Origin of the sequence: Streptomyces soli (assembly GCF_003999195.1) — a bacterium.
In the GTDB taxonomy this organism is placed as follows: Bacteria; Actinomycetota; Actinomycetes; order Streptomycetales; family Streptomycetaceae; genus Actinacidiphila; species Actinacidiphila soli.
Genome location: NZ_RJVR01000063.1, coordinates 1 through 56,896, shown reverse-complemented (window position 1 = coordinate 56,896; position 56,896 = coordinate 1). Strand labels below are relative to the sequence as shown.

Sequence of the window (56,896 nt, the reverse complement as noted above, 5' to 3'; positions counted from 1 at the left end):
CTTGTCCCCGAAGAGGGTCCAGCCGTCCCACAGATACTCGTAGAAGGAGTCGACGGGTGGGTCGAGGGTGGCGGTCGTGCCGACCCATGCGCCTGTCTCGACGTTGATGGTCGTGCCGACCAGATCCAGCGGCGAGCGGCGCTCGCAGACGGCCCGCAGCGCCTTCTTCGCCGCGTCGAAGTACGTGCGGTTGCCCGTCAGCCGGGACAGCTCGCCGAACTCGGCGATGCAGGTGCCGACCTCCGCCAGCGGTACCTCGGCGCCGTGCACCTCGCCGGTGGCCAGGTTGACGTACCGGTAGGGCGCCCCGGTCGCCGAGCGCTGGAAGGCGGGCAGCAGGCGGTCGGCGAGTTCGCCGGCGCGGGCCAGGAGGGCGGAGTCCTTGGTGGCGGCGTAGCCGGAGAGCAGTCCGCCCACGAGCCGGATGATGGCCTCGAAGACCTGGACGGGGGCCCGCTGGTCGAGGCGGAGGTCGTTCTTGACCCAGTCGACGGCCGCGCTGAGCTCGCTGTCGAGCTCCATCAGATAGAGGGTGTCCAGCGCCTCGATGATCGTCAGGCCGAGGGTGCCGCCAGGGATGAAGAAGTCGGACCCGCTGCCGCTGAGCGGCCGCAGCTCGTCCCGTCCCCAGGCGAGCCGGCGGTAGGAGTCCCAGGCGGTGCGGAATTCGGTGACCACGTCCGCGCCGAGGGCGGCGTACGGATCCGGGGCCGCCGGGGACGCGGAGGCGGTGCCGGCCAGGGCTGCCGCGGGGGTGAGCGTCGTCGCCAGCCCGCCCAGGAGCCTGCGCCGGGTGAGTCCGCCGGGGCGCGAGTGTTTCGTCATACCCGGCAAACCCCTCACCCCTCCGGGGCGTTACGGGACAGCGGCTCCCGGTTGGACTTCGCCTCCCTACCTCTCCCACACGGCGACCGCCGTACGGTCGTCCGCGTAGCCCTTGACCCGGGTCTGGGCGTCGCCGAGGAAAGCCGCCAGCCCCGGCGCCTCCCCGGAGCCCCACCGCCGGGTCAGGTGCGCGGCCAGGCCCGGTTCGCCCCGCAGAGGCTCGGCCAGGCCTCCGCTGCAGAGCAGCAAGGTGTCGCCGGGCTGCGCCACGGACGCGCGGAAGCGGAAGCGTATGGCCGGCTCGGCGCCGGGGATGCTGTCCTGGGGCTCGGGGTCGGCGGCGGTCTCGTCGGGCCGCCGCGCGTCCAGGTCCTGCCACTCGCCGTCGCGGATCCGGAAGAGCCCGCCGTCGCCCGCGCCGAAGAAGAGCCGGGTCCGGCACTCCGGGTCGGCGGGCAGCAGCAGGCAGCGCAGGGCCACGCTGTACTCGGCGGGGTCGAGCCCGAGGTCCTCGCCCCGGGCGCGCAGCCGCCCGTAGCAGCGGTCGGTGAGCCGGTGCAGCCCGGACTTGAGCGAGCCGCGCCTCGCCGCCCGGATGTCCTCCGCCAGCCGGGCGTGGCTGCGGCCCACCGCTCCGGCGATCCAGCGGCAGGCGTCCTGCGCCGCCCGGTGTGCGGCCTCGGCGGCCCGTGGTCCGCTGGCCACGGCGAGCAGCAGCAGCGCGTCGTCGCCGGTGCCGAAGCGGGCGGCGAGCAGCGAGTCGCGCCTCGGCTCGCCCCGGTAGCGCGCCGAGTCCCCACGTACGGAGGCGATGCGTACGGTCAGCACCCCGTATCGCGCGCCGTCGAGCACGGTGTCCGGTACGAGGTCGTCGAGGTTCGCCGGATCCGCCACGGGCCAGGCGGTCGGCTCGGCTTCGTACGTCGGCGGTCCGTCGCCGACGTACCCGACCTCGATCTCGGGGCCGATCTCAGGCTCGGCCGCGGGTGCGGCCCGGGGCGCGGCCCCGGGCCCGGGGTCGGCCGGCGCCCACCCGGGGGGAAGCGCGGGCGGGGGCGCCTGAGGCAGCGTTATCCGCCCGTCACCGGAGGTCGTGGGCGCGGCGGGGGCGCCCTGGTACTCCCAGGGCCGGAGCTCGGGCACCCGCGCACGCGGCGGTTCGGACGGGACTGCGGACGGCACACCGGGCGGGACTGCGGGCGGAGCGTCGGACGCAGGGGCGGACAGCGCCTCGGACGGGACATCGGGCTGCACGTCGGGCTCGGCGCCGCCGAGGGCGTCGAGCGCGGAGGCGTACCGGTCGTCGACCGTGTCGCTGCCGTCCGGGTCGCGGGGGCCCGGGACCGCCGGGACCGCTTCCCCATACAACTGCCGCCACCACTCGTCCTCTTGACGGTGGTCCGTTTCCCCCTGCTGACTCATGCCCTTATTGTCCACCGGGACACGCCGCAGGAAACCAGAAAACACCAATGGCCCGACGGTCGGCCGGCCCCCTCCGCGGGCCGCTCGTCGGGCGAACTGCTAGCGACACCTTGCCAGGACATGGGTTCGAACAGCGATGATGTGCGCGGCGGGATTGCGCCATGGCTCATTTCCGCCACTCCGTATCGGAATACGCTCCGGAAGGGGTGCCCGTGCTCGGCGCCATTGGACTGGACGAGGACCAGGAGTCGGCCTACCGCGTCCTGGTGGGGCTCGGCGCGGCCGAGGTCACCGACCTCGCACACCGGCTGGGCCTGCCCGAGGAGGGCACCGTACGGGCGCTTCGGCAGCTCGAACGCCGGGGGCTGGTCGCCCAGTCGTCCGCCTCGTCCGGCCACTCGGGACGCTGGGTGGCGGCTCCTCCGGCGGTGGCGCTCGGCGCGCTGCTGACCCAGCAGCGGCACGGCCTCGAACAGGCAGAGCTCGCGGCCGCCCTGCTCGCCCAGGAGTTCCGGGCCGAGGCGGAGGAGTCGATGGTCCATGACCTGGTGGAGGTGGTGAGCGGCGCGACCGCGGTCGCCAACCGCTTCGCGCAGCTGCAACTGGCGGCGGAGAAGGAGGTCTGCGCTCTGGTCACCGGCAAACCGGTGGCCGTGACCGGCGTGGAGAACGTCGCCGAGGAGCAGGCCGTCCGGCGCGGCGTCACGTACCGCGTGGTCGTCGAGCGCGAGGTCGTCAGCGGGGAGGTGGGGCTGGCCGAGCTGGCCGCCGCGCTGGGCCGCGACGAGCAGGTGCGGGTGATCGACCGGGTGCCGACAAAGCTGGTCGTCGCCGACCGCTCGCTGGCGATGGTGCCGCTGGCCCGCAACACCGCCGGGCCGGCCGCGCTCATCGTGCACGCGAGCGGCCTGCTGGAGTCCTTGATGGGCCTGTTCGAGGCGGTGTGGCGCCAGGCCCTGCCGCTGCGCCTCGACGCGGTCGGGGTCCTGGAGGAGGAGGGTCCGGGCGGGCCGGACGGCGTCGACCTGCAGATCCTGTCGCTGCTGCTGGCGGGGCTGACGGACGCGAGCGTCGCCAAGCAACTCGACCTGGGACTGCGCACCGTGCAGCGGCGCGTGAAGCGGCTCATGGAAATCGCCGAGGTCAGCACCCGGCTGCAGTTGGGCTGGCATGTGTACGAGCGTGGCTGGGTCGCGCGCGACGGCATTCACGATCGCCCGGACAGGGCCTGGTGACGGCAGGTAAAAAACCAGGGGGCATGGCCGGCCGCCTTCCGGCACAGTGGGCTCATGGGGACCGCACAGCTGTGCCTGGTCGGCGCCGTGATGCTGCTCGGCCTGCTGGGAGTGCTCGTGCCGGGAGTACCGGGGCCCCTGCTGTGCTGGGCCGCCGTGCTGTGGTGGGCGACCAACCAACACACCACGCTGTCGTGGGGCATCCTGGCGGCGACAACGGGGGTGCTGCTGCTCAATCTCGTCCTGAAGTGGCTGCTGCCGACCCGTTCCATACGGGCCGCCGGCGTGTCGTGGCGTGCCCTGTTCGTGGCGTGGGCGGCGGCCGTCGGCGGCTTCTTCGTGGTGCCGGTCGTCGGCGCGCTCCTCGGTTTCGTGGTCGGGCTGTACGTCTTCGAGCGGGTGCGGCTCGGCAGCCATGGCGGGGCTTGGGTGTCGACGCGGACCGCGATGCGGGCGATCGGACTCGGGATTCTGATCGAGCTGTTCGCATGCCTGCTCGTGGCGGGTGCGTGGCTGAGCGCGGTCATCGCGGGGTGACCCGCCGACGCGTTTGTCCGCGGTCCGTAACAGTGGGATCCACCCAACTCCCGCTGACGTCCTCACATGCGCGACACCAGCGCACACGGCAAGGCAACGGGAGCACAGCACCATGGCACGTAACGGCATACGGGGGAACCGCGAACGCGTGGCGATAGCGGCTGCCGCCGTCGGCGTCGCGGGGGCGGCGGCACTGACGTCGATCTGGACGGCACAGGCCGGCGGCGGGGGACGGGCCACGGCCGCGACGCCGTACGCCAAGGCGACGACCAGGACCACGGCCGGGCGCTCGGCCGATCCCACCGCCCCGACCACCGCGCCCGCCAAGCCCACCGCCACCGACCCGGCCGACGCCCCCGGCGCTACTGCCAGGGCCGGGAATTCCGCCGCCGCCATGCCTGGGAGGACCGCCAACGTGCCGCTGATCCCCGGCCAGACCTCGATTCCCGACCCGAAACTGCCCGCCCCCCGGGTGAACATGGACATCGCGCACTCCTCCGACGAGGGCGAGCACGCGGTCAACATCACCATCGACGACGGCCCCGACCCGGTCTGGACCCCGCGGATCCTTCAAGTCCTCAAGGAGAACGGCGTAAAGGCCGTCTTCTGCATGATCGGCCCGCAGGCCGCCGCCCACCCGGAGATCGTGCGGCAGGTCGTCGCCGCCGGGCACCGGCTCTGCGACCACACGGTCTCGCACGACACGACCATGGGCGCCAGGTCGACCGCGTACCAGTCCGAGGAAATACTCGACGCCGAGCAGATGATCGAGCAGGCCTCCGGCGGGGTGAAGCCGCTCTACTACCGTGCCCCCGGTGGCGCGTTCACCCCCTTCAGCCGCCAGTTCGCCGCCGCCCACGGCATGCGGCCGCTCGGCTGGAACGTGGACTCCAAGGACTTCGAGCGCCCCGGCACGGCGGCGATGGTCGCCACCGTCAAGGACGAGATCTCCAACGGCCCCACCATTCTCTTCCACGACGGCGGCGGCGACCGCAGCGAGACCGTCGCCGCGCTGCGCAAGGTGCTGCCGTGGCTGAAGCAGCAGGGGTACGGTTTCGGCTTCCCGGTGCGGTGAGGCTCCGCGCGCGGTGACCGGTAGGCGGCGCAGACGCCAGAGCGAGAGAGCGCTCTCTCGCTCACCGGCTACGCTGTTCCCGTACCGGAGAACGGAGCCCGCCTTGACCGACCGCCATGCCGCGCCGCGCCCCACCCTCGAAGCCGTCGCCGAGCGAGCCGGCGTCTCGCGGGCAACCGCCTCCCGCGTGGTCAACGGCGGCGCGGGCGTGCGCGCGCCGCTCGTCGAGCGCGTACGGCAGGCCGTCGCCGAACTCGGCTACGTACCGAACCAGGCCGCCCGCACCCTGGTCACGCGCCGGAACGACGCCGTCGCCGTCATCGTCGCCGAGCCCGAGACCCGGGTCTTCTCCGACCCCTTCTTCGCCCAACAGCTCCTCGGCATCAGCCGCGAACTCACCGCCCAAGACTCCCAGTTGGTCCTGCTCCTCGTCGAGGGCACGGAGGACTACGACCGCGTCGGCCGCTACCTCGGCGGCGGCCACGTCGACGGCGCCCTGGTCTTTTCCCTTCACGCGGACGACCCGCTGCCCGGCATCATCCGCCGCATCGGCCTCCCCACCGTCTTCGGCGGCCGCCCCGGCTGGTCGGGCGCGGAGGGCGACCGCAGCATCCTCTACGTCGACTCGGACAACCGCGGCGGCGCCCGCGACGCCGTACGCCACCTGATCTCCCTCGGCCGGAGCCGCATCGCCACCATCACCGGCCCGCTCGACCAGACCGCCTCCGTCGACCGCCTCAACGGCTACCACGACCTCCTCCCGGACACCGACCCCCGCCTCATCGTCGAGGGCGATTTCTCCGCCGTCGGCGGCGAGCGCGCCATGGCCGAACTCCTCGGCCGCGCCCCCGACCTCGACGCCGTCTTCGTCGCCTCCGACCTCATGGCCACCGGCGCCCTGCGCGTCCTCCGCGAGCACGGCCGCCGCGTCCCGGACGACGTCGCGGTGGTCGGCTTCGACGACATGGCCTCCGTCGCCGAAGCGGCCGACCCCCCGCTCACCACCATCCGCCAGGACATCAAGGGCATGGGCCGCCTCATGGTCCGCCTCCTGTTGCGCGGCCTCGAACGCCCTGCGGAGGGAGACCCGCGCCCCCTGTCGTCGGTGGTCATGCCGACCCAAGTGGTGAGGCGTACGTCCGCGTGAATTGAGTAACGGTACTCATGTCGCGGGCCCGGGCCCCCGTCACCCTTGCGGGCATGACAGAGCTCTCCGCCCGCCCTTCCGCCCGGCACCGAGACCCGAGGCGCCGGGCAGGGCCTCAAGGATACGGAGCATCAACTCGCCCCAGCCGCAGCCGATGTCGAGCAGGGTGGCGGGCTTGGTCCGGATGAGCCTGTCAACGGCGCGCGCGGCCCGCGCCTCGGACAGCGGCCCATGGAAGGTGAGCCGGCTGAGCCGGGGCGGGAGATCGGTGTCGGTCATACGCCAGGACGCTAGCGAGGGCCCGGCGCCACGGACAGCGATTATCGGCGCGAGCGCACGCCGTGCGACCAACCCCAGCCACCCATCCGGCGAAGACCGTTGGCGCCCGCTGGTACGCGGACGTCATCGCGCGCGGCGGGCTGGCCCGACCGTGGGCGGCGCGGGTGTGCCCGCCCTCAGGGGGATGGCCAGCAGGGCGCCCAGGACGAAGCCGACGATGTGGGCCAGATACGCGACCGTGCCCGCCGCGGAGGTGCCGTAGCCGGCGGAGTAGAAGGCCTGGAGGACGAACCAGAAGCCGAGCACCACCCAGGCGGGCAATCGCAGGGGGAGGAAGAAGAGGAAGGGGACCAGGCCCCAGACCGGGACCCGGGGGAAGATCACCAGGTAGGCGCCCAGGACGCCGGCGATGGCACCGGAGGCGCCGATGAGGGGCACCGTGGACGAGGGGTCGGCGATGGCGAAGCCGTACGCGGCGGCGTAACCGCAGACCAGGTAGAAGAGCAGGTAGCGGAGGCGGCCGAGGCGGTCCTCAATGTTGTTGCCGAAGATCAGCAGGAAGAGCATGTTGCCGAGCAGGTGGGTCCAGCTGCTGTGGACGAACATCGCGGTCAGGACCGACAGCACGGGTGACTTGCTGTATCCGGGCGGCCCCAGCAGGCAGCCGGGTCCGCCCGCGCCGACCCCCACGCCGCCGGTGGGCACCAGGCGGGGCATCCGGCTCTCGATCAGCTCGCGGGGGACGGCGCCCCAGTGTTCGACGAATGCCTGCTGGTGGCAGAGGGTGTCGAGGGAGGCGCCACCGGTGATGGAGGCCACGCCCGGGGTGCGCAGGAAGACCACCACGTTGATGGCGATGAGGGCGTACGTGATCCACGGTGTACGGCGCACCGGGTTCAGGTCGTGTACGGGAATCACCACACGGCCATTCCTACCCCGGCCCTGAACGGCCTATCAGATTCTGCGGAGGAACAGTCCGCCGGGCGACGCTGCGAAGGCGAACTCGTGCCTCGGAGGTGCTCATGCGCGGACCGCGCGTCAATCGTCTTGCCGGCGCTGTGCTCGTCATACCCCTGCTGCTCATACCCGGGCTGACCACTGCCCCGGCCGCCGCGCACTCCATAGCCGCGCCCGGCTTCCACCACCCGGGCGTCCTGGTCAGCCGCACTCAGCTCGACACCGTCCGGCGACGCGTCCGCGCCGGGCAACAGCCCTGGGCCTCGGCCTTCGCGGCGATGCGCACCAGCCGCTACGGAGCCCACGGCTACACGCCCCACGCCCGCAACGTGGTCATCTGCCCCGGGGACAACGGGCCCAGCGCCGGCTGCGTCGAAGAACGTGAGGACGCACTCGCCGCCTATACGCAGGCGCTGCTCTGGTACGTCACCCGGGACCGTACGTACGCCGACACCGCGATCCGCGTCATGGACGCCTGGTCGGGGACCGTACGCGACCACACCGAGGGCGACGCGGGAATTCAGGCAGCCTGGGCCGGCGCCTCGTGGGCGCGGGCGGCGGAGATCATCCGGCGGACGTACAAGGCCCACGGCGGCTGGCCGCACAGTGGGGTGCAGCGCTTCTCGGACATGCTGCGCAACGTCTATCTGCCCAAGGTCTCGAGCGGTGCCCCGGACTACAACGGCAACTGGGACCTGACGATGGAGGACGCGGCCACCGGCATCGCGGTCTTCCTCGACGACCGGCACGCCTTCGACGAGGCCGTGGGCCGCTTCCGCGACCGGGTGCGGGCCTACTTCCACCTGGCCTCGGACGGGCCGCTGCCGCCGGCCCCGGCGGGCAGTTCGATCACGACGCCGGACCAGGTCGCGACGTACTGGTTCGGGCAGCGGCGGTACCCGGACGGGATCGCGCAGGAGACCTGCCGCAACTTCCGGCATGTGGGGTATGCGCTGGCGGCGACGGCGCATGTCGCGGAGACCGCCCACCACCAGGGCGTGGACCTGTGGGGCGAGATCCATGAGCGGGTGCGGGCCGCGCTGGAGTTCCATGCCCGGTACGAGTTGGGCGCGAGGGTGCCGGGGTGGCTGTGCGGCGGGCATGTGGAGCTGGGGCTCGGAGCGGTGACGGAGGTGGCCGTGAACGATCTGCGGCACCGGCTGCACATGAAGATGCCTCAGACGCTGCTCTTCACGGCGCGGCAGCGGCCGGCCGGGACCGACAATCTGTTCGTGGCGTGGGAGACGTTGACGCACGCGGACAACCCCGGCAGGTGACCCGGCCAGGGTTGTCCGTGGTGGTGCGGTCGAGCCTTAGATGACGGCGGCGATGAAGTTCGCGCCGTTGTAGGAGCCCAGCCGGTCACCTTGTCGTAGCCGGTGGCGGCGCTGTAACCGCCGTTGCTGCCACTGGTGGCGTCGTGGAAGGCCGAGCTGTAGCTGGAGGAGGTCGCCAGCGCGTAGATGGTCGAGTTGGCGTAGCCGAGGTCGTAACCGCCGGTGGCGGCGGCCTTGTCGTCCAGGACCGCGGTGAAGGCCGCCCAGTTGGGCGCGGCGGCGCTGGTGCCGCCGAACTCGTACCAGGCGCCCTGGGTGTAGATCGACCAGCCGGAGGAAGGGAAACGGCCAGCAGTCCTGCGAGTGGTCTCATACGAGACGTCAAGACGTCCTCCAGAAAGTGGTGGGGGGAACGGCCTCAACGCTAGGTAGCGGGCCCCTTGCTCGTAAGCGGGGTAACCCTTGCGGCAGTTGTTAATTACTGATGTCCCCCTATGAAGGTTGGGAGGGGACACCCCCGGGAAGGTCACGGTCAGACGTCAAACGTGAAGGCGTCGTGAACGGCTCATAGGGCCGAAGGAGAGGGCTGGACATGGTTTATTCAGTGATTCTCGGCTTCGTGATCGTCGCGCTCGGCGTCGGCAGCGTCGTCTACACCTTCTGGCACGAGGGCAGCCCCCTTCCCTTCCGGCGGCGCCACGACCGCAACGGCGCCGGGTGACCGCCTGATTCGGCGGCCACCCGGGCGGTAGACCGTGTCCTGACGCGGCTTCGTCAGTACACCTTGCGGTGGCCGCCGCCACCCCCGCGCTTGCGCTCATACATCTCGCGCCCCGCCGCCGAGCGCTCCTTCCACTGGCGGCGCATCTCCGCCCGCATCCGGTGGTCGGTGCGCGAGGCGATCCACGCGTTCTCGCGCAGCAGCTTGCGGTAGCTGTCCAGCCGACGGTGCGTCAGGCTGCCCTCCTCCAGGGCGGCCAGCACCGCGCAGCCGGGCTCGGCGTTGTGCGAGCAGTCCTGGAAGCGGCACTCGGTGGCGAGATCCTCGATGTCCGAGAAGGCCTGCGTGAGACCGGAGTCGGCGTTCCACAGGCCGACCCCGCGCAGCCCCGGGGTGTCGATGAGCACCCCGCCGCCCGGCAGGAGATGCAGGTCCCGGGTAGTCGTGGTGTGCCGGCCCTTGCCGTCGCTGTCGCGGATGGCCTGCACCTCCTGGGCCTCGCGCCCCAGCACGGCGTTGGTCAGCGTGGACTTGCCGGCACCGGACGAGCCGAGCAGTACGGAAGTCGTACCGGCCAGCACCGCCGCGAGCACATCGAGCCCTTCGCCGGTCACGGCGCTCACGACGATCACCTGGACGCCGGGAGCGGCACTCACGGCGTCGGCGAGGAGGTACGCCGTGTCCTCCACGAGGTCCGCCTTGGTGAGGACGACGAGGGGCTGCGCCCCGCTGGTCCAGGCGAGGGAGAGGAAGCGCTCCAGCCGGCCCAGGTCCAGTTCGGCGGCGAGGGACACGGCGATCACCGCGTGGTCGACGTTCGCGGCCAGCACCTGGCCCTCGGACCTCTTGGACGACGTCGAGCGGACGAAGGTCGTACGGCGTGGCAGCAGCGCCCGTACGACCGGGCCCGCGGCCGGGGTGATGTCGATCGCCGCCCAGTCGCCGGTGCACACGATCCGCATCGGATCGCGCGGCGTCACCAGCGCGGTGTCCGCCCGCAGCGTGCCCGCCGCCGTGACGACGTCGCACAGACCGCGGTCGACCCGCACGACCCGGCCGGGGACCAGCCCCTCGTCGGCGTGAGAGGTGAACTCGGCATCGCGCTCCTCGTCCCAGCCGTACCCGGCGAGGGGAAGCTGGGGAGCGGATCCGGAGGAATTGTTGAACAAGGGGAAACCCTTCGGAGGGTGGCCCCGGCACGCGCGTCCTGCGCGAAGAAGTCGTGTGGTGTCAGCCGGAGGCCACAGGGGTGGGAATGACGAACTCCTGAATGCGGGCAACGCCCATCACCGTGACAGTCATCGGGTCCTCACCTCCTGCTTCTCTACGAGCCGACAGCGTGCACCGAAACGGTAGCCCGGTCGCGGGCCGCGGCGCCACTGATTATCGCGCGGGTTGAGCCGGTCGAGCGGGTCAACGCGCCAGAACGGCCCGGACCACCTTGCCCCCGTACGGCCGCGGCTGGACGTACACGTAGCGGGCCAGCCGCTGGACCATGGGCCAGCCGAAGCCGCCGGTGCGGCCGGTCAGGTCGGGGGTACGCTCCCGCGGCCGGTCGGGGCTGGGATCCTCGACCGCGACGGTCAGGCTGTGCCGGTCGGCGGTCAGCCGCAGGACCGCGCTACCGCCGGCGTACCGGATGGCGTTGGTCACGAGCTCCGACACCACCAGCAGGAAGGTGTGGGTGGCCTCCGGGGAGGGGGCGGGGCGGAGTCGGGCGAGGAAGGCCGAGGCCGCTTCCCGCGCTTCGAACGCCCGGCGCGGGCGGCAGACGCATTCGAGCGGCGGGTCCTCGTGTTCGTCAGCAGATCCGTCGATCACGTCCAGGTGGTGCATGTCTGTCTCCCCGTGAAGTTCTACCGGGTGGTCAGTGCCGATCAACGCCTACCCACCCACAGCGCCGCCAAAAGACAGGCATGAACCCTGGCCCGTGGGCCGCCGGATGCGTCCGCGACGAGACTGAAGCGATCAGTTGTCTTCTGACAACATTTGCCATCGGCCAATGATATGGTGCGTATGCCGACCACGGCGGGACCGCGTACACGAGGGGCCCGCGATGCGGGCTGCCTGGAGTCAGGCGGGGCGGGCCACGGGCATGTCCGGAGCGCCCTCGTCACCGTCCACCACGACGGTGGCCGCGTCCCGGAAAGCGGTCAGGCCCTTGACGAGGTGCCCGTAGTCCTCCGGGGACATCGCCTCCAGCACGGGAGCCACCTCGCCGACCTGGCGGTCGCGCACCTCGTCGAGCAGAGCCCGGCCCGGTCTGCTCAGATACAGCTCCACCTCACGGCGGCTGGCCGTGCTCAGCCGACGCTCCACGAGACCCGCGGCCTCCAGGCGGTCGCAGAGCCGGCTGGTCGCGGGAGGACCCGATCCCAGCGCCTCGCCCAGGGCCCTCAGATTGCTGCCCTCCAGCCGCTCGATCACCAGCAGGGCGCGCAGCTGCGACGGGGAAATGGGCCCCGTCGGGACCTTGACCTGCACTCTTCCCCAGAGAACCGCAAGCAGACCCGCTACCTCGGAGGCAGTGACCGCCAGATCTTGCGGTTGCGACGGAGTGCTGGGGCGCATCACCCCACTGTGCCACCCGCGACGCCGACTTGTCAGTACGGGCCCTCCCGGTCCCGGCGCGCTCACCGGCAGGTGCGTCAGACGAGACCGCCTGCGGCGACGATGGCCTGGCCGGTGACCCAGCGGGCGTCGTCGCCTACGAGGAAGGCCACGATGTCGGCGATGTCCCCCGGCTCACCGACCCGTCCGGGTAGGTGGCCCGGGTGTAGCCCGTGGAGACGCTGACGATCCGGCCGCCGTCGTTCAGGTGCCTGGCGGCCTGCTGGAGGGCGAAGAACGTCCGCTTGAAGTTGACATCGATCACCCGGTCCAGGAGCTCCGCGTCGACGTCGGCGACGTTGCCGTTGGCATTCAGCCCCGCGTTGTTGACCAGGATGTCCAGGGAGCCGAGGCGGAGAGGGACTCCTTGAACAGCCGCTCGACGTCCTCACGGACGCCGATGTCGCCCTGGATCGCCACAGCCACGCCGCCGGCCTGCTTGATCGCGGACACAACGGCTTCCGCCGCCTCGGCATTGCTGTGGTAGTTGACCGCCACCCGGCGCGGACACGGACCCGATGGCGCTGGCGCGCTTCTACGCGTGCGTCATCCAGGGGACGTCACAGCAGGCCCGGGACGGCGCCACCGCCGAGGAGTTGCTCGACGTGGCCACGACGGCCATGGCCGCCTGGCCCAGGACCGCCCGGGCGGCGGTGCCCCAGCTGACGATTCCTTACCCGTGCTTCCGCATCGGGCGGTACTCGCCCGGGAGTTGGGAGATGACGTCGTCGTACTCCTTGTCGCCGACGGCCTGGGGCAGTACGGCGAAGACCGCCCGGAGATCCTTGAGCGCTTCCTGACGGGTGATACCCGCGCGCTTGGCGGTGTCGTGCAGGAAGACGTCGGGCGAGAGGGGCACGGCTCCTCGGCGGGAGCGGGAGTTGCCGCGTCGCAGCGGGGCACGCAGCTCCAGGGGGAGCATCGGGATCAGGTCGGCGACCTGTCCGGGGGAGATACGCAGGCCGATCATCTCCAGGACGGCTTCCACGGCGCGGCTGACGCGGTCGCGGTCGGTGATGCCCGCCTGCTCCGCGACGCGGTCGATGAACTCGTCGTGTGTGAGGCCGCCGATGAAGAGCGGTTCGTCCTCCGGGAGGGGTACCGCCTCCGCGGCGGCGTCCATCAGCGGGTAGAAGTCCTTCGGCAGCTCCGAGCGCAGGTCGTTGAACTCGTCCGGGCCGGCCGCCCGCCAGATTGCGGCGAAGACGCCCAGGGCCAGCCGCTCGGCGGTGACGGAGTCGACATCGAGCTGGTCCGCGACGCGCTGGAGGAAGCCGTCGAGGTGGTACTTCTCCGGATTGGCCTCGGGGTCGAGGCATGGCCGCAGGGGCACCGGCAGGTGTGCGGCGATCTGCTTGGCCTGCCCGGTGGTGATGCGTCGGGCGAGGATGCGAAGTGTCGGACAGGCGACATTGTCGGTCACCTCGAACGGGACGCCGGCCACCTGTTCGATGATCGTCAGGAATTCGCGGTGCTCCATGGAGACTCCTCGGTTCTGTCGGCTCGAGGACAGCTCCAGTCAAACCCACGGCCGCTCCATCGGCCACTGGGCCCGTTCCGCCGGTCAGCACAGCCGGTCAGCACAGTTGGACGCCGATGAGACAGGTGTCGTCGTCGGTGTCGGACCGGCTGTGGGTGAGCAGGAGGTCCAGTTGCTCGTCCAGGCCGGGCAGCGGGCCGCCCGCCGTCGCGAGAAGCTGTTCCAACGAGCGTTCCACGGAGATCCCCCGGCGCTCGACGAGGCCGTCGGTGTACATCAGGAGCCGGTCGCCGGATGCCAGGGTGAGCCGCTGCTCCTCGTAGGTCGTCTCGGCGATCGCCCCGAGGAGGATGCCGCGCGGCAGCGGCAGGGAGGCGGCCTCGCCGTCGCGGATCAGCACCGGCGGCGGATGGCCTGCCCGCGCCCAGCACAGGACGCCGGTCTCCGGGTCGTACAGGCCGCAGACAGCGGTGGCGGTGACCTGCTCGGTGAGGTGGTGGGCCACGGTGTTGAGCCAGCCCATCAGCCGGCCTGGTCCCGCGCCGGTGGTGGCCAGCCCGCGCAGCGCGTTCCGCAGGACGACCATGCCGGTGGCGGCGTCGATCCCGTGCCCCGCGATGTCCCCGACGGCGAGCAGCACCTGCTTGGACGGCAGGACGACCACGTCGTACCAGTCGCCGCCGACCAGGTGTTCCTTCTCGGCGGGCCGGTAGCGTACGGCCACGCGCAGTCCGGAGGCGTCGATGGGTGCGGGGGCGGGCGGCATGATGGCCTGCTGCAGTTGCAGGGCCAGGCGGTTGCGTTCGGCGGCCCGCTGCTCGGTGTCGGCGAGCTGGTCCCGGGTGGCGGCGAGGGCGACCTCGGTCCAGTGCTGCGCGGATACGTCCTGGTAGGCGCCCCGGACGGCGATCAGGTCGCCGGAGAGGTCGGTGACGGGTTCGGCAATGACGCGGATGTGCCGGACGACCCCGTCGTCGCGTTGCAGACGGAATGCCGTCGACGCCTGGTGGTGGCGGTGCAGCACGGTGCGCAGGAAGCGGCCGATGGCGATGGAGTCGTCCGGGTGCGCGTGTCGCCGCAGCTCCTCCAGGGGAATGGGCGGGTCGGTCGGCTGGAGCCCGTGGAGGGCGAACAGCTCGCTGCTCCAGATGACGTCGCCGGTGACGAGGTTCTCCTGGAAGCCGCCGAGACGGCTCAGCCGCTGGGTGTGCTGGAGAAGGGCGGTCAGCCGGCCGGCTTCGTCCTCGACGCGCCAGCTGAGCAGCACCTCCTCGCCGTACCGGCTGATGCTGATCGACACCGCGCGGCCGAGCGGTTCCGGCCCGACCAGCATGCCGGACGCGATCTGCTCGGCGCGGAACGGCTGCCCGGTGGCGTGGACGCGCAGGATGGGTGCGTACAGGCCGCCGTCCTGGGCGGCCAGTGGGTAGGCCTCCAGCAGCTTCACGCCGATGACGGCGCCGCGTGGGCGGCCTGCCGGGTCGGTGAAGTGTTCGTTGGCGTGGGTGATGAGGAAGTCGCCGACCTCGCCCCGACCGTCGACGAGCGGGCGGAGTACGAGTGCCGGGTCCAGCAGCCCGTCGGCGAGGCCGGAGAGGGCGGCGAGGCGACCGTCCTCCGGCACGGGGGCCGGGCCGTAGGTGTCCGTCGGCGCGCCGGAGAGGGTGTGTGCGCACAGGTCGGCGAGCACGTCGAGCTGACGGTGCTCGGACGGGCTCAGGGCAGTATGCGGACCCGGCCAGCAGACCTCCAGCACGCCGAGGATCCGTCCGCCGAGCCGGGCGGGCAGGACCGCGCGCGCCCCGGCGGTTCCGTCGCGTCGGCCGATGCCCGGGGTGTGCTGCGGCAGCGAACCGTGCCAGCGGGGCCTCGCGTCGTCGAAGGCCAGCTGCGGCAGGGTGCCGACCCCCGGCGGTACGTACCGCCACTGGGCCGCCTCCCCGGGGGCGAGGCCCGCGTGGCCGGCCAGGGTGAGCGAGCCGTCCGGGGCCGTGCGCCAGATGGCCAGGGCGGTGCCGCCGAGCGGGGGGAGCGCCTGCCGCAGCAAGGCCTCCGCGGCGGTCTGCGGATCGCCGGAGAGCGTACCGGCCTCGGCGGTACGCAGGGTCAGCACCGGCGTGGTGGGCGGCCGGTCGCCGCCGTGCCCGGACGGCGACGCGGTCGGAAGCGTACGGGAAAGGCCTGCGCCGGAGGCGGCGTTGACGATGTCGGCGGCCACTTCGGCCGGCGACAGCCTGGCCGCGTCGGCCAGCTCCCGCAGGTAGCGGGCGGCCTCGGCGGGGCCGCCGTGGCCGCGCTCGACCAGGATGCCGGTGGCGATGCCGATCAGGGCACGGGTGTCGGCGGACTCCCGGGCGAGCGTCAGGTCGTGGCGCAGCCGGTCGACGGTGGCGGCCAGCGCGTCGATACCCGGAGGGTCATCGGTCACAGGCTCAGCCAGCGGTACATGCAGGCGATAAGCACGTCGGTGTCGACCGGTTTGGCGATGTAGTCGCTGGCTCCGGCGGCCAGGCACTTCTCCCGGTCGCCGTCCATGGCCTTGGCGGTGACGGCGATGATCGGCAGGCCGGCGTACCCGGGCATGGCCCGGATGGCGGAGGCGGCGGCGTAGCCGTCCATCTCGGGCATCATGACGTCCATCAGGATCATCTCGATCTCCCGGTGGCGGGAGAGCATCTCCATGCCCTCACGGCCGTTCTCGGCCCGCAGGACCCGCACATCGTGCAGTTCCAGCATGCCAGTCAGGGCGTAGACGTTGCGGGCGTCGTCGTCGACCACCAGGACGGTGCGGCCGGCCAGCGCGCTCCCCCGCACCCCCGCGGGGCGCGGAGCGGCCTCCCGGAGGTCCGTCGCGGTCACCAACGGCAGTACGTCCGCGGGCCGTTCGATCATCAGATGCACGGCGACGCGCTCGCGCAACTCGTCCAGGCTGGGCAGCAGCTCCAGCGGCTTCCCCCGGGCGGCGTGGTTGCGCAGCAGCCGTTCGTGGTCGGGGTCGAGCCTGCGCGAGTGGTGGGCCAGGACCGGCACCTCCCGGATGGCCGGATCGCCGTCCAGGGCGTCCAGAATGCGCAGCGCGGCGCCGTCGGCCATGTCCAGATCCAGGATGACGCAGTGGCATGGCTCGCCGGACAGCGCGGCCGCGATCTCCTGGACACCGGTGGCCGTACGCACCTGAACGGCCCCGCGCGGATCGGCGACGGAGCGGCCCTCCGCGAGGTCGGCGACGGCACTCTCGGCGACGAGCGACAGCAGGCCCTGCCGCCGCTCCTCGATCACCATCAGCCGGCGCTGGGCCGGCAGTACCTGTGGGGCGGGCGGCTCGGTCACCGCTGCGGCTTCGGTGTCCTGCGGCGGCGCCGCCTCGGCGGGTTCGAACCAGGCGACCGGCAGGTGGAGGGCGAAGACGCTGCCTTCGCCGAGGGTGCTGGAGGCGGTGATCGCCCCGCCCAGCAGCTGGGCGATCTCGCGGCTGATGGACAGCCCCAGCCCTGTGCCGCCGTACTTGCGGCTGGTGGTGCCGTCGGCCTGCTGGAAGGCACCGAAGATCGTTTCGAGTTGCTGCTCCGCGATCCCGATGCCGGTGTCCAGGATGTGGAAGGTGATGACCGGAGCGTGACCGCGCACGCCCTCCGGCCGGCTCGACCCGGCCGCCGGCTCGATGCGCAGCTCGACCCTGCCGGCCTCGGTGAACTTCACCGCGTTGGACAGCAGGTTGCGCAGCACCTGGCGCAGCCGGGAGTCGTCGGTGACCAGTTCCGAGGGGACGCCGGGGGCGACGCTGACCTGGAAGTCCAGACCCTTCTGTCCGATCAGCGGACGGAAGGTGGCTTCCACGTAGTCCAGCAGACGGCGCAGGGGCAGCCGTTCGGGCGCGATGTCCATCTTGCCTGCCTCGACCTTCGACAGGTCGAGGATGTCGTCGATCAGCTGGAGCAGGTCGGAGCCCGCCGAGTGGATGACCCCGGCGTACTCGACCTGCTTGGGCGTCAGGTTGCGGCCGGGGTTCTGGGCCAGCAACTGGGCCAGGATCAGCAGGCTGTTGAGCGGGGTGCGCAGCTCGTGGCTCATGTTGGCCAGGAACTCCGACTTGTACTTCGACGCCAGCGCGAGCTGGTGGGCGCGCTCCTCCAGCTCCTGCCGGGCCTGCTCGATCTCCAGGTTCTTCGTCTCGATGTCGCGGTTCTGGGTCACCAGGAGCGCCGCCTTCTCCTCCAGTTCGGAGTTGGAGCGCTGCAGTTCGTCCTGCTGGACCTGGAGTTCCTCGGAGCGGGCCTGGAGTTCTGCGGCCAGCCGCTGCGACTCGCCGAGCAGCTCGTCGGTGCGGGCGTTGGCGACGATGGTGTTGACGTTGACGCCCACCGTCTCCATCAACTGACCGAGGAAGTCACGGTGGACCGGGGTGAAGGAGGCCACCGACGCGAGTTCGATGACGCCGAGCACCTGGTCCTCCACGACGATCGGCAGCACGATCAGGCTGCTCGGCGAGGCGGAGCCCAGCCCGGAGGAGACGGTGACATAGCCGGCAGGCAGGTCGTCGACGGCGATGGTGCGCCTGCTGCGGGCGGCCTGGCCGACCAGCGACTGGCCGAGCCGGAACCGGGTGACCCGGTCGGAGCACCCGGGGTGGCCGTAGGAGGCGATGAGGCCCAGCTCGGTGCCCTGGTCACCGTCTTCGGCGAGGTAGAAGGCGCCGTACTGCGCGCCGACCAGCGGGGTCAGCTCGTCCATGATCAGCTCGGCCACGACGGCGAGGTCACGGCGGCCCTGCATGAGCCCGGAGATCCTGGCCAGGTTGGTCTTGAGCCAGTCCTGTTCCTGGTTGGCGCGGGTGGTCTCGCACAGCGATCCCACCATGGAGTTGATGTTGTCCTTGAGCTCGGCGACCTCGCCGGAGGCGTCGACGGTGATGGAACGGGTCAGGTCGCCCTCGGCCACGGCGCTGGTGACCTCGGCGATGGCCCGGACCTGGCGGGTGAGGTTGCCGGCCAGCTCATTGACGTTCTCGGTGAGCCGCTTCCAGGTGCCGGAGACGCCCTCGACCTCGGCCTGGCCGCCGAGCCGGCCCTCGCTGCCGACCTCGCGGGCGACGCGGGTGACCTCGGCGGCGAAGGAGGAGAGCTGGTCGACCATGGTGTTGATGGTGGTCTTGAGCTCCAGGATCTCGCCCCGGGCGTCCACGTCGATCTTGCGGGTCAGATCGCCCTGGGCGACCGCCGTGGTGACCTGCGCGATGTTACGGACCTGGTTGGTCAGGTTGGTCGCCATCGAGTTGACGTTGTCGGTGAGGTCCTTCCAGGTGCCGGCCACGTTGGCCACCTGGGCCTGGCCGCCGAGCTGGCCCTCGGTGCCGACCTCGCGGGCGACGCGGGTCACCTCACCGGCGAAGGCCGACAGGGTGTCGACCATGGTGTTGATCACCCCGGCGAGGGCGGCCACCTCGCCCTTCGCCTCGACCGTGATCTTCTGCGACAGGTCGCCCTTCGCGACGGCGGTGGCGACCTGGGCGATGGACCGCACCTGGCCGGTGAGGTTCGACGCCATCACGTTGACGTTGTCGGTCAGGTCCTTCCAGGTACCCGACACGCCCCGTACGGTGGCCTGTCCGCCGAGATTGCCCTCGGTGCCGACCTCGCGGGCCACCCGGGTCACCTCGTCGGCGAAGGCTGACAACTGGTCGACCATCGTGTTGATGGTCTCCTTGAGCTCCAGGATCTCGCCCCGGGCGTCCACCCGGATCTTCTGCGTGAGGTCACCCTGCGCCACGGCGGTGGTGACTTCGGCGATGGAACGGACCTGGGCCGTCAGGTTGTCGCCCATGACGTTGACGGACTCGGTGAGGTCCTTCCAGGTGCCCGACACGCCCTTGACGTCGGCCTGGCCGCCCAGCCGTCCGTCGGTGCCGACCTCGCGGGCGACGCGGGTCACCTCGGCGGCGAAGGAGGAGAGCTGGTCGACCATGGTGTTGATGGTGGTCTTGAGCTCCAGGATCTCGCCCCGGGCGTCGACCTCGATCTTGCGGGTCAGATCGCCCTGGGCGACCGCCGTGGCCACCCGTGCGATGGAACGCACCTGGGCGGTGAGGTTGCCCGCCATGAAGTTGACCGAGTCGGTCAGACCGCGCCAGGTCCCGCCGACGCCGGGCACCTGGGCCTGGCCACCGAGAATGCCCTCGGTGCCGACCTCGCGGGCGACGCGGGTGACCTCGTCGGCGAAGGAGGACAGCTCGTCGACCATCGTGTTGATGGTCTTCTTCAGCTCATGGATCTCGCCACGGGCCTCCACGGTGATCTTCTGCGAGAGATCACCCTTCGCGACCGCGGTGGCGACCTGCGCGATGTCCCGCACCTGCGTCGTCAGGTTCCCGGCCATCGCGTTGACCGAGTCGGTGAGGTCCTTCCAGGTGCCGTCGACCCCGGGCACCTCCGCCTGGCCGCCCAGCCGTCCCTCGGTGCCGACCTCGCGGGCGACGCGGGTCACCTCGGAGGTGAACAGGGACAGCTGGTCCACCATCCCGTTGAACACCTGCGAGATCTCGCTGAGCAGCCCGTCCTCGTACGCGGGGAGCCGGGTGCCGAAATCACCGTCACGCACCGCGGTGAGGCCCGCGAGCAGCTTGCGCAGTTCGAATTCCCCGACCTGTCCGGCGTCGGTTGCTCCCGCGGTGCCCCGCCGAGGGGCCACGGATCTGCTCCCCCGAGGTTCCACGGACTCTGACACCACAGCCACCTCACCCTGTCGATCCCGCGCAAACCGGCAAGAATGAAGCAGGTCTCGAAGACCACCGCTTGCATCCAGACGAACGTCACAAGAATGCCCTCATGCCCTACCGCGCGCAATCCTGCTCCTGAGCAGGATCCCGAGGTGAGCGCCGCTTTCCGGCTGATTCCGGCGGTCGGTGCGGGACCGACCGCGACCGCCTGCGAGAGGGCGCCCGCTACTGGTCGGTCAGCAGCTGGAGGCGCAGCTCCTTGAGAGTGCGCGACAGCAGGCGGGAGATGTGCATCTGGGTCACGCCCAGTTCGGCGCCGATCTGCGCCTGTTGGTGTCGCGGAAGAACCGCTTGATCTCGCCCGTGATGGTCGGTATCGCGAAGGTGACGAACTCGACACCGTAATCCGGGTCGAAACGGTCGATCGCCTTGATCAGGCCAATGGTGCCGACCTGGAGGATGTCCTCAATCTGCTCGGTGCGGTTGCTGAAGCGCCTGGCCGCGAACCGCACCAGGGCCATGTTCAGCTCGATGAGCGTGTTGCGGACGTACTGGTACTCCTCGGTGCCCTCTTCCAGCACCGCAAGGCGGGCGAACATGGCCCGCGACACATCCCGCACCTCTGCGGTGCCCATCGAACCGCCGGTCACTCGGCACTTCCCGAGTACCCACGACCGGGCTTTCAAACCAGCTTCACGGGCGGGGTGTTGACCGCGCCCCGCCCGCGGACGTGGGCGGTCAGCGGGAGTCGATTCGGGGAAACACCCCTTCGTCCAGGAACATCCCCACCGCGACGGCCACCGGGATCGCGATCAGCGCGCCGATCACGCCCATCAGCGCGCCACCGGCCAGCACGGCGAGGATGGTGACCAGCGGGTGCACGGCGACCGCGAACTTCATCGCGCGCGGGACGATGAGGTAGTCCTCGGCGAGGCGGAACACGATGTAGAAGACAGCGGTGGCGATCGCCACCGGGAACGACACCACCAGTGCCACCAGCGAGACGACGATGCCGCCGATGGTGGAGCCGACGACCGGGACCAGGTCCAGTACGGCGACGAACACGCCGAGGGCGGCCGGGTAGGGCACGCCCCAGGCCTCCAGCCAGATCAGGGTGGCCAGGCCGGCGATGACCGAGGTGGCGACGTTGGCGAGCATGAAGCGGCCGGTACGGGCCACGACCTCGTCGGTCAGGGCCTCGGCGCGTTCCCGCTTGCTGCCGGGCACGAAGCGCAGGCAGAAGCGCTTGAGGGTCGGCAGGCCGGCGAGGAAGTACATGGTCAGCGTGATCACCAGGACCGCGCCGGTGATGGTGGTGACCAGCAGCTGGCCCGCGCCCAGAAGTCCGCTGACGACGCCGGTGCCCGCGCCGCTCAGCTGCTGCTTGGCCTTGTCGATCAGGTGGTAGCGGTCCTCCAGCCTGCCGAGGGCGGATTGGCGGTCGTGGAGCTGCTGCAGCCAGTTCGGCACCGCCTTCACCAGTGCGTTGATCTCGCTGGTGACCGGGGGAATGAAGAGGGCCAGCACGGCGCCCCAGAGGATGAACAGGGCGATGATGACGCAGGTCACCGCCCAGCGTCGGCGCAGGCCCTTGGTGGTGAGCCAGACGGCGATGGGCTCGACGCTGATCGCGACGACCAGCGCCAGCAGCGTCAGCATCAGTACGCTCTGGATCTTCAGTACGGCCTGCACCAACAGGTACGCGATCACCGCGCCCAGGCCCAGCCGGAAGCCGATGCCGAACCACGACCGCCCCGGCCGACCCGGGCCCGGGCTCGGAGACGGTGCGGCCTCGGTGTTGTCCGTCGTCACCGGAACCTCCTCCACTAAGCGACTGCCGGGGAGGCGAGTACCCCCCTACGGGTACACGATGTGCGGGCGGCGACATCAGGCCACGGCGCCGCGCCGGGCGGTCAGTCCTTGCGGGGCCTCTCCTGCTCCGGGGGCCGCTGGACCGCACGGTGGCCGCGGCGGAGGCGGGAGCGTACGTCCTCCGGCGGGTGGAAGCCCGCCCAGCGTTCCGGGAACTCGGCGGGGGGATCCTCGGGGCCTATGTCGTCGTCCGGCCCGGCCTCGTAGGCGGCCCGCCGGGCGGCCGCCAGGGCGAGGACGGCGACGGCCTCCTCCTCGCGGACGCGGGCGTTCTCCTCGCGGGCGGCAGCCGTGGCCAGCGACGGCCAGACGCGGTCGACGGCGGCGTTGCAGGCGGCGCCGACCAGCACCGCGAAGGCGGACACGCCGATCCAGAGCAGCACCGCCACAGGGGCGGCGAGCTTGCCGTAGATCGTGGGGCCCTCGACGGTGTGGGTGAGGTAGACGCGGAGCACGAGACTGCCTACCACCCACATCAGCAGGGCGATCAGGGCCCCCGGCATGTCCTCGTACCAGGGCGACCGCACCGGCACTGACACGTGGTAGAGGGTGGTCAGGAAGGCGATGGACAGCACGATCACGACGGGCCAGTACAGCACCCGGATGACGCCCTCGCTCCACGGCAGCAGCCCCACCACCGCGTCCGGGCCCGCCACCATGAGCGGCGCCACGACCGCGCCGATGACCAGGGCGATGATGTAGAGGGCGAAGGCCATCAGCCGGGTCTTGACGATGCCTCGGTGGCCTTCGAGGCCGTACATGATCGTGATGGTCTCGACGAAGACGTTGACGGCGCGCGAGCCCGACCACAGGGCGATGCCGAAGCCGATCGAGATCAGGTCGGGGCGGCCGCCCTTGAAGACGTCGTCGACCAGTGGCCTGACCAGTTGGTTGACGCCCTTGTCGGACAGGACGGTCGCGGAGGCCGTGAGGATGTTCTGCCGGATCTGGTCGACGGTGTCGGTGCCGATGATCTGGTCGAGGTAGCCGAGAGCGCCGACGAGGCTGAGCAGCAGCGGCGGGAGCGACAGCAGGACGAAGAAGGCCGCCTCGGCGGCGAGTCCGGTGACGCGGTACTCGATGCAGGAGTTGACCGTGTCCTTGAGCAGCAGCCAGGCCACCCTGCGCTTCGAGAGGTTCCGGTACAGGGCCCTGGCCCGGTGGAGACGACCCGGTGGTCTCTCAGGTGTTTCTTCCGCTGCACTCACATCCTTACGGTATAGGGCATGGGGACCCGTACTCACACCGTGATCAACCAGGCTCCGCCGCTGGTCGGATACGACGTATACGCCGCCGACGACACCCTCACCGAGGGGGTCGCCCGGCACGCGTCGCCCGCGACACTGCCGGAGATCGACAACGAGCTGGGCGAACTGGGCCGCGCGGCCGGTTCCGCCCAGGCGCAGCGCTGGGGCGAGGAGGCGAACACGTACTCCCCCGTGCTGCGTACCCACGACCGCTACGGCAATCGCATCGACGAGGTGGACTTCCACCCGTCCTGGCACCGACTGCTCAGCCATGCCGTCTCGGCCGGGCTCACCGACGCCTGGTCGCGGCCCGACGGCCATCTGCGGCGCGCCGCGGGCTTCCTGGTCTGGACGCAGGCCGAGGCGGGCCACGGCTGCCCGGTGTCGATGACGCACGCCGCCGTGCCCGCGCTGCGGGCCGATCCGGTGCTGGCCGCCGAGTGGGAACCGCGATTGACCTCGCGGGCGTACAACCCGTCGCTGCTGCCGCCGGGCAGGAAGCCGGGGGCGCTGTTCGGCATGGGGATGACCGAGAAGCAGGGCGGCTCGGACGTCCGGGCGAACACGACGCGCGCCGAGCCGCTGGCGGAGGAGGGGGCGTATCTGCTCACCGGCCACAAGTGGTTCTGCTCGGCGCCGATGTCCGACGGCTTCCTGGTGCTGGCCCAGGCCCCCGGAGGCCTGACCTGCTTCCTGCTGCCCCGGGTGCTGCCGGACGGCATCCGTAACGTCTTCCTCATCCAGCGGCTCAAGGACAAGCTCGGCAACCGCTCCAACGCCTCCTCGGAGGTGGAGTTCGACGGCACGTGGGCCCGCCGGGTCGGCGAGGAGGGGCGCGGCGTGGCCACCATCATCGAGATGGTCGCCGCCACCCGTCTGGACTGCGCCGTCGGGTCGGCCGCCATCATGCGCCAGGCCGTCGCGCAGGCCATCCACCATGCCGCGTACCGCTCCGTGTTCGGCGGGCCGCTCATCGACAAGCCGCTGATGCGCAACGTACTGGCCGATCTGGCGGTGGAGTCCGAGGCGGCGACGACGACGGTGCTGCGGCTGGCGGCCGCGTACGACGCCGGTAGCGAGCAGGAGCGGCAGTTCAGGCGGATCGCGGTGGCGGTGTCCAAGTACTGGATCACCAAGCGCTGTCCGCCGCTGACCGCCGAGGCCCTGGAGTGCCTGGGCGGCAACGGCTACGTCGAGGAGTCCGGGCTGCCCCGGCTCTTCCGCGAGTCACCGCTGAACTCGGTGTGGGAGGGGTCGGGCAATGTCCAGGCCCTCGATGTGCTGCGGGCGTTGCAGCGCGAGCCGCTGGCCCTGAACGCCTTCCTCGGCGAGATCGGCCTCGCCCGGGGCGCCGACCACCGCCTGGACGGCGCCATCAAGTCCCTGCTCACCGAACTCGCTGACCTGGAGGGCATCGAGGCCCGGGCCCGCCGGGTCGTCGAGCGCATGGCCCTGGTCCTCCAGGGATCCCTGCTGGTGCGCTTCGCCCCGCCGGCCGTCGCCGACGCCTTCTGCGCCTCCCGGCTGGGCGGCGACTGGGGCGTGTCGTTCGGCACGCTCCCGCACACCCTGGACCTGGAAGCGATCGTGGAGCGGGCGCGGCCGGTCGGCGAGTGAACCGAGCCTCAAAAAAAGGGGTGGTGCCGCGCCGACTCGGCACCACCCCCGGCGTGGAACTCCTGGAACCAGCCCGGTCACAGGAGTAAGTGCGCCACTGTGCCCGCGCGGCTGCGCATACGCACCGCCGCCTCGACGGCGATGATGATGTCCTCGTCGTCCGCGTCCGGCGGGAAGCCGACGACCACGCCCCGGGCCTCGTAGTACGCCAGAACGCGGGCGGGCTCGGAGTCGGGGTCGCCACCGGGGGGCCGCAGGTGCACCACCAGGTCGGTGGGAAGGGCCAGAAGGCCCTGTAACCCCTCCACGGAGTCCGGGAAGCCGTCGATGACGTACCCCTGGTCGCTGTCGAACGTCCCGGTGGCGTCCTCGAACGCCAGGTGCGGGACGCGGAATTCCCGCGCCAGCCGCGAGGCGCGACCGGTGCGCTCGTCGTCCGGCGAACCGACCACGACGACGCACGGGGGGATGGACGACACAGCGGGTTGCCTCCTCGTGGGTGTTGCTCCGGAATCCGTTGCGAGTAGCTTGACGCCGCGTCACTGTCCGCCCGGCGCACGCATATTCGCAACCGTTGCAGACCGTTGCAACGGATGTGTCCGATGTCCCTTCCGAGCGCGCCGGGCGGCGGCACCATAAGAGAAAGCAGTACGCAACACAGCCACAGCACAGCCACGCGGTACTGCGTGGTAAACGTATGCGGGGGCGCCATGAGCCAGCCAGAGATCGACTTGGGACTGCTGTCCGCCCAGGACCACCGGAAGTCCGCGCAGCTGCTGGCCGGCATCCGGCATGCCGCGCTCAGCGGCGCGGTGGCGGCGGCGAAGCCACGCCCGGTGATCGGCGACTCCTGGACCCGGGCCATGGACCACGGCGTCGACCCCGACACCGGCAGCCACACCGGGGTGCTCTCGGCGGACGAACTGGAGCAGCGCCGCCGGACCTCCCCCCTGCAGGAGGTGCTGCCCGCGCTGCGGGACGGCCTGGTGTCCGTGGCGGACGCCGCCTGGCACATCATGGTCGTCTCGGATGCCGAGGGCCGGGTGCTGTGGCGCGACGGCAGCACCGCGATCCGAAGAAGCGCCGACCGGGTCGGCTTCGCCGAGGGCGCGTCCTGGTCGGAGGACACCGTCGGTACGAACGCGATCGGCACCGCGCTGGTGACCGGGCGCCCGGTGCAGGTGCGCTCCGCCGAGCACTTCGTCCGCGCGCACCACCTCTGGACCTGCGCCGCGGCCCCGCTGCACGACCCGCGCGACGGGCGGCTGCTCGGCGCGGTGAACATCAGCGGCCCCGCGGCCACCGTCCACCCGGCGTCGCTGTCACTGGTCACCGCCGTGACCCGGGTCGCCGAGGGCGAGCTGCGGACCCGGCACTGGGCGTCGATCGAGGGGCTGCGGTCGCTGGCGGCACCGCTGCTCGCGCGGGTGCAGGGCCGGGCGGTGGTGATCGACCCGAACGGCTGGACGGCCGCCGTCACCGGTATGCCCCCGCTGGAGCGGGTGGCGCTGCCCTCGTCGCCGGCGGCGGGCCCGGTGTGGCTGCCGTCGCTCGGGCTGTGCACGCTGGAGCCGCTGCCGGGCGGCTGGCTGGTCCGGGTCGGCGCGGAGGGCGGCACAAACACGCCGAGCCGGGTGGTGGTCGACGTCAGCCGGTCCCGGGACTGGTCGGTCACCGTCTCCGGGGCCGCCGGCAGCTGGTCGCAGGAGCTCAGCCCGCGCCATGCCGAGCTGCTCTTCGTGCTCGCCGTCCACCGCGGCGGGCGCACCGCGGCCGAGCTGGCCCGCGACCTGTTCGGCGACCCCAGCCGCACGGTCACCGTCCGCGCCGAGCTGTCCCGGCTCCGCCGCAATCTCGCCGGGATCCTCGCCCACCGCCCCTACCGCTTCGCCGACTCCGTCTCGGTCGAGCTCCTCCGCCCGACCCGCCCCACCGACCTCCTCCCCCACTCCACCGCCCCGGCGGTCCACCTCGCGGGCGGCGGCCGATCGGGCCCGTGATTGGCTGGGGCCATGAGCGACCACACCGTGACCGTGACCACCTGGTACCTGGAGCAGACCTCGCCGGCCGATCTCGTGCCGCCGGCCGCGGCCGCCCCGCCGGAGGTTCGGTTCGTACGGGCCGAGGTGTCGTCGCCCGAGTTCAGCCGCTTCCTCTACGCCTCGGTGGGCGCCGACTGCGCCTGGACCGACCGGCTGCCGTGGACGTACGTCCAGTGGGAGGCCTTCCTCGGCCGCCCCGGGGTCGAGACCTGGGTGGCGTACGACCGGGGCACTCCGGCGGGGTACATCGAGCTCGACCCGCAGGAGGACGGGCAGACCGAGATCGCGTACTTCGGGCTGCTGCCGGCCTTCCGGGGGCGCGGGATCGGCGGGCAGCTGCTGTCGCACGGGATCGCCCGCGCCTGGGACCTGCCGGAACGGTGGCCGGACCGGGAACCGACGAAGCGGGTGCGGGTACACACGTGCAGCCTGGACGGGCCGTACTCACTCGCGAACTACGAGAAGCGCGGCTTCCGCATCTTCGACGTCAAGACGGGGGAAGAGGAGAGCAAGTCGATCGAGCCCTGGCCAGGGGCCTGAGCTTGGGGGGCGGATGGACGTCGTCGGAGTCGGGGCGCTGAATCTTGACCTGATCGCCGGGGCGTCCGCGCTCCACGGGACGCCGGTGCTGGAGCTGATCACCCGCAAGGCCGGGATCAGCCCGCCGCTGGAGCCCTGCAGCGAACGGCTTGTCGACGAGTCGACCGTTCGCACCGCCCTTGACTGCCTGGACGGCGCCGAGGTCATTCCCTTCCTCGGCGGCTCGGCCTTCAACACCCTGCACGCCCTGGCCCGCACCGAGCTGGGCCTGCGCCTGGGCTACGTGAGCGTGGCGGGCCGTACGCCCATGTCCGAGGTCGAGCCGGCAGCCGTACTGGACGGGCTCGGCATCGACCGCAGGATGGTGCGCGCCGACGCCGCGCGGCTGAGCGGGATCTGCCTGTCCGTATACGAGAGCGGGGAGCGCACCCTGCTCACCCACACCGGGGCGAACACCGGCATCGCGGACCATCTGCGGGCGAACTTCGAGGAGTTGGCGTCCTACCTGGGCGCGGCGAAGGTCGTCCATGTCACGTCCTTCCTCGACCCGGACGGCGGGCGCGAGCTGCACCGGCTGCTGGCGGAGGTGCGGCGGCGGACCCCGGGCACGGCGGTCAGCTTCGACCCGGGGCACGCCTGGTCCACGGATCCGTCGCCGGCGATCCTGGCCATCGCCGCGCTGAGCGACTATCTGCTGCTCAACGGCCGCGAGTACGCCGACCTCGTGAGCCGCGTCCCCGGCAGCCGCGCGACGGCGGTGGTGAAGTACCCCGACGGGGTGAAGGTGCTCAGGCCGGGCGCCGCCCCTGAGGTCCACACCCACCGGCCGCTGCCGGACGACGAGGTCGAGGACGCGACGGGGGCGGGCGACGTCCTCGCCGCCGGGCTGCTGTCGGCGCTGGCCACAGGGGGTCCGGACCGGGTCGGCGAGGGGGTGCGGCTCGGCATGGCGCTGGCACGGCATAAACTGCGTCATACAGGCAGTCAGGGGCACGATCTTTTCGCCGAGATCACCCGGGAGCAGCAAGCCCTGGGTGACGAGCGACACACGATCCCGCCATTCGAGATGTGAGCGTCCACATTTTGGAAGGCGGTGGACTCTCCGGAGATCCCCGTGACACGCTTTCGTCATGTCTCGCACTGGAATCGCCTTGGTAGGTCGGCTGCATGTCGACCTCGGACGCATGTCCAGTTCCATCTGTCCGGTGGGCTGACCGCACAGCATCGCCGTCCCCGCCGTCGCGGATGCGTGAGCGCCTCGCCGCGTGTTTTCGCAGGCCATAAGGTGCTCCAGCGCAATCATCGACCTTTCACGAGCCTGCCAGAAGGACTGCATCGCCATGGCCACCACCCCCGAGAAGCCCGCAGCCGCCGCTGTTGTCCGCCGCAAGGCGAGCCGTCACCGTGGCGAGGGTCAGTGGGGCGTTGGGCACCTCACGCCTCTCAACGCCAACGAGCAGTTCAAGAAGGACGACGACGGTCTCAACGTGCGGACACGCATTGAGACGATCTACGCCCACCGCGGCTTCGACTCCATCGACGGCGCCGACCTGCGCGGCCGGATGCGCTGGTGGGGGCTGTACACCCAGCGCAAGCCCGGGATCGACGGCGGCAAGACCGCGATCCTGGAGCCGGAGGAGCTGGACGACAAGTACTTCATGCTGCGGATCCGTATCGACGGCGGCCGGCTGACCACCGAGCAGTTGCGGATCATCGGTGAGATCTCCCAGGAGTTCGCCCGGGGCACCGCCGACGTCACCGACCGGCAGAACATCCAGCTGCACTGGATCCGGATCGAGGACGTCCCCGAGATCTGGCGCCGCCTGGAAGCCGTCGGGCTGTCCACCACCGAGGCCTGCGGCGACACCCCGCGGGTCATCCTCGGATCGCCGGTGGCCGGGATCGCCGAGGACGAGATCATCGACGGCACCCCCGCCCTTGACGAGATCCATGCCCGCATCGTGGGCAACAAGGACTTCTCGAACCTCCCCCGCAAGTTCAAGTCGGCGATCTCCGGCTCGCCGCTGCTCGATGTCGCGCACGAGATCAACGACATCGCCTTCGTCGGTGTGGAGCACCCCGACCGCGGCCCCGGCTTCGACCTGTGGGTCGGCGGCGGTCTGTCCACCAACCCCAAGATCGGCGTCCGGCTCGGCGCCTGGGTGCCGCTGGAGGAGGTCGCGGACGTCTACGAAGGCGTCATCTCGATCTTCCGTGACTTCGGCTACCGCCGGCTGCGCACCCGCGCCCGCCTGAAGTTCCTGGTCGCCGACTGGGGCGCGGAGAAGTTCCGCCAGGTCCTGGAGGACGACTACCTCAAGCGCAAGCTCGTCGACGGCCCGGCCCCGGCCCAGCCGGTCGAGCAGTGGCGCGACCACGTCGGCGTGCACCGGCAGAAGGACGGCCGCTTCTACGTGGGCTTCGCCCCGCGCGTGGGCCGTATCGACGGCGCGACGCTGAGCAAGATCGCCGAGCTGGCCGAGGAACACGGCTCGGGCCGCCTGCGCACCACCGTCGAGCAGAAGATGATCGTGCTCGACGTCGAGGAGCCGCGCATCGAGTCCCTGGTCGCGGGCCTGGAGGCGCTGGACCTCACCGCCACCCCGTCGCCCTTCCGGCGCGGCACGATGGCCTGCACCGGCATCGAGTTCTGCAAGCTCGCCATCGTCGAGACCAAGGTGCGCGGCGCCTCGCTCATCGACGAACTGGAGCGCCGCCTGCCGGAGTTCGACGAGCCCATCACCATCAACGTCAACGGCTGCCCCAACGCCTGCGCCCGTATCCAGGTGGCGGACATCGGTCTCAAGGGCCAGCTCGTCCTGGACGCCGACGGCAACCAGGTCGAGGGCTTCCAGGTCCACCTGGGCGGCGCGCTCGGCCTGGAGGCCGGCTTCGGCCGCAAGGTGCGCGGCCTGAAGGTCACCTCCGACGAGCTGCCCGACTACATCGAGCGGGTCCTCAAGCGCTTCCAGGCGGAGCGCGAGGACGGCGAGCGCTTCGCCGCCTGGGCGGCCCGGGCCAGCGAGGAGGCGCTGTCGTGAGCGAGGCACTCGCGGCCGCCGGGCTGCAGACAACCGCGACGGCCGCACCTGCGCGCCGCGCGGGCGGAGAAGCGAGCAAGGAGGCGCCGTGAGTGAGCGTGCCGCGCCTTTCTACTGCCCCTACTGCGGGGACGAGGACCTGCACCCGGCCGAACAGGGCCACGGGGCTTGGGAATGCCGGGCGTGCAATCGCGCCTTCCAGTTGAAGTTCCTCGGCCTGCTGGCCAAGGGGCTCAGCTCCGCTCCCCGCGATGGAGGCGACACGTGACCACCGCCCACGCCCGCACCGCCGAAGACCTGCAACGGCTCGCCGAACAGGCGGGCCGCGACCTGGAGGACGCCTCCGCGCTGGACATCCTGCGCTGGGCCGTCGACACCTTCGGGCCGCGCTTCTGCGTGACCTCGTCCATGGAGGACGCCGTCGTGACGCACCTCGCCTCCCGGGTCGCCCCCGGCGTGGACGTGGTGTTCCTCGACACCGGGTACCACTTCCCGGAGACCATCGGCACCCGGGACGCGGTCGCCGCCGTCATGGATGTGAACGTCATCACGCTCACTCCCCGTCAGACGGTCGCCGAGCAGGACGCCGAGTACGGGCCGAAGTTGCACGACCGCGACCCGGACCTGTGCTGCGCGATGCGCAAGGTCAAGCCGCTCGAAGAGGGCCTGACCGCGTACGACGCATGGGCGACGGGCCTGCGCCGTGACGAGTCCCCGACCCGGGCGAACACCCCGGTCGTCGGCTGGGACGCCAAGCGGCAGAAGGTGAAAGTCTCGCCCATCGCCCGGTGGTCACAGGAAGACGTGGAAACGTACATCGCCGAGCACGGTGTCCTGACCAACCCGCTGCTGACGGACGGCTATGCCTCGGTGGGCTGCGCCCCCTGCACCCGCCGGGTGCTGGAGGGCGAGGACGCCCGGGCCGGCCGCTGGGCGGGCCGGGGCAAGACCGAGTGCGGGCTGCACGGCTGATGACGACGGAACAGATCACCCAGGAGAAGCAGATGAGCGTGACAGACCAGGGAGCCACCGTCTGGCTCACGGGTCTGCCGAGCGCGGGCAAGACCACGATCGCCTACGCGCTGGCGAAGCGGCTGCGCGGCGACGGACACCGGGTCGAGGTGCTCGACGGCGACGAGATCCGCGAGTTCCTCTCCTCCGGCCTCGGCTTCACCCGCGAGGACCGGCACACCAACGTCCAGCGGATCGGCTTCGTCGCCGAACTGCTGGCCAGCAACGGCGTCAAGGTCCTCGTCCCGGTCATCGCCCCGTACGCCGACAGCCGCGAGGCCGTCCGCAAGCGCCACCAGGCCGAGGGGACGGCCTACTTGGAGATCCACGTCGCCACGCCAGTGGAGGTCTGCTCCGTACGCGACGTGAAGGGGCTGTACGCCAAGCAGGCGGCCGGCGAGATATCGGGGCTCACCGGCGTCGACGACCCGTACGAGGCGCCCGAGACGCCCGACCTGCGCCTTCAGACACAGGACCACACCGTCGAGGACTCCGCCGCAGTGCTGACCGCGCTGCTCGTCGAGAGGGGACTGGCGTGACGACCGTTGCTGCGCTGACCGGCACCACCGAGAACCCGTACGCGCTCAGCCATCTGGACGCCCTGGAGTCCGAGGCCGTACACATCTTCCGCGAGGTGGCGGGCGAGTTCGAGCGGCCGGTGATCCTGTTCTCCGGCGGCAAGGACTCCATCGTCATGCTGCACCTGGCGCTGAAGGCCTTCGCCCCGGCGCCGGTGCCCTTCGCGCTGCTGCATGTCGACACCGGCCACAACTTCCCCGAGGTCATCGAGTACCGCGACCGGACCGCCGAGCAGCACAACCTGCGGCTGCACGTCGCCTCCGTACAGGACTACATCGACGACGGCCGGCTGCGGGAGCGCCCCGACGGGACGCGCAACCCGCTGCAGACCGTGCCGCTGCTGGACGCCATCACCGAGGGCAAGTACGACGCCGTCTTCGGCGGCGGCCGCCGCGACGAGGAGAAGGCCCGCGCCAAGGAGCGGGTCTTCTCGCTGCGCGACGAGTTCGGCGCCTGGGACCCGCGCCGCCAGCGCCCCGAGCTGTGGGCGCTCTACAACGGCCGGCACGCGGCCGGTGAGCACGTCCGGGTCTTCCCGCTCAGCAACTGGACCGAGCTGGACGTCTGGCAGTACATCGCCCGCGAGGGCATCGAACTGCCGCAGATCTACTACGCGCACGAGCGGGACGTCTTCGCCCGCGACGGCATGTGGCTCACCGCCGGCGACTGGGGCGGCCCGAAGGACGGCGAGACCGTCGAGCGCCGCCTGATCCGCTACCGCACGGTCGGCGACATGTCCTGCACAGGCGCGGTGGACTCCGACGCGGCGACCATCGAGCAGGTCATCACCGAGATCGCCGCGTCCCGGCTGACCGAGCGCGGTGCCACGCGGGCCGACGACAAGCTCTCCGAGGCCGCCATGGAAGACCGCAAGCGCGAGGGGTACTTCTAGCCGTGGGCCACATCACCGCCGCCGTCGCGGCACCGTTCCGCCGGATCACCGGGACCGCCACCAGCCTGAACCACCACCACGGCGGACCGCACACGAGCACGCGAAGGGACGACGCATGACCAGCACCGCCACCGCCGCCCCGGCAGCTTCGCTGCTCCGCTTCGCCACGGCCGGATCCGTCGACGACGGCAAGTCCACCCTGGTCGGCCGCCTGCTGCACGACTCCAAGTCCGTGCTCACCGACCAGCTCGAAGCCGTCGAGCTCGCCTCGGCCCGGCGCGGTCAGGAAGCCCCCGACCTCGCCCTCCTCACCGACGGCCTGCGCGCCGAGCGGGAGCAGGGCATCACCATCGACGTGGCGTACCGCTACTTCGCCACCGCCCGTCGCCGGTTCATCCTCGCCGACACGCCGGGGCATGTGCAGTACACGCGGAACATGGTCACCGGCGCCTCCACCGCCGAGCTGGCTGTGGTCCTGGTCGACGCCCGCAACGGGGTCGTCGAGCAGACCCGCCGCCATGCCGCCGTCGCCGCACTGCTGCGGGTCCCGCACGTGGTGCTGGCCGTCAACAAGATGGACCTGGTCGAGTACGCGGAGCCGGTGTTCGCGGCCATCGCCGAGGAGTTCACGGCGTACGCGGCCTCGATCGGCGTCCCGGAGATCACCGCGATACCGATCTCGGCGCTCGCCGGGGACAACGTGGTGACCCCGTCGGCCAACATGGACTGGTACGGCGGCCCGACGATCCTCGAGCATCTGGAGACCGTCCCGGTCGGCACCGAGCAGGCCGACGCCCCGGCCCGCTTCCCGGTCCAGTACGTCATCCGCCCGCAGACCGCCGCCCACCCCGACTACCGGGGCTACGCGGGCCAGATCGCCTCCGGCGTCCTGCGGGTCGGCGACCCCGTGACCGTACTGCCGTCCGGGCTGACCAGCACCGTCACGGGGATCGACGCGCTGGGCACGCCGGTGGACGTGGCGTGGGCGCCGCAGTCGGTGACCGTGCTGCTCGCCGACGACGTGGACGTCTCGCGCGGTGACCTCATCGCGCCGACGGCTGTCGCGCCGGCGACCACCCAGGACGTCGAGGCGACCGTCTGCCATCTGCACGAGCGCGCGCTGAAGGTCGGCGCCCGCTTGCTGCTGAAGCACGGCACCCGCACGGTGAAGGCGATCGTCAGGGAACTCCCGTACAAGATCGACCTCACTCACGGCCTGGTCCACGAGGACCAGCCCGGCGAGCTGTCGGTCAACGACATCGGCACGGTGGTGCTGCGTACCTCCGAGCCGCTGCCCCTGGACGCCTACGCCGACTCCCGGCTCACCGGCTCCTTCATCCTGATCGACCCGGCGGACGGCACCACGCTGACCGCCGGCATGGCGGGCGAGGCCTTCGCCGCCCGGCAGAACCCGGCCGCCGACAGCGCGGCCGAAGACGAAGACGAGGGGTGGGACTTCTGATGACCATCGACGTGTTCTCCACCTTCGCCAAAGAGGGTGGCCGCGTCGGCAGCGGCTGTCTCGGCAGCGGCCAGGGCGGGGTTTCGCGATGTGTGCGCTAAAGCGTGAGCACCGCCTATCCCCCGTGCACGTAACGCCGCATTTCCGAAGACCTGACAGCCACCACCCGGCCGCGCCGTAGAGAGCGCGCGTCCCGGGCCCCTGAGAGGAACACCTCCCGTGACTGCCGATCGCACCACGTCCCCGAGAACCACGACGCGCCGCCGTCTGATCGCCGGCGCCGCCCTTCTCCCTCTGCTGGCTCTCGCGGCCTGCGGCTACGGCTCCGCCAATAAGAGCAACGCCACCGACGCGGCCGCGCCCAGCGCCAGCGGCAAGAAGCTCTCCGCGAGCACGGTGAAGATCGGTTACTTCGCGAACCTCACGCACGGCACCGCCCTGGTCGGTCTGGCCAAGAACGGCCTCATCCGGCAGGAGCTCGGCAGCACCAAGGTCTCCACCGCCGTCTTCAACGCGGGCCCGGCCGAGATCGAGGCGCTGAACGCCGGGTCCATCGACATCGGCTGGATCGGCCCCTCTCCCGCCATCAACGGTTACGTGAAGTCCGGCGGCAAGAGCCTGAAGATCGTCGCCGGCTCCGCCTCCGGCGGTGTGAAGCTGGTCGTCAACCCGAACAAGATCAAGTCCCTCAAGGACGTCAAGGGCAAGAAGATCGCCACCCCGCAGCTGGGCAACACCCAGGACGTGGCCTTCCTCAACTGGATCGCCGACCAGGGCTGGAAGGTCGACGCAACGACCGGCAAGGGCGACGTCTCCGTCGTCCGTACGGACAACAAGATCACCCCGGACGCCTACAAGTCCGGGGCGATCGACGGTGCCTGGGTCCCCGAGCCCACCGCCTCCAAGCTGGTCGCCGAGGGCGCGAAGGTGCTGCTCGACGAGAGCTCCCTGTGGAAGGACGGCAAGTTCGTCATCACGAACGTGATCGTCTCCCAGAAGTTCCTGTCGGCGCACCCCGACGTCGTCAAGGCGGTGCTCCAGGGTTCGGTGAACACCAACGTCTGGATCAACGCCAACTCCGACAAGGCGAAGGCCATCGCCAACCAGGAGCTCGCGACACTGTCCGGCAAGGCCCTTCCAGCCAACGTCATCGACCCGGCCTGGAAGAGCATCAACTTCACCGACGACCCGCTGGCCTCCACCCTCAAGACCGAGGCGGACCACGCGGTCAAGTCCGGCCTGCTGGACAAGCCCGACCTCAGCGGGATCTACGACCTCTCGATCCTGAACCAGGTCCTCAAGGCCGACGGCAAGTCCCAGATCAGCGACGCAGGGCTCGGCGGCTAGTCAACCGGTCCGCAGCATCCCCCAGGAGGTGACACGCATGGCCACCGCACTCAGCAAGCAGCCCGCAGGAACCGCCCACGACGCGGCCCGTTACGCCGCCCGCATCGAGCACGTCTCGAAGTCCTTCGGCCGGCCCGGCGCGCAGCAGCACGTGCTCGACGACATCACCATCGATGTCGCCCCAGGCGAGTTCGTCTGCCTCCTGGGGGCCTCGGGCTGCGGAAAGTCCACCCTGCTCAACCTGGTCGCGGGACTCGACCAGCCGTCCGCCGGGGGCATTGAGACCCCCGGCGGCCGCCCGGCCCTGATGTTCCAGGAGCACGCCCTCTTCCCGTGGCTCACCGCGGGCAGGAACATCGAACTCGCCCTGCGCATGCGCGGCGTCCCCGGCTCCGAGCGCCGCGACGAGGCCGAGCGGCTGCTCGAACTCGTACGGCTGCGCGGCGCCTACGGCAAGCGGGTGCACGAGCTGTCCGGCGGCATGCGGCAGCGCGTGGCGCTGGCCCGCGCGCTCGCCCAGGACAGCCAACTGCTGCTGATGGACGAGCCGTTCGCGGCTCTGGACGCCATCACCCGCGACGTACTGCACGAGGAGCTGACCCGGATCTGGTCGGAGACCAATCTCTCCGTGCTCTTCGTGACCCACAACGTGCGCGAGGCCGTGCGGCTCGCGCAGCGCGTCATCCTGCTGTCCTCCCGCCCGGGCCGGATCGCCCGCGAATGGACGGTCGACATACCGCAGCCGCGCCGGATCGAGGACGCCGCGGTAGCCGAACTGTCCGTAGAGATCACCGAACAGCTGCGGGGGGAGATCCGACGTCATGGCCAGCACTGAGACCACGGACACCACGGACGCCACGGACACGACTGAGGCCAAGACGGCCGGCACCGAATCCGGGGCTGCCGGGGCCACCGCCGGGGAGACCGCTCGTCCGGCGGGCTCACTTGCGGGTCTGGAGGCCGGGCTCGACGCCCTGGAGACCAGCCACGTCCACCGGACCCCGCTGCTGAGCAAGCTCCGCGAGAAGGCCCTGCCGCCGGTCATCGCGATCGCGCTGGTGCTGATCGTGTGGCAGCTCGCCTATCACTTCCAGGTGAAGGCTCACTACCAGCTGCCGAGCCCCGTCGACGTCGCGCGCTCGCTGCGCGACCAGTGGCTGAAGGGCACCCTGCTGGGCTTTGTGTGGACCAGCCTCTCGCGCGGTGTCCTCGGCTTCCTGGCCTCGGTGGCGATCGGCACCCCGCTGGGCCTGATCGTCGCCCGGGTCAAGCCCGTTCGCGCCGCCATCGGCCCGATCCTCTCCGGACTGCAGTCGCTGCCGTCGGTTGCCTGGGTGCCGGCCGCGATCATCTGGTTCGGCCTGAGCAACGGCACGATCTACGCGGTCGTGCTGCTCGGCGCCGTCCCGTCCATCGCCAACGGCCTGGTGGCCGGCGTCGACCAGATCCCGCCGCTGTACCTGCGCGCGGGCCGGGTCATCGGCGCCACCGGTCTGCACAGCGTCCGGCATGTGCTGCTGCCCGCCGCCCTGCCGGGCTACCTCGCCGGGCTGAAGCAGGGCTGGGCGTTCTCCTGGCGTTCGCTGATGGCTGCCGAGCTGATCGTCAGCTCCCCCGACCTGGGCACCGGCCTCGGCCAGTTCCTGGAGCAGGGCCGCGAGCAGTCCGATATGGCCTGGGTCCTCGCCGCGATCCTGCTCATCCTGATCGTCGGCATCGGTATCGAGCTGCTCGTCTTCGCCCCTCTGGAGCGAGCCGTACTGCGCAGCCGCGGCCTGCTGGTCCGGAGCTGACGCATGGTCCGTCCGGTGCTTCTCGTCGTCGCCCACGGCAGCCGCGATCCGCGGCATGCCGCGACGGTCCACGCGCTCACCCAGCGCGTACGAGCTGCCCGGCCGAGCCTTCGCGTCGCCACCGCCTACCTCGACTTCAACGCGCCGAGTGTCCCCCAGGTCATCGACCGGCTGGCGGCGGAGGGCGTACGCGAGGTGGTGGCCCTCCCGCTGCTGCTCACCCGCGCCTTCCACGCCAAGGCCGACATCCCGGCCGTCCTGCGCGAGGCGACCGCCGGCCACCCGCGTCTGTCGGTCCGTCAGACCGAGGTGCTCGGGCCGTCGCCCCTGCTGACCGCCGCCCTCGAACGGCGGCTGTACGAGGCCGGGGTGCGCCCCGGCGACCGTCCGTCGACCGGCATCGTGCTCGCGTCGGCGGGCTCCACGGACCCGGAGGCGATGGCGGTCATCGCTGACATCGCGCGGGCGTGGCGGCACACCGGCTGGTGCGCCGTGCGACCCGCCTTCGCCTCCGCCTCCCTCCCCCGCACCGAGGACGCCGTCCGCCAACTGCGCGCCGAGGGCGTCGACCGCGTGGTCGTGGCCCCCTACGTCATCGCCCCCGGCTTCCTCCCCGACCGCATCGCCCGCGGGGCGCAGGACGCCGGTGCCGACGTTCTCGCCGCGGTCCTGGGCGATGCCCCCGAGCTGGCCCGGCTGCTGCTGCGCCGGTACGACGAGTCCTGTGTCGTCCGCCGGTTCGCCACGCTCAGCGCCTGACCTCACACCGTCGCGGACCAGTGCTCCCGGAGGGCGTCCGTGGGGCGGGGCTCGCCGAGCGCCGGGCCGCCCCAGACGGCGAGGGCGTCGAGGATGGGCAGCAACTCACGCCCCCGGTCGGTGAGTTCGTAGACGTACGCAGCGCCGGGAGGGGGGAGGCGGCGGCGGGTCACGAGGGCTTCGCGCTCCATCTCCTTGAGGCGGTTGGCCAGGACGTCGGTGCTGACGCCGGGGAGGTCGGCGTGGAGGTCGGTGTAGCGGCGGGGGCCCGCGAGGAGTTCGCGGACGATGAGGAGGGTCCAGCGTTCGCCGACCACGTCGAGGGCTCGGGCGATGGGGCAGTACTGGTCGTAACTTCGGCGCGGCATGAGATCACCCTAGCGAAAAGGTTGGACTTTCCAAGCTCGTACTTGGTAAAACCAAGCATGGAGTTCAAGCAGTCGGGCAAGCTGGCCAACGTCCTTTACGAGATCCGCGGACCGGTGATCGAGCACGCGAACGCGCTCGAGGAGGCCGGCCACAGCGTGCTGCGCCTCAACACCGGCAATCCCGCGCTGTTCGGCTTCGAGGCACCCGAGGAGATCCTGCAGGACATCATCCGCACCCTCCCCCAGGCGCACGGCTACAGCGACTCGCGCGGCATCCTGTCCGCCCGCCGCGCCGTCGCCGCGCACTACCAGGAGCGCGGGCTGCCCGATGTCGGCGTGGACGACATCTTCCTGGGCAACGGCGTCTCTGAACTGGTCCAGATGGCCGTCCAGGCGCTGCTCGACGACGGCGACGAAGTCCTCATCCCCGCACCGGACTTTCCGCTCTGGACCGCTGTCACCAACCTCGCGGGCGGCAAGGCGGTGCACTACATCTGCGACGAGTCCGCCGACTGGTTCCCTGACCTCGACGACATGGCCTCGAAGATCACCGACCGCACCAAGGCCGTCGTCATCATCAACCCCAACAACCCCACGGGCGCGGTCTATCCGAAGGAGCTGCTGGACGGCATCCTCGACCTCGCACGCCGCCATGGGCTGATGGTCTTCGCCGACGAGGTCTACGACAAGATCCTCTACGACGACTCCGTCCACCACACCGCCGCCGCCCTCGCCCCCGACGTCCTCTGCCTCACCTTCAGCGGCCTGTCCAAGGCCTACCGCGTCGCCGGTTTCCGTTCCGGCTGGCTGGTCGTCTCCGGCCCCCGGCAGCACGCCAGGAACTATCTGGAGGGCCTGGTCACCCTCGCCTCCATGCGGCTGTGCCCCAACGTGCCCGCCCAGCACGCCATTCAGGCCGCGCTCGGCGGCCGCCAGAGCATCAAGGACCTCGTCCTGCCCGGCGGCAGGCTCCACGAGCAGCGCGACATGGCCTGGGAGAAGCTCAACGAGATCCCCGGCGTCTCCTGCGTCAAGCCCAAGGGCGCCCTCTACGCCTTCCCCCGGATCGACCCCAAGGTCCATCCCATCCACGACGACGAGAAGTTCGTCCTCGACCTCCTCCTCCGCGAGAAGATCCAGGTCGTCCAGGGCACCGGCTTCAGCTGGCCGCGCCCCGACCACTTCCGCATCCTCACCCTCCCCCGCGCCGACGACCTGGACGCCGCGATCAGCCGGATCGGCCGCTTCCTGGCGGGTTACCGGCAGTGAGCCCGGCGACGAGGTCGCCTGCGGTGACCCGGGTGAAAGAGGCCGCATGAAGCGCTCCGCCGCCCGGAATACGGCTGCTCGGCCCGCCGGTTGCCGAGTCTCATGCGAGCAATCGGATTCGATGTGAACGGCAGCCCGGACGACGGTCGGCTCGCCGGGGAGGTGGCGTACGCGCTGGGGCTCGGCTATGACGAGGTGTTCGTACGGGACGAGTTCGCCGACGCCGTGAGGGGGGTCGACCTCGTCCTCGACCCGGTCGGCGGGCCGGTGCGGGAAGCCGGCCTCAAGGTCCTGGCACCCTTCGGGACGACACCGCCGACGGCGGCACGGTCAGCGTCGGCGGTGCGAAGATCGCCGTCTACCCGGTCAGCGGATTCTGCTCGGCGCTGTCCGGGCTGCTGTTCACCCTGTACGTCCAGTCGGGTGACCCGCTGCACGCCGTCGGTCTGGAGCTCGACGCCATCGCGGCGGTGGTGATCGGCGGCACGCTGCTCACCGGCGGCTCCGGGTATGTGATCGGGACGCTGTTCGGTGTTCTCGTGCTGGGCCTGATCAAAACGATCATCCAGTTCGAGGGCACGCTCAGCTCATGGTGGACCAAGATCGCCACCGGGGTGCTGCTCCTCGCCTTCATCCTGATCCAGCGCACCATGACCGCACGGCGCAAGACCTGACGCCGGAGCGATAAACCCCACGTGAAGGGGGTACTCGCTGTTTGTGCTGCGAACGGTAGGGGTGGAAGAGGAACTGCTGCTGGTGGACGCGGGAAGTTTCACACCGCGCGCCGTGGCCGGGGCTGTCCTGGAAGGGGAGAAGGGTGGCGAGCTGGTCGCCGAGTTGCAACAGCAGCAACTGGAGATCAACACGCACCCTTGCGAGCGCCTCGACCAGCTGCGCGACCAGCTGCGCGCCTGGCGCGGGCGCGCAGCGGCGCTGGCCCGGGCGCAGGGCGCGGAGGTGGCCGCGCTGGCCACCTCGCCGCTGCCGGTGTCGCCGCAGCTCACTCCGGGCGGCCGATACCGCCGGATGACCGACCTGTTCGGGCTCACCGCGCAGGAACAGCTGACCTGCGGCTGCCACATCCACGTCGGGGTCGCCTCGGACGAGGAGGGCGTGGCCGTCATCGACCGGCTACGGCCGTGGCTGGCGCCGCTGCTCGCGCTGAGTACGAATTCACCCTTCTGGCAGGGGCGGGACACCGGCTACGCGGGCTACCGCTACCAGGTCTTCGGCCGGTGGCCCACCGCCGGACCGCCCGAGCTCTTCGGCTCCGCCGCCGGTTACCGACACGCCGTCGGCGCGATGCTGGGCACCGGCACGCTGCTCGACCAGGGCATGGTCTACTTCGACGTCCGGCTGTCCGTCACCTTCCCCACGGTCGAGGTGCGGGTCTGCGACGTGTGCCCCGACGCCGAGGACGCGGTGCTGCTCGCCGCCCTCGTCCGGGGCCTGGTCGAAACCGCCGCCCGCGACTGGTCCGCCGGCGAACCCGCCCCCGACGTCGGCGTCCACGTGCTGCGGCTCGCGGCCTGGCGGGCCTGCCGGTCCGGGATCCAGGGCTCCCTGGTGCACCCGCTTACGCACCGGCCGGCGTGCGCGCGCGAGGTGATCGAGGCGGTCGTCGACCACTCCGCCGCCGCGCTGGAGGAGGCCGGCGACCTCGACACCGTACGGGCCGGGGTCGAGCGGCTGCTCACCCGCGGCACGGGTGCGCGATGGCAGCGGGAGGTGTACGCGGAGCGGGGCGCGGCGGCGGTCGTACGGGAAGCGGTGGACCGCACCCTGTCCTTCTAGCCGCCGGGGCGCCCTGGCGCGGCTCTGCGATCATTGCGGCATGGCGTTCAACGAAGAGCTGGCGCGGGGTGTGCTCGCGGCGGCGGGATACGGGGCCGGTACCGCGAAGCTCATCGCCCTCGGCGAGAACGCGGTCTTCGAGCTGGACGGCGAGGTCGTCGCCAAGGTCGGCCGCGACGCGGAGCTGCTGGCGCGATCCGAGCGCGAGGTGCGTACCGCTGTGTGGCTCGCCGGGCTCGGCATTCCGGCGGTGCGGGTGGCCGAGCCCGAGGCCCGGCTCGTCGCGGGGCACCCGGTGACCTTTTGGCAGCGGCTGCCCGAGCCGGTCCGGCCCGCCGGGCCCGCCGACCTCGCCGCGCTGCTGCGGCTCGTCCACGCTCTGCCCGAGCCCGACTTCGCCCTCCCCCGGCGCGATCTGCTCGGCGGCGTCGAGCGGTGGCTCCGGCTGGCCGGCGACGCCATCGACCCGGCCGACGCGGCTTTCCTCCGCGACCGGCGGGACGGCTTCGCCGCCGCGGCGGCCGCGCTGACCCCGCGCCTGCCCTCCGGGCCCATCCACGGTGACGCCCTCCCCCGAAACGTCCACGTCGGGCCCGACGGGCCGGTCCTTGTCGACCTCGAGACCTTCTCCGCGGACCTGCGGGAGCACGACCTCGTCGTCATGGCCCTCAGTCGCGACCGCTACGGGCTCGACCCGGCGGCCTACGACGCCTTCACCGATGCCTACGGCTGGGACGTGCGCTCCTGGGACGGCTGCCCCGTCCTCCGCGGCGCCCGCGAAACCGCCAGCTGCGCCTGGGTCGCCCAACACGCCCCCGCCAACCCCCCCGCCCTCGCCGAGTTCCGCCGCCGCGTAGCCTCCCTCCGCGACGGTGACCCCTCGGTGCGCTGGTACCCCTTCTGACGGCGCGCCGTTTCTGCAGCGGGGCACGTTTACTCCCCCCCACCCCTCCCCTTCCCGAAACCGGGCCCCGCCCGGACCCGCTGGGGGCTCTCCCCCAAACCTCCGTTTGGGTGGGGTCCCCCAGCCGCCAGGTCCTCAAACGCCGGACGGCCTGAATTGGCTCAGCCGGGTTGTGGGAGAACGTTCCACAAGGGGAGCGAAGCGAGGTGGGGTCCCCCAGACTCCGTCCGGGGAGAGTCCGGCGCAGCCGGGCGAAGCCCGAGAGTCCCTCTGGGGGCCGAGCGGTGCGGGCGCGGCGTCGAAAAGCAGGCCGTCAGGCGGGGGCCCGCAGGGGCCAGGCGGTGTCTATTTCCTGGGCCGGGGCGCCGCCTTGGCGGGCCAGGAATTTTTGGAAGCCGGCGGCCCAGTCGGCGTACCAGCCGATTTGGGAGCGGTGGAGTTCCCAGAGCTCGCCGTCACCGGCTTCGGGAAAGCGCTCGGCGAGGGCGATGGCGACGCGGACGGCGGCGAGGGCGTCGGCGGCGGCTTCGTGGGCGTCGTCCAGGGTGACGCCGTAGAACTGGCAGGCGGCCTCGAGTGTGCGCTTGCCGCGGCGGTAGCGGTCGAGGGTGCGGTCGATGACGAGGGGGTCGACGACGGGGCCGACGTCGCCGTCGAGGCGGGCGTCGAGCGAGAGCAGGCTGTGGCGGCGCAACTCGGCGGCGACGAGGCTGAGATCGAAGGGGGCGTTGTAGACGACGACGGGCACGCCGGCGGCCCAGTAAGCGGCGAGTGCGTCGGCGATCTCGGCGACGGCCTCGACCGCCGGGCGGCCCTCCGCGGCGGCGCGGGCGGTGGTGATGCCGTGAACGGCGGTGGCCTCCTCGGGGATGGGGACGCCGGGGTCGACGAGCCATTCCCGGTGCCGTATCGGCTCCCCGTCCCTGACCTCCGTGACGGCGGCGGTGACGATGCGCGCCTTCAGTGGATCCGTACCTGTCGTCTCGAGGTCGAAGCCGACCAGCAGTTCCCGGTGCCATCCCATTGGCGAGCGTCCTTCCCGCGGTTCCCCCGTGTGCTCTGCCATCATCTCGTGTGGCACTGACAGTCAGGACACCGGCCGTGAGTCGGCCCAGACCCCCTCGAACTCCTCGCGGTAGACCTCGAAGAGGCCGGTCTGTCCGCCGGGGTCCTGGTCCTTGCTCTGTACGATCTCGCGCCGGCCGCCACGCAGGATCAGCACCGGCGCCTCCATGCCGCGCGCCTTGCGCAGGTACGACTGAACGACCGCCAGGCCGTCCGGGCCGTCCCCGTCGACCAGGTAGGCGGTGAAGCGCGGGGTCTCGTCGAAGACCCGGATCTCGAACGCGGCGGTGTCGCGCAGCCGGGCCCGGACCCGCCGCATGTGCATGATGTTCATCTCGACGGAGCGGCTCAACTCACCTCGCCCGACCCCCAGTTCGCGCTCCCGTCGGCGCACCGCACTGCTGGCGGGGTTGAGGAAGAGCAGCCGTACCCGGCAGCCGGATTCGGCGAGCCGGACGAGCCGCCGGCCGGAGAAGTTCTGCACCAGTAGATTGAGACCTATGCCGACCGCGTCGAGGCGTCGCGCGGCGCCGAAGAGGTTCTCGGCCGGGAGCTGCCGTTGCAGGCGTACGCGGTCGGGGTAGACGCCGACGACATCGGCGTAGCGGTCGGCGACCAGCTCCTCGACGGCGTCCACCGGCAGCCGCTCGGAGGACGGGTAGCCCGGCCCGGAGCCGAGGATGTCGAGCAGTCGGGCGGCGGCCCGCTCGGCCTGGTCGAGGACGGTCCGGGACAGCGCCCGGTTGCGGGAGACGACATGCCGGGCCACCTCCAGCTCGTCCAGCGCCATTTCGAGCTCGCGGCGCTCGTCGAGGTAGGGCTCGAAGCAGGGCCAGTGCTGGACGACGAGTTCGCGCAGCTGCGGGAGCGTGAGGAAGCTGAGGATGTTGTCGTCGGCGGGGTCGAGGAGGAAGCCCTTGCGGCGGCTGACCTCGCGTACGGCGGCGGCGCGCTGGACCCACTCGTGGCCGGCCGGGCCGGCCGCGGCGACCACCCACTCCTCGCCGTGGACGGGTTCGTAGATGGGGCGCAGGATCGCGTTGACGACGGCACGGAGCCGTTGCTCGACGAGATTGAGCCAGACGTATGCCCGCGCGGCGCGCCGGGCGCGTGTGCGCACCTCGGCCCAGGCGTCGGCGCCCCAGTCCAGTTCCGCTCCGATCTCCAACGGCAGTGCCAGGGACACCGATGCGGTGGTCCCGTCGTTGATGCCGCCGCCGTGGTCCCCCTGTTCACCGCCACCAGGGAGTACCAGACCTCCCGACATCACGACTGCACCCGCCTTCCGCCCCCGTCCACGATCAAGGAAGGGTACTGCGGGGCGGGAGGCGGTGCAGCCGTAACGGCGCTACTTCACTACATGCTTACGCCACTCAGTGTCCCTGGCCGTTGTGACCGGACAGGTCGTCAGGAGTCAGCGGGCTCATGGCGGTGACATCGCGGGGCACCAGTTGGAAGCCCTGCCAGTGGACCGGCATGGGGGTCTGGTCCTCGTCACGCGGGATGTGGTGGAAGCCGACGTTGACCCACATCACGGGGTGCTTGAGACTCTCGCCGTTCACCCACTTGTTCACCGATGTTCCCCTGCTGGCGCAGGCCGGGTCGCTGTTGCCGCTCGCGAACTGCTCGCAGGCGCGGTACTGGGTGAAGTACACGTCCTTGGAGGTGTAGGCATGGGCGTCGTAGTGGTCGGAGTGCTGCTGGACCAGCTCCCATGACCTCGGGTGCCGGTCGGCGTTCTTTCCCGCCGTACTGACCACCCGCCACCAGCGGCGCAGCGCCGAGCTGCCGGCCAGCTCCTTGGTGACGTCGGTGCTGCTGGTCTTGAGGATCTCCGAACCGGTGCCCCGGCCGGCCTTCTTGGTGTCGAACTGCTGGACCTTGGCCTGGTTCGAGCCGTCCAGGTCGAAGTTCAGCCGCCAGAAGACCGAGTGGTAGTGGGCGGTGGAGTAGTCCCGGTTGCCCTTGCCGATCGGCCAGCCGGTGCCGACGCCGCTGTAGTCGTCGGGCGAGAGGTCACCGGTGGCGCCGACCTTGGCGGTGATGGCGCCGTCGTCGGAGAAGTTCCACTGGGTGATGTACTCGTACCAGCCGAGCTGGGAGACGGAGAAGAGCACCAGGTCGTCGCCCTGCTTGGTGTACCTCTTCGGGTTCCCCGCGTTGTCGTAGATGTCGCTGCGGTAGGCGTATCCGTGCGGCAGGACGCTGGTGCACAGCGCCTTGACGTTGCGTTGCTGCTGCGCGATGTAGGCGAAGCTTATGGTGCCGCCGGGGCATTCGCTCGCGCCGATGTTGACGGCGGTGTTGCCGAAGCCGATGTCGGACAGGTCGTTGTACTCGGTCTGTCCGGAGTCGTACGGGACGTTGACCTGTGCGAGCGCGGCCGAGGCCAGCACCTTGATCGGCTGGGGCTCGTTCTTGGGCTGGTAGGCGATCTTCTCCAGGACCAGGCCCTTGGTGCCGCTCATGCGCCAGCACATGGTCCAGGTGGTGCCGTTGGGCAGGGTCTTCTTGACGGCGGAGGCGGTGCTGCCGCAGTCGGCGGCGGCCGCGGTCGTCGCGGTCGTCGCCGCGGGGGCGGCCGAGGCCGTCGAGCCTGCCGCTCCGGCGAGGAACGCGGGTATGAGGAGGAGCGCCGTGGCCGTACCGAGGGCCCGGCGCACAGTAGAGGTGCGCATGGTGCTGAGGTCTCCGCTCTGCTCTAGTGGCTGTGCTGCGCCGGAGCGATCTGGCCTACGGTGCGGTCGCTGAGGTCGACGACCAGATTGGTCGTGTCGATCCACGGCCCGCCCTTCACCTGCGTGAACAGCCGTACGCACCGGTGCTTGCCGCACTTGGCGAGATCGGCGGGTCCGGACTGCTCCGCGGTGTTGTAGGCGATCCCGCGCAGCGTGAGCTGCGAGGACTTGGTGAGTTCGGTGCCCTTGCCGGCGGCCTTGAAGTCGGTCCGCAGGCCCTTGCCGAGCGGGTCGGCGATCAGCAGCTGGGCGGCCTGGTCGGTCTCGTCGGCCGAGGGCGGGGGCTGCATGCCGCTCGCGGTGTCGGTCTGCTCGACCTCGCCGGTGGTGAGGTTGACGGTCTTCTTGACGAGCTGGTCATGCCCGTAGTCGTAGAAGAGCACCTCGACGCGGCGGGCGTCGTCGCCCTGCGGCTGGGCCGAGTCGGCGAGGTCGGTGTCGACGTACTCGGGGCCCCGGCCCCCGTCGACGGATTCGGCGCTGCGCAGCGCATTGCGCTGGAGGGCGATGGACTTGGCCCGGTCGACCTCGGCCTTGGTCAGGGGCCCGCGTCCGGTCTTCTCCTCACCCTGTGGCGCGGCGTTCTCCGTGGCCGCCGTGGTCGGCGTCCCGGGCGTTCCGGACGCGGCGGCGTTGACTCCGTCGGTCCCGGAGTGGTCGTCGCCCGAGGCGCTGCGCGGCAGTGTGATCCCGATCATCACCGCCGTGGCGGCGACGGCTATGCCGCCACCTATGAGGGCGCGCCTGATGCCGCGCCCGGCCGTCCCTTTGGTGCTGGTCTGCACCACCGGACGGCATTCCCCCTGATCTGTCACTTACGTCTCCCCTGTGTCGTACTGTCAGTCCTTACGACGGTGTCAGGAGCACACAGGATGCTCACAGTTTTCGGATTCTTGGGTCAGCCAGGGGAATTGGGGCACTCGTACTGGGGAAGATCTTGGCGATTCCCCGCCATAGGGCCTACTTGTGCGTGAAGATGCACCTTCGGCAAGGTTGCGGCCGGGGGTGCGGCCTACCGACGCCCGACCGGGAAGTGGAAGAGTCGACATCATGCAGGTCTGGCCGGGTCAGGCATACCCACTGGGCGCCACGTACGACGGCGCCGGGACCAATTTCGCCCTCTTCTCCGAAGTGGCGGACCGAATCGAGCTGTGTCTTCTGCACGACGACGGTTCGGAGACCGCCGTGGAGCTGCGCGAGGCGGACGCCTTCGTACGCCACGCCTACCTGCCCGGCATCATGCCCGGGCAGCGCTACGGATTCCGGATCCACGGCCCCCACGAGCCGACCCGGGGGCACCGCTGCAACTCGGCGAAGCTGCTCCTGGACCCGTACGCCAAGGCCATAAGCGGGTCCATCGACTGGGACGAGGCGGTCTACGGCTACCGCTTCGGCGAGCCCGAGAGCCGCAACGACATGGACTCGGCGCCGCACACCATGGCCTCGGTCGTGGTGAATCCGTACTTCGACTGGGCCGACGACCGCTCGCCGCGTATCGACTACCACCGCACCGTGCTCTACGAGGCCCATGTGAAGGGCCTCACCATGCTCCACCCCGACCTGCCCGAGGAGATCCGGGGCACATACGCGGCCCTGGCGCACCCGGCGGTCATCTCGCACCTGGTGGAGCTGGGCGTCACGACCCTGGAGCTGATGCCGGTTCACCAGTTCGTGCACGACCACCGCCTGGTGGACGCAGGCCTCAACAATTACTGGGGCTACAACACCATCGGCTTCTTCGCCCCGCACAATGCCTACGCGTCCATGGGCGACCGCGGCGAGCAGGTGCTGGAGTTCAAGACGGCGGTACGGGCCCTGCACCGGGCCGGTATCGAGGTGATCCTCGACGTGGTCTACAACCACACCGCCGAGGGCAGCCACCTGGGCCCGACCCTGTCCTTCCGGGGTATCGACAACGCGTCGTACTACCGGCTGGCCGACGACCCGCGCTACTACACGGATACCACCGGCACCGGTAACTCGCTGCTGATGCGCAGCCCCCACGTGCTCCAGATGATCATGGACTCGCTGCGCTACTGGGTCACCGAGATGCACGTCGACGGCTTCCGCTTCGACCTGGCGGCGACGCTGGCCCGGCAGTTCCACGAGGTCGACCGACTGTCGTCCTTCTTCGACCTGGTGCAGCAGGACCCGGTGGTCAGCCAGGTCAAGCTGATCGCCGAGCCCTGGGACGTGGGCGAGGGCGGCTACCAGGTGGGCAACTTCCCGCCGCTGTGGACCGAGTGGAACGGCAAGTACCGCGACACCGTGCGGGACATGTGGCGCGGTGAGAACGCGACCCTGGCGGAGTTCGGCTCCCGGCTGACCGGTTCCTCCGACCTGTACCAGGACGACGGGCGGCGGCCGCTGGCCTCCATCAACTTCGTGACCTGCCACGACGGCTTCACGCTGAACGACCTGGTCTCGTACAACGAGAAGCACAACGAGGCCAACGGCGAGAACAACCGTGACGGCGAGAGCCACAACCGCTCCTGGAACTGCGGCGCCGAGGGCGAGACGGCCGACGAGGACGTGCTCGCGCTGCGCGGCCGCCAGATGCGCAACTTCATCGCCACCTTGATGCTGTCGCAGGGTGTGCCCATGCTCGCCCACGGCGACGAGTTCGGCCGCACCCAGCACGGCAACAACAACGCCTACTGCCAGGACAGCGAGCTCGCCTGGGTCCACTGGCCCAAGGAAGGCAACACCGAGGCCGAACGCCTCCACGACTTCACCCGCCAGATGGTCTGGCTCCGCCGTGACCACCCCGTCTTCCGCCGCCGCCGCTTCTTCCACGGCCGCCCCGTCGAGGGCACCCACGACGAGCTCTCCGACATCGCCTGGTTCACCCCCGAAGGCGAGGAGATGGCCCAGCAGGACTGGCGCGACGCCCACGCCAAGTCCCTCGTCGTCTTCCTCAACGGCAGCGCGATCTCCGAGCCCGGTGACCGGGGTGAGCGCATCTCCGACGACTCCTTCCTCCTCATGTTCAACGCCCAGGACGGCCCCCTCGAATTCGTCGTCCCCGTCAACCACGGCAAGGAATGGCAAGTCGTCGTCGACACGGAACGCCCCGACGGCGTCCCCCCAGGCACGGGCCAAAAGGTCACCCAGGGCGACCACCTACGCCTGGCCGACCGAAGCCTCGTGGTGCTTCAGCGCCCGGCGTAGGAAATCCAGCCCGTCCGGCGTTTGAGGACTGGGGGTCCTCCCCCAACCTGGCGGCTGGGTGGGGGTCCCCCGGCCGAAGGCTGGAGGAGGGTCCAGGGGCGGAGCCCCCGGCGGGTCCAGGGCGGAGCCCCCGGCGGGTCCAGGGCGGAGCCCCCGGCGGGTCCCAGGGCGGAGTCCTGGTTTCGGGAAGGGGCGGGGTGGGGGACAAACCACCGCCGGTGTGATCAGCGCACCGCGTGACGGGGTAGGCAGTCCGTTATGACCGCCAACCCGGCCGTGCCGACCGTGCCCAGCGCCACGTACCGACTGCAGTTGCAGCCGGACTTCCCGTTCGCCGCCGCGGAGGCGGTCGTGCCGCGGTTGGCAGAGCTGGGGGTCTCCCATCTGCACCTCTCACCCGTGCTGCAGGCGGTCCCGGGCTCCACACACGGGTACGACGTGGTAGACCACACCCGGGTCCGCGACGAACTGGGCGGTGAGGACGGCCTGCGGGCGCTGTCGCGGACGGCGCGCGAGCACGGCCTCGGCCTGATCCTCGACGTCGTGCCCAACCACATGGCGGTGCCTGCGCCCGAGCACCTGGCACGGCCGCTCTGGGAGGTGCTGCGCGACGGGCCCGACTCGCCGTACGCCCGCTGGTTCGACATCGACTGGGGCGCGCAGGGCGGCCGCTTGCTGCTCCCGGTCCTAGGCGGCCCGCTCGAGGACGTACTCGGTGAGCTGGAGGTCCGGAAGGACACCCTCCGCTATTACGAGCACGCCTTCCCCATCCGCCCCGGCACCGAGAAGCTGCCGCTGCGGGAGCTGCTGGACGCCCAGTGGTACCGGCTGGCGCACTGGCGGCAGGCGAGCAGTGAGATCAACTACCGGCGCTTCTTCACCATCTCCGAGCTGATCGGGGTCCGGGTCGAGGACGAGGAGGTCTTCGAGGCGACCCACGCCACCCTGCTGCGGCTGTTGCGCGAGGGCGTCGCCGACGGTCTGCGGATCGACCACCCGGACGGCCTCGCCGACCCGGCCGGGTATCTGCGCCGGCTGCGCGAGGCGAGCGGCGGCCGCTGGACGGTCGTCGAGAAGATCCTCACCGGGGACGAGCCGCTGCCCGCCGGGTGGGCCTGCGCGGGCACCACCGGGTATGACGCCCTCGACCGGATCGACGGCCTGTTCACGGACCCGGACGGGGCACGCGCGATCACCCGCTTCTACGAGGAGTTCGGCGCCGCCCCCGCCGACGAGGGCGGCCAGTGGGCCGCGACCGTCCGCCGGGCCGCGTGCCGGCTCGTCACGCACGACCTCGCCGCCGAGGTGGACCGCCTCGCCCGGGCCGCCGAGCGGGTCACCGGCGCCGAAGTGCCCCTGCTGCGCGAGGCGATCCGCGAGGTGCTCGTACGGATCCCGGTCTACCGCCCTTACGTCGTGCCCGGCGAGCACGCGCCGCCGCAGGCCGTGGCCATGATGGAGGCGGCCGCCGCCGGGGCCCGGGTGCCGGAGGCCGGGACGGTGGCCGACCTGGCGCTGGGGAGGCTGGGCCGGGGGCCGGACCAGGACGACTTCGCGGTCCGCTTCGCCCAGGTGTCGTCCGCGCTGCGCGCCAAGTCGGTGGAGGACACCGCCTTCTACCGCTGGTACCCGCTCCTCTCCCTCAACGAGGTGGGCCGCGACCCGGCCCGCCCGGCCTGCGCTCCCGACGACTTCCACGCCTTCTGCGTCCGGCTGCAGCGCGACTGGCCCGACACCGGCACCGTTCTCTCCACCCACGACACCAAGCGCAGCGCCGACGTACGCGCCCGCCTCGCCGCCCTCTCCGAGCTGCCGGGCCCCTGGGCCGAGTGGCTGCGCGGTGTGTCGGCCCATATGCGCGAGTACTTCGGCCACTCGGGCATCCCGGTCCCCGACCGGCAGGTGGAGTACCAGGCCTGGCAGTACGCCGTCGTCTTCTGCTCCGCGGCGGCCGCCGATGTCGTGGCCGACACCCTGCTCAAGTCGGAGCGCGAGGCGGGTCTGCGTACGAGTTGGACCGAGCAGGATTCTGCATACGAAGAACAACTGGCCCGCTTCGCCCGCGAGCTGATCGCGGGTCCGACCTCCTACGCCACCGCCGAGATCGCCCGGGCCCTCGAGGCCCCCGAGCGCGCCAACCGCCTCGGCGCCACGCTCGTCCACCTCACCATGCCCGGCGTCCCCGACATCTACCAGGGCGACGAGGACCGCCAGCTCCTCCTCGTCGACCCGGCCAACCGCGCCCCCTACGCGCCCGGCTCCGCAGAGCTGTCCGAGAAGGGCCTGCTCACCGCCACCGCGCTCCGGCTCCGCCGCGACCACCCCGACTGGTTCGGCGACCTGTCCACGTACGAGCCGCTGTACGCGGCCGGACCGGCGGCAGCGCACTGCGTGGCCTTCCTCCGCTGCGGCCGGGCGCTCACCGTGGTCACCCGGCTCTCGCACCGCCTCGCCGAGGCGGGCGGCTGGCGCGGCACCCAACTGGCCCTGCCGGACGGCAGCTGGACCGACCTGCTGACCCACCGTACGTACTCGGGAAAGGTCCGCCTCGAAGAGCTGCTGGCCCACAACCCCGTGGGGCTGCTCGTCCTGGGCTGAGGGTCGGGTCGGAAGCGTTTGATGACACCCGGCCCGCCGTTTCCCTCCCCCACCCCAGCGGTGGGCCGGGCTACCGTGTCCGTATGACCTACGAAATGCCCCGACTTGCAGGGGTTCATCACATCAAGCTCCCCGTACGCGACCTGGCCCGCTCCGAGGCCTGGTACGGCCGGGTCCTGGGCTATCACCGCGTCGCCGAGTTCATCGAGGAGGGCGCCCTCAAAGGCCTGGCCCTCGACCACCCGGCCGGCGGCCCCCACCTCGGCCTGCGGCAGGACCCGGCACGGGCCGAGGCTGCCGCCGGGTTCGACTACTTCGCCATCGGCGTGCCCGACGAGGCCGCGATCGAGGCACTGGCCGCCCGGCTGGACGACCTGGGCGAGCGGCACGGCGAGGTGATCCGGACCCGCGTCGGCTGGATTCTGCCGCTGCTGCACGACCCGGACGGGCACGAGGTCCGCTTCTACACCATCGCCGAGCACACCCCGCGCGACCCCGGCCACGTCATGCGGGTCGAGGACGGCCGCAAGCTCATCGACGCATCAGCCCGACGAACGCCGCCGTCGCACCGCTGAGTTCGACCCGGGAGAGGTCGGTGAGCGGCCGCCGCCAGGGCGGGTCTGCCGCAGCCCGGTCACCGAGGGCCTGGGCCCTGGCGGCGGCGGGCCTGGCCACCGACCCGCGCGGCTTTGTCGCCCCCGCCGACTGGTCCCGGCTGGAGACCGCCGTCCCCGGCATCCACGTCGTCGGCGACCTGCTCCCGCCGCCCTCCCCCGGCCTGGCGCATGCCTCGGGCTGCGGCTGCTGCTCCGGGAAAGGCCGGGCGGTCCGCCCGAACCGCCACACCCCGACTGGGAGTCCGCGCACGACCGGCTACGCGCGTCATCGAGGAACACGCTGGACATCCACTACCACCGGCTGGCCCTCGGCGAGTCGTCCTCCAGGACGCCGACGAGAAGGATCTCTACACCCGCACCCTGGCCACCAAGTTCACCGAGCAGCTTCCCCCCGGCAGGCTCGTCGACAAGGAACCGACGCTGTTCGACTCGTCGATGACCAGCCTCGGCACGGTCTTCACCAACCAGATGGCCGGCCTGTGCGCCAAGAACCCCGATGTCATCTACTTCGCCGGGCGCGGCAGGGACCTGCCGAAGTTCCTCGCCCCGCTGGCCAAGACCCACTGCGCCGAGAAACCGCTCACCGTCCTCACCGGCGACGACGCCTCACAGGTCCTCCAGGTCAACGGCGCCGACGTCCTCGGCGAGATCCACGCTCTCCCGGCCAGGACATCGCGGGGGCCAGCGGCTGGATCTCCGTACTGAACGACGGCAGCCCCGACAACAAGGCCATCCCCATCGTCGGGATCAACGGCGACGGCACGACGCAGACCCTGAAGGTCACCTCATGTTCCGGGACTCCAGCCGGAAGCTCATCCGCCCAAAAGTGACCTGGTCCCCGGCCCGGACCACGGCCGAGCCGATCACACGCTTCCCGTTCACGAACGTCCCGTTCATCGAGCCGAGGTCGTGCAGCACCCAGCCACGCGCCTCGAAGCGCAGCTCCGCATGCATCCGCGAGGACGAACCATCGCTCAGTCGCAGGCCGTTGGCGACATCCCGGCCGATCCGCAGCGGATACGGCGTCGGCTCCGGCAGCACCAGCGGCGGCAGCCTCTCCGCCCGCCAGGCGGCGCGCAGCCGCACATTGAAGGCCGAGGCCCCGCCGACGGCTCGCAGCAGCAGCTTGGACAGCCGTCCGCCGCCGGTCGCAGGCAGATCGGCGGTAAGGGCTCGCAGTTCGCCCTGGTCGCGGGCGGCAAGGGCCAGGCCCATCCGGCGGACGAAGGTGTCGTGCGACAGCCGCCCCTCGACCGCGCCCTCCCGGAGGAGGCCGATGACACGCTCGCGCTCGGCATCCGACAGCCGCGGGGGTGCTATCTCGAACTCGTACGACGTCACGCCGTGATTGTGACAGGCCCGAACGGCGTTGTCGCCGGGTCCTGTTACGTTCGGCGCATGACCCCATCCGACGCGTTGCTGGCCCGCATCGAGGCCGACCGGACCATCGCCGACCTGCTCTCCCGCAGCCTTCGGCCGGTGGGGGCACTCTCCCCCCGACGCCGTCCGGGTGGACCCCCATCTCGCTTCGCTCGGCCCGGCGACTTCGACATCGACCGCCGCGACCCGGTGGAGCCGCTCCGGCTGCCCACCGGCGTCCCGTTGCACCCGATAGCCGGCTGCGGCGCGGGCGGCACCTACTTCCTGTGCGGCGATCCGGGCACCGCCCCGCGTCCAGTGCTGTACGCGGACTCCGAGGACCAGGCCGTGCTGATGGGGGCGGACCTGGCGGAGGCGGTCGAGGTGATCGCCCTTCTGCCGTACTGGGACCTGGGTGGTAACTGGCACGTGGAGGAGCTGGAGCAGGACGTCCGCGACGACCATCCGGACTTCGACGAGCTGAGGGGTCTTCAACTGCCGGCCCTCGGAGTCGGGTAAGTGAGCGTAACCATGTATGAGTGAGTGTCGTTGTCAGAGCGTGAATCTCACGGAATGGGCGAGGACGCAGGGCGTGCATCCGCAGACCGCGTATCGCTGGTTCCGCGAGGGAACGCTGCCGGTACCGGCTCAGCGGGTCGGCCCGCGCACGATCCTCGTGAACGTGGGGGCCAACGCCGCGCCCGAGGCAATCGGCGGGCTGGGTCTGTATGCCCGCGTGTCCTCGCACGATCAGAAGGACGATCTGGAGCGCCAGGTCGCCCGGCTGACCCGGTGGGCTGCCACCGCAGGTCACCGGGTGGTGCGGGTGGAGTCCGAAATCGCCTCCGGCATGAACGGCGCCCGTTCCAAGGCCAAGCGGCTGCTTGCCGATCCTGCCGTGACAACGGTGGTGGTGGAGCACAAGGACCGCCTCGGTCGGATGAACGTCGAGCTGGTTGAGGCCGCCCTGTCCGCGACCGGGCGCCGCCTGGCCGTGCTGGACGACGGCGAGGTCGAGGACGACCTGGTGCGGGACATCGTGGAGGTGCTGACCTGGTTCTGTGCCCGCCTGTACGGGCGGGCGTCGGCGAAGAACCGTGCCCGCAAGGCGCTGGAGGCCGCCGAGCATGGCTGACCAGCGCAGGCCGCTGCGGCAGATTGCCCGGCCGTTCGTCGCCGACGGCCCGACAGGTGTCAGCATCCGCGACCGCCTCAAGGCACTGACGGCCGGGGACGAGAAGGTGTTGCGCCTGGTCGGCGCGCACCTGGGCACGCTGGCCTCACGTGATCTGGCCCGCAGGTGCCGTGACGGCCTGGAGCACTCCACCCACACGTGGGCCGGGCGCAAACGCGACCTGACGGCGTTGTCGTCCTCCCGCTGGGCCGGTTCGATCACATCCAGCACGCACGACCAGTGGGGCCTGTCCCGGCGTGCGCAGCACGCGCACCTGCAATCCCTGGATGCCGGTATCCGCATGATCGGGCACCGGCTGTCCGTGCCCGTCGGGGAGAAAGGCAGCCGGGGCAAGCCCGGCGGCTACCGGTCCTCGCACGAGTGGTTCCACAAGTCCCGGCGCCTGGCGATCCTCGAAGAGCGGTACGAACAGGTCACGGCCGAACGCGAGGCCGGACGCGTGTCGATCACACGCGGGGGCCGCCGGCTGCTGGGCACCCGTCACAACCTCACCGCCGCGAACCTGACCCAGGCGCAGTGGCGGGCACAGTGGGAGGCGGCGCGGTGGTTCCTGACCGCCGACGGCGAGTCCGGTAAAAGGTTCGGGAACGAGACGATCCGCGTCAGCCCCGACGGCGAGATCAGCATCAAGCTGCCCGCACCCCTGGCCGAGCACGCAAACGCCAAGCACGGCCGGTACGTGCTGGCCGCGAAGGTCACCTTCTGGCACCGGGGCGACGAATGGCGAGACCGGATCGAAGCGAACCGGGCCGTGGCCTACCGCATCCACCTGGACACGGTCCGGGGCCGCTGGTACCTCGACGCCTCCTGGACCCGCAAAGACCTCCCCGTCGTGCCACTGGCCACGCTGCGCGCGGACGGCGTGATCGCCGTGGACACCAACGCCGACCACCTCGCCGCATGGCGCCTGGACGAACACGGCAACCCCATCGGCACACCCCGCCGCTTCAACTACCAGCTCACCGGCAGCGCTTCGCACCGCGACGCCCAGCTCCGCCACGCCCTCACCCGCCTCCTGCACTGGGCCAAACAGAACGGCGTGCAGGCCATCGCGATCGAAAACCTCGACTTCACCGACTCCACCACCCGCCAGAAACACGGCCGCCGCAAGCGATTCCGGCAGCTCATCTCCGGCATCCCCACCGGCCGCCTGCGCGCACGCCTGCTGTCCATGTGCGCGGAAGCCGGCATCGGCGTGATCGCCGTCGATCCCGCCTACACCAGCGTCTGGGGCACCCAGCACTGGCAAGCCCCCCTCACCAGCAAAACCCACAAGACCAGCCGACACACCGCCGCCTCGGTGGCCATCGGCAGGCGCGCCCTCGGACACCGGATCAGA

The 56,896-nt window shown here is 71.1% G+C and carries 53 protein-coding genes and 5 pseudogenes (1 of these 58 cut by a window edge); 33 read left to right on the top strand and 25 right to left on the bottom strand.

Annotation, left to right across the window (positions count from 1 at the left end):
- Window positions 1-825, bottom strand: the 5' portion of a protein-coding gene (locus tag EFK10_RS04830; protein WP_127354528.1) for a glycoside hydrolase family 47 protein. 588 nt of this gene lie to the left of the window's left edge; 825 of the gene's 1,413 nt are visible here — the first part of the coding sequence; the start codon lies at window positions 823-825; its stop codon lies beyond the left edge, outside the window.
- 66 nt (window positions 826-891) lie between these two features.
- Window positions 892-2,247: a protein phosphatase 2C domain-containing protein gene (locus EFK10_RS04825; protein WP_127354527.1), complete on the bottom strand. Its 1,356-nt coding sequence runs from the start codon at window positions 2,245-2,247 to the stop codon at window positions 892-894.
- A gap of 212 nt (window positions 2,248-2,459) precedes the next feature.
- Here EFK10_RS04825 and EFK10_RS04820 point away from each other — a divergent pair, with 212 nt between their 5' ends.
- From EFK10_RS04820 to EFK10_RS04805, 4 genes are all read left to right on the top strand, one after another.
- Window positions 2,460-3,482, top strand: coding sequence for a helix-turn-helix domain-containing protein (locus EFK10_RS04820; RefSeq protein ID WP_127354526.1), 1,023 nt, complete (start codon window positions 2,460-2,462; stop codon window positions 3,480-3,482).
- Between the two features lie 54 nt (window positions 3,483-3,536).
- Window positions 3,537-4,019 (top strand): DUF456 domain-containing protein, encoded by a 483-nt coding sequence (locus EFK10_RS04815; protein WP_127354525.1) that lies wholly within the window; start codon window positions 3,537-3,539, stop codon window positions 4,017-4,019.
- Window positions 4,020-4,131: 112 nt separating this feature from the next.
- Window positions 4,132-5,094, top strand: coding sequence for a polysaccharide deacetylase family protein (locus EFK10_RS04810; RefSeq protein ID WP_127354524.1), 963 nt, complete (start codon window positions 4,132-4,134; stop codon window positions 5,092-5,094).
- A 103-nt stretch (window positions 5,095-5,197) separates the two neighbouring features.
- Window positions 5,198-6,241, top strand: coding sequence for a LacI family DNA-binding transcriptional regulator (locus tag EFK10_RS04805; RefSeq protein WP_127354523.1), 1,044 nt, complete (start codon window positions 5,198-5,200; stop codon window positions 6,239-6,241).
- An 87-nt stretch (window positions 6,242-6,328) separates the two neighbouring features.
- On the opposite strand, the pseudogene EFK10_RS04800 reads toward EFK10_RS04805, so the two are convergent.
- Together EFK10_RS04800 and EFK10_RS04795 are read right to left on the bottom strand one after the other, a co-directional pair.
- Window positions 6,329-6,520 (bottom strand): annotated as a pseudogene (locus EFK10_RS04800) (SAM-dependent methyltransferase); the annotation flags it as partial.
- A gap of 123 nt (window positions 6,521-6,643) precedes the next feature.
- Complete coding sequence (locus tag EFK10_RS04795; RefSeq protein WP_127354521.1) at window positions 6,644-7,441, bottom strand: rhomboid family intramembrane serine protease; 798 nt, start codon at window positions 7,439-7,441, stop codon at window positions 6,644-6,646.
- A gap of 101 nt (window positions 7,442-7,542) precedes the next feature.
- Between EFK10_RS04795 and EFK10_RS04790 the strand changes: the two genes are divergently transcribed.
- Window positions 7,543-8,754, top strand: a complete 1,212-nt coding sequence (locus tag EFK10_RS04790) for an alginate lyase family protein (RefSeq protein ID WP_127354520.1) — start codon at window positions 7,543-7,545, stop codon at window positions 8,752-8,754.
- On the opposite strand, the gene EFK10_RS04785 is transcribed toward EFK10_RS04790, so the two are convergent.
- Complete coding sequence (locus EFK10_RS04785) at window positions 8,655-9,176, bottom strand: hypothetical protein (RefSeq protein ID WP_127354519.1); 522 nt, start codon at window positions 9,174-9,176, stop codon at window positions 8,655-8,657. The genes EFK10_RS04790 and EFK10_RS04785 overlap by 100 nt on opposite strands.
- A 170-nt stretch (window positions 9,177-9,346) precedes the next feature.
- Here EFK10_RS04785 and EFK10_RS51860 point away from each other — a divergent pair, with 170 nt between their 5' ends.
- Complete coding sequence (locus EFK10_RS51860) at window positions 9,347-9,475, top strand: hypothetical protein (protein WP_265737469.1); 129 nt, start codon at window positions 9,347-9,349, stop codon at window positions 9,473-9,475.
- 53 nt (window positions 9,476-9,528) lie between these two features.
- Here EFK10_RS51860 and rsgA read toward each other — a convergent pair whose 3' ends face one another.
- The 13 genes and pseudogenes from rsgA to EFK10_RS04725 all read right to left on the bottom strand — a co-directional run bounded on the left by rsgA (window position 9,529) and on the right by EFK10_RS04725 (window position 23,357).
- Window positions 9,529-10,644 (bottom strand): ribosome small subunit-dependent GTPase A, encoded by a 1,116-nt coding sequence (gene rsgA / locus EFK10_RS04780; RefSeq protein ID WP_127354518.1) that lies wholly within the window; start codon window positions 10,642-10,644, stop codon window positions 9,529-9,531.
- Between the two features lie 244 nt (window positions 10,645-10,888).
- Window positions 10,889-11,311, bottom strand: a complete 423-nt coding sequence (locus tag EFK10_RS04775) for an ATP-binding protein (protein ID WP_127354517.1) — start codon at window positions 11,309-11,311, stop codon at window positions 10,889-10,891.
- 237 nt (window positions 11,312-11,548) lie between these two features.
- On the bottom strand, window positions 11,549-12,046 hold the full coding sequence (locus tag EFK10_RS04770; RefSeq protein WP_127354516.1) for a MarR family winged helix-turn-helix transcriptional regulator: 498 nt from the start codon (window positions 12,044-12,046) through the stop codon (window positions 11,549-11,551).
- 77 nt (window positions 12,047-12,123) lie between these two features.
- Window positions 12,124-12,210, bottom strand: coding sequence for a hypothetical protein (locus EFK10_RS49530; protein ID WP_322973280.1), 87 nt, complete (start codon window positions 12,208-12,210; stop codon window positions 12,124-12,126).
- Window positions 12,183-12,419, bottom strand: a complete 237-nt coding sequence (locus EFK10_RS48440; RefSeq protein WP_240676989.1) for an SDR family NAD(P)-dependent oxidoreductase — start codon at window positions 12,417-12,419, stop codon at window positions 12,183-12,185. The genes EFK10_RS49530 and EFK10_RS48440 overlap by 28 nt, the downstream gene beginning before the upstream one ends.
- Window positions 12,398-12,583, bottom strand: a complete 186-nt coding sequence (locus EFK10_RS48435; RefSeq protein ID WP_206305300.1) for a hypothetical protein — start codon at window positions 12,581-12,583, stop codon at window positions 12,398-12,400. The genes EFK10_RS48440 and EFK10_RS48435 overlap by 22 nt, the downstream gene beginning before the upstream one ends.
- 175 nt (window positions 12,584-12,758) lie before the next feature.
- Window positions 12,759-13,565 carry a DUF2267 domain-containing protein gene (locus EFK10_RS04755; protein ID WP_127354515.1) on the bottom strand — a complete coding sequence of 269 codons (807 nt, stop codon included), beginning with the start codon at window positions 13,563-13,565 and terminating at the stop codon, window positions 12,759-12,761.
- A 97-nt stretch (window positions 13,566-13,662) separates the two neighbouring features.
- A complete protein-coding gene (locus EFK10_RS04750; RefSeq protein WP_127354514.1) occupies window positions 13,663-15,993 on the bottom strand; it encodes a SpoIIE family protein phosphatase in 2,331 nt (776 codons plus the stop codon).
- On the bottom strand, window positions 15,990-20,249 hold the full coding sequence (locus tag EFK10_RS04745; RefSeq protein WP_127354513.1) for a HAMP domain-containing protein: 4,260 nt from the start codon (window positions 20,247-20,249) through the stop codon (window positions 15,990-15,992). Before EFK10_RS04745 ends, EFK10_RS04750 begins: the two co-directional genes overlap by 4 nt.
- Window positions 20,250-20,502: 253 nt before the next feature.
- Entirely contained in the window at window positions 20,503-20,571 is a 69-nt protein-coding gene (locus EFK10_RS53070; protein ID WP_407647004.1) for a hypothetical protein, read from the bottom strand.
- A gap of 35 nt (window positions 20,572-20,606) precedes the next feature.
- Window positions 20,607-20,927: pseudogene (locus EFK10_RS04735) on the bottom strand (sigma-70 family RNA polymerase sigma factor); the annotation flags it as partial.
- An 88-nt stretch (window positions 20,928-21,015) separates the two neighbouring features.
- Window positions 21,016-22,089 (bottom strand): AI-2E family transporter, encoded by a 1,074-nt coding sequence (locus EFK10_RS04730; protein ID WP_240676987.1) that lies wholly within the window; start codon window positions 22,087-22,089, stop codon window positions 21,016-21,018.
- 101 nt (window positions 22,090-22,190) lie between these two features.
- Complete coding sequence (locus EFK10_RS04725) at window positions 22,191-23,357, bottom strand: YihY/virulence factor BrkB family protein (RefSeq protein WP_127354511.1); 1,167 nt, start codon at window positions 23,355-23,357, stop codon at window positions 22,191-22,193.
- 18 nt (window positions 23,358-23,375) lie between these two features.
- On the opposite strand from EFK10_RS04725, the gene EFK10_RS04720 reads away from it, so the two are divergent.
- Window positions 23,376-25,013, top strand: coding sequence for an acyl-CoA dehydrogenase family protein (locus tag EFK10_RS04720; protein WP_127354510.1), 1,638 nt, complete (start codon window positions 23,376-23,378; stop codon window positions 25,011-25,013).
- Between the two features lie 77 nt (window positions 25,014-25,090).
- Here EFK10_RS04720 and EFK10_RS04715 read toward each other — a convergent pair whose 3' ends face one another.
- The gene (locus tag EFK10_RS04715) at window positions 25,091-25,492 is read right to left on the bottom strand and encodes a hypothetical protein (RefSeq protein WP_127354509.1); all 402 of its coding nucleotides are present in this window, start codon (window positions 25,490-25,492) and stop codon (window positions 25,091-25,093) included.
- A gap of 231 nt (window positions 25,493-25,723) precedes the next feature.
- On the opposite strand from EFK10_RS04715, the gene EFK10_RS04710 reads away from it, so the two are divergent.
- The 14 genes from EFK10_RS04710 (at window position 25,724) to EFK10_RS04650 (ending at window position 38,479) form a co-directional block, all read left to right on the top strand.
- The gene (locus EFK10_RS04710; RefSeq protein WP_127354508.1) at window positions 25,724-27,013 is read left to right on the top strand and encodes a GAF domain-containing protein; all 1,290 of its coding nucleotides are present in this window, start codon (window positions 25,724-25,726) and stop codon (window positions 27,011-27,013) included.
- A gap of 12 nt (window positions 27,014-27,025) precedes the next feature.
- Window positions 27,026-27,595, top strand: coding sequence for a GNAT family N-acetyltransferase (locus EFK10_RS04705; protein WP_127354507.1), 570 nt, complete (start codon window positions 27,026-27,028; stop codon window positions 27,593-27,595).
- Window positions 27,596-27,608: 13 nt separating this feature from the next.
- Entirely contained in the window at window positions 27,609-28,667 is a 1,059-nt protein-coding gene (locus EFK10_RS04700; protein ID WP_127354506.1) for a PfkB family carbohydrate kinase, read from the top strand.
- Window positions 28,668-28,725: 58 nt separating this feature from the next.
- Window positions 28,726-28,809: a putative leader peptide gene (locus EFK10_RS52545; protein WP_322973279.1), complete on the top strand. Its 84-nt coding sequence runs from the start codon at window positions 28,726-28,728 to the stop codon at window positions 28,807-28,809.
- Window positions 28,810-28,935: 126 nt separating this feature from the next.
- Window positions 28,936-30,636, top strand: coding sequence for a nitrite/sulfite reductase (locus tag EFK10_RS04695; protein ID WP_127354505.1), 1,701 nt, complete (start codon window positions 28,936-28,938; stop codon window positions 30,634-30,636).
- A gap of 88 nt (window positions 30,637-30,724) precedes the next feature.
- Window positions 30,725-30,904 carry a hypothetical protein gene (locus EFK10_RS04690; RefSeq protein WP_127354504.1) on the top strand — a complete coding sequence of 60 codons (180 nt, stop codon included), beginning with the start codon at window positions 30,725-30,727 and terminating at the stop codon, window positions 30,902-30,904.
- Window positions 30,901-31,608 carry a phosphoadenylyl-sulfate reductase gene (locus EFK10_RS04685; protein ID WP_127354503.1) on the top strand — a complete coding sequence of 236 codons (708 nt, stop codon included), beginning with the start codon at window positions 30,901-30,903 and terminating at the stop codon, window positions 31,606-31,608. Before EFK10_RS04690 ends, EFK10_RS04685 begins: the two co-directional genes overlap by 4 nt.
- Complete coding sequence (gene cysC, locus EFK10_RS04680) at window positions 31,608-32,186, top strand: adenylyl-sulfate kinase (RefSeq protein ID WP_127354502.1); 579 nt, start codon at window positions 31,608-31,610, stop codon at window positions 32,184-32,186. The genes EFK10_RS04685 and cysC overlap by 1 nt, the downstream gene beginning before the upstream one ends.
- Window positions 32,183-33,118 carry a sulfate adenylyltransferase subunit CysD gene (cysD, locus tag EFK10_RS04675; protein WP_127354501.1) on the top strand — a complete coding sequence of 312 codons (936 nt, stop codon included), beginning with the start codon at window positions 32,183-32,185 and terminating at the stop codon, window positions 33,116-33,118. The genes cysC and cysD overlap by 4 nt, the downstream gene beginning before the upstream one ends.
- A gap of 115 nt (window positions 33,119-33,233) precedes the next feature.
- Complete coding sequence (locus EFK10_RS04670; protein ID WP_127354500.1) at window positions 33,234-34,580, top strand: sulfate adenylyltransferase subunit 1; 1,347 nt, start codon at window positions 33,234-33,236, stop codon at window positions 34,578-34,580.
- Between the two features lie 219 nt (window positions 34,581-34,799).
- Window positions 34,800-35,927 (top strand): aliphatic sulfonate ABC transporter substrate-binding protein, encoded by a 1,128-nt coding sequence (locus EFK10_RS04665; RefSeq protein ID WP_127354499.1) that lies wholly within the window; start codon window positions 34,800-34,802, stop codon window positions 35,925-35,927.
- A 28-nt stretch (window positions 35,928-35,955) separates the two neighbouring features.
- Window positions 35,956-36,762 carry an ABC transporter ATP-binding protein gene (locus EFK10_RS04660; protein ID WP_407647002.1) on the top strand — a complete coding sequence of 269 codons (807 nt, stop codon included), beginning with the start codon at window positions 35,956-35,958 and terminating at the stop codon, window positions 36,760-36,762.
- Window positions 36,749-37,720: an ABC transporter permease gene (locus EFK10_RS04655; RefSeq protein ID WP_127354497.1), complete on the top strand. Its 972-nt coding sequence runs from the start codon at window positions 36,749-36,751 to the stop codon at window positions 37,718-37,720. Before EFK10_RS04660 ends, EFK10_RS04655 begins: the two co-directional genes overlap by 14 nt.
- Before the next feature lie 3 nt (window positions 37,721-37,723).
- A complete protein-coding gene (locus EFK10_RS04650; protein WP_127354496.1) occupies window positions 37,724-38,479 on the top strand; it encodes a sirohydrochlorin chelatase in 756 nt (251 codons plus the stop codon).
- A gap of 11 nt (window positions 38,480-38,490) precedes the next feature.
- On the opposite strand, the pseudogene EFK10_RS04645 reads toward EFK10_RS04650, so the two are convergent.
- Window positions 38,491-38,847, bottom strand: a pseudogene (locus EFK10_RS04645) (winged helix-turn-helix transcriptional regulator); the annotation flags it as partial.
- A 57-nt stretch (window positions 38,848-38,904) separates the two neighbouring features.
- Here EFK10_RS04645 and EFK10_RS04640 point away from each other — a divergent pair.
- From EFK10_RS04640 to EFK10_RS04625, 4 genes and pseudogenes are all read left to right on the top strand, one after another.
- Window positions 38,905-40,116: a pyridoxal phosphate-dependent aminotransferase gene (locus EFK10_RS04640; protein WP_127354495.1), complete on the top strand. Its 1,212-nt coding sequence runs from the start codon at window positions 38,905-38,907 to the stop codon at window positions 40,114-40,116.
- 326 nt (window positions 40,117-40,442) lie between these two features.
- Window positions 40,443-40,790: pseudogene (locus EFK10_RS04635) on the top strand (ABC transporter permease subunit); the annotation flags it as partial.
- A gap of 43 nt (window positions 40,791-40,833) precedes the next feature.
- Window positions 40,834-41,910 carry a carboxylate-amine ligase gene (locus EFK10_RS04630; RefSeq protein ID WP_407647001.1) on the top strand — a complete coding sequence of 359 codons (1,077 nt, stop codon included), beginning with the start codon at window positions 40,834-40,836 and terminating at the stop codon, window positions 41,908-41,910.
- Window positions 41,911-41,950: 40 nt separating this feature from the next.
- Window positions 41,951-42,814, top strand: a complete 864-nt coding sequence (locus EFK10_RS04625; protein WP_127354494.1) for a phosphotransferase enzyme family protein — start codon at window positions 41,951-41,953, stop codon at window positions 42,812-42,814.
- A 313-nt stretch (window positions 42,815-43,127) separates the two neighbouring features.
- Here the strand turns inward: EFK10_RS04625 and EFK10_RS04620 are convergent, their stop codons facing one another.
- The 4 genes from EFK10_RS04620 to EFK10_RS04605 all read right to left on the bottom strand — a co-directional run bounded on the left by EFK10_RS04620 (window position 43,128) and on the right by EFK10_RS04605 (window position 47,432).
- Complete coding sequence (locus EFK10_RS04620) at window positions 43,128-43,838, bottom strand: exonuclease domain-containing protein (RefSeq protein WP_127354493.1); 711 nt, start codon at window positions 43,836-43,838, stop codon at window positions 43,128-43,130.
- Between the two features lie 63 nt (window positions 43,839-43,901).
- The gene (locus EFK10_RS04615; protein ID WP_127354492.1) at window positions 43,902-45,146 is read right to left on the bottom strand and encodes an SAV2148 family HEPN domain-containing protein; all 1,245 of its coding nucleotides are present in this window, start codon (window positions 45,144-45,146) and stop codon (window positions 43,902-43,904) included.
- A gap of 106 nt (window positions 45,147-45,252) precedes the next feature.
- Window positions 45,253-46,557, bottom strand: a complete 1,305-nt coding sequence (locus EFK10_RS04610; RefSeq protein ID WP_127354491.1) for a copper amine oxidase — start codon at window positions 46,555-46,557, stop codon at window positions 45,253-45,255.
- A 23-nt stretch (window positions 46,558-46,580) separates the two neighbouring features.
- Window positions 46,581-47,432 (bottom strand): Tat pathway signal sequence domain protein, encoded by an 852-nt coding sequence (locus EFK10_RS04605; RefSeq protein ID WP_240676985.1) that lies wholly within the window; start codon window positions 47,430-47,432, stop codon window positions 46,581-46,583.
- Between the two features lie 235 nt (window positions 47,433-47,667).
- Between EFK10_RS04605 and glgX the strand changes: the two genes are divergently transcribed.
- The 5 genes and pseudogenes from glgX to EFK10_RS04580 all read left to right on the top strand — a co-directional run bounded on the left by glgX (window position 47,668) and on the right by EFK10_RS04580 (window position 53,708).
- Complete coding sequence (glgX, locus tag EFK10_RS04600; RefSeq protein ID WP_127354490.1) at window positions 47,668-49,788, top strand: glycogen debranching protein GlgX; 2,121 nt, start codon at window positions 47,668-47,670, stop codon at window positions 49,786-49,788.
- 258 nt (window positions 49,789-50,046) lie between these two features.
- Complete coding sequence (gene treY, locus EFK10_RS04595; protein ID WP_127354489.1) at window positions 50,047-52,386, top strand: malto-oligosyltrehalose synthase; 2,340 nt, start codon at window positions 50,047-50,049, stop codon at window positions 52,384-52,386.
- 83 nt (window positions 52,387-52,469) lie between these two features.
- Window positions 52,470-52,961 (top strand): VOC family protein, encoded by a 492-nt coding sequence (locus EFK10_RS04590; protein ID WP_127354488.1) that lies wholly within the window; start codon window positions 52,470-52,472, stop codon window positions 52,959-52,961.
- A gap of 43 nt (window positions 52,962-53,004) precedes the next feature.
- Window positions 53,005-53,179, top strand: a pseudogene (locus tag EFK10_RS49515) (dihydrolipoyl dehydrogenase); the annotation flags it as partial.
- On the top strand, window positions 53,172-53,708 hold the full coding sequence (locus EFK10_RS04580; protein ID WP_127354487.1) for a hypothetical protein: 537 nt from the start codon (window positions 53,172-53,174) through the stop codon (window positions 53,706-53,708). The pseudogene EFK10_RS49515 and the gene EFK10_RS04580, both read left to right, overlap by 8 nt.
- 75 nt (window positions 53,709-53,783) lie before the next feature.
- On the opposite strand, the gene EFK10_RS04575 is transcribed toward EFK10_RS04580, so the two are convergent.
- Window positions 53,784-54,344 (bottom strand): DUF1707 and FHA domain-containing protein, encoded by a 561-nt coding sequence (locus EFK10_RS04575; protein WP_127354486.1) that lies wholly within the window; start codon window positions 54,342-54,344, stop codon window positions 53,784-53,786.
- Window positions 54,345-54,401: 57 nt separating this feature from the next.
- On the opposite strand from EFK10_RS04575, the gene EFK10_RS04570 reads away from it, so the two are divergent.
- The 3 genes from EFK10_RS04570 to EFK10_RS04560 all read left to right on the top strand — a co-directional run.
- Window positions 54,402-54,881, top strand: coding sequence for a hypothetical protein (locus EFK10_RS04570; protein WP_127354485.1), 480 nt, complete (start codon window positions 54,402-54,404; stop codon window positions 54,879-54,881).
- 40 nt (window positions 54,882-54,921) lie between these two features.
- Window positions 54,922-55,497 (top strand): IS607 family transposase, encoded by a 576-nt coding sequence (locus EFK10_RS04565; protein WP_127354484.1) that lies wholly within the window; start codon window positions 54,922-54,924, stop codon window positions 55,495-55,497.
- Window positions 55,490-56,896, top strand: a 1,407-nt coding sequence (locus tag EFK10_RS04560; protein WP_127354483.1) for an IS200/IS605 family accessory protein TnpB-related protein, incomplete at its 3' end; no start/stop codon positions are given. The genes EFK10_RS04565 and EFK10_RS04560, both read left to right, overlap by 8 nt.

Excerpts from the sequence above, each read along its gene's own strand:
- EFK10_RS04825 (WP_127354527.1), bottom strand. The coding sequence starts at position 2,247 with ATGAGTCAGCAGGGGGAAACGGACCACCGTCAAGAGGACGAGTGGTGG.
- EFK10_RS04815 (WP_127354525.1), top strand. The coding sequence starts at position 3,537 with ATGGGGACCGCACAGCTGTGCCTGGTCGGCGCCGTGATGCTGCTCGGC.
- EFK10_RS04810 (WP_127354524.1), top strand. The coding sequence starts at position 4,132 with ATGGCACGTAACGGCATACGGGGGAACCGCGAACGCGTGGCGATAGCG.
- EFK10_RS04790 (WP_127354520.1), top strand. The coding sequence starts at position 7,543 with ATGCGCGGACCGCGCGTCAATCGTCTTGCCGGCGCTGTGCTCGTCATA.
- EFK10_RS51860 (WP_265737469.1), top strand. The coding sequence starts at position 9,347 with ATGGTTTATTCAGTGATTCTCGGCTTCGTGATCGTCGCGCTCGGCGTC.
- EFK10_RS04775 (WP_127354517.1), bottom strand. The coding sequence starts at position 11,311 with ATGCACCACCTGGACGTGATCGACGGATCTGCTGACGAACACGAGGAC.
- EFK10_RS04770 (WP_127354516.1), bottom strand. The coding sequence starts at position 12,046 with ATGCGCCCCAGCACTCCGTCGCAACCGCAAGATCTGGCGGTCACTGCC.
- EFK10_RS04755 (WP_127354515.1), bottom strand. The coding sequence starts at position 13,565 with ATGGAGCACCGCGAATTCCTGACGATCATCGAACAGGTGGCCGGCGTC.
- EFK10_RS04720 (WP_127354510.1), top strand. The coding sequence starts at position 23,376 with ATGGGGACCCGTACTCACACCGTGATCAACCAGGCTCCGCCGCTGGTC.
- EFK10_RS04710 (WP_127354508.1), top strand. The coding sequence starts at position 25,724 with ATGAGCCAGCCAGAGATCGACTTGGGACTGCTGTCCGCCCAGGACCAC.
- EFK10_RS04705 (WP_127354507.1), top strand. The coding sequence starts at position 27,026 with ATGAGCGACCACACCGTGACCGTGACCACCTGGTACCTGGAGCAGACC.
- EFK10_RS04700 (WP_127354506.1), top strand. The coding sequence starts at position 27,609 with ATGGACGTCGTCGGAGTCGGGGCGCTGAATCTTGACCTGATCGCCGGG.
- EFK10_RS52545 (WP_322973279.1), top strand. The coding sequence starts at position 28,726 with ATGTCTCGCACTGGAATCGCCTTGGTAGGTCGGCTGCATGTCGACCTC.
- EFK10_RS04695 (WP_127354505.1), top strand. The coding sequence starts at position 28,936 with ATGGCCACCACCCCCGAGAAGCCCGCAGCCGCCGCTGTTGTCCGCCGC.
- cysC (WP_127354502.1), top strand. The coding sequence starts at position 31,608 with ATGACGACGGAACAGATCACCCAGGAGAAGCAGATGAGCGTGACAGAC.
- EFK10_RS04670 (WP_127354500.1), top strand. The coding sequence starts at position 33,234 with ATGACCAGCACCGCCACCGCCGCCCCGGCAGCTTCGCTGCTCCGCTTC.
- EFK10_RS04655 (WP_127354497.1), top strand. The coding sequence starts at position 36,749 with ATGGCCAGCACTGAGACCACGGACACCACGGACGCCACGGACACGACT.
- EFK10_RS04650 (WP_127354496.1), top strand. The coding sequence starts at position 37,724 with ATGGTCCGTCCGGTGCTTCTCGTCGTCGCCCACGGCAGCCGCGATCCG.
- EFK10_RS04640 (WP_127354495.1), top strand. The coding sequence starts at position 38,905 with ATGGAGTTCAAGCAGTCGGGCAAGCTGGCCAACGTCCTTTACGAGATC.
- EFK10_RS04625 (WP_127354494.1), top strand. The coding sequence starts at position 41,951 with ATGGCGTTCAACGAAGAGCTGGCGCGGGGTGTGCTCGCGGCGGCGGGA.
- EFK10_RS04620 (WP_127354493.1), bottom strand. The coding sequence starts at position 43,838 with ATGGGATGGCACCGGGAACTGCTGGTCGGCTTCGACCTCGAGACGACA.
- EFK10_RS04615 (WP_127354492.1), bottom strand. The coding sequence starts at position 45,146 with ATGTCGGGAGGTCTGGTACTCCCTGGTGGCGGTGAACAGGGGGACCAC.
- EFK10_RS04610 (WP_127354491.1), bottom strand. The coding sequence starts at position 46,557 with ATGCGCACCTCTACTGTGCGCCGGGCCCTCGGTACGGCCACGGCGCTC.
- glgX (WP_127354490.1), top strand. The coding sequence starts at position 47,668 with ATGCAGGTCTGGCCGGGTCAGGCATACCCACTGGGCGCCACGTACGAC.
- treY (WP_127354489.1), top strand. The coding sequence starts at position 50,047 with ATGACCGCCAACCCGGCCGTGCCGACCGTGCCCAGCGCCACGTACCGA.
- EFK10_RS04590 (WP_127354488.1), top strand. The coding sequence starts at position 52,470 with ATGACCTACGAAATGCCCCGACTTGCAGGGGTTCATCACATCAAGCTC.
- EFK10_RS04580 (WP_127354487.1), top strand. The coding sequence starts at position 53,172 with ATGCCTCGGGCTGCGGCTGCTGCTCCGGGAAAGGCCGGGCGGTCCGCC.
- EFK10_RS04570 (WP_127354485.1), top strand. The coding sequence starts at position 54,402 with ATGACCCCATCCGACGCGTTGCTGGCCCGCATCGAGGCCGACCGGACC.